This is a genomic window from Streptomyces sp. NPDC056144 (genome assembly GCF_042264145.1).
In the GTDB taxonomy this organism is placed as follows: domain Bacteria; phylum Actinomycetota; class Actinomycetes; order Streptomycetales; family Streptomycetaceae; genus Streptomyces.
On sequence record NZ_JBHJVF010000003.1, the window covers coordinates 538,522 to 595,395 of the forward strand.

The window sequence follows — 56,874 nt, forward strand, 5'->3', positions numbered from 1 at the left end:
CGCCGGTCCGCAGTGGCCACTGAGTCGCGGCACAACCCCCGCGGCAGTGGACACCGTGCCCCAGACCCGCGCGCAGACCTCTCGCACCCGCGAGGGGTTTTTTCGTTTTCCGGCCCCACCCGTGCCGGAGGCGGACCGCGCGTGAGAATGGGGGCAAGTGGATCCAGACCTTCCGGAGCCACATCCGACAGGAGCCATCACAGCCATGACCACGGAGAGCGGCGAAAGCCCGCGTCTCGACGACAGCTTCCACGTCTTCGACACCACCCTGCGCGACGGGGCGCAGCGTGAGGGGATCAACCTCACCGTCGCCGACAAGCTGACCATCGCGCGCCACCTCGACGAGTTCGGCGTCGGCTTCATCGAGGGCGGCTGGCCCGGCGCCAACCCGCGTGACACCGAGTTCTTCGCGCGCGCCCGCGAGGAGATCACGTTCACGAACGCCAAGCTCGTCGCCTTCGGCGCGACCCGCAGGGCCGGCGGCAAGGCCTCCGAGGACCCGCAGGTCAAGGCGCTGCTCGACGCCGGCACCGAGGTGATCTGCCTCGTCGCCAAGTCCCACGACCGGCACGTCGAGCTCGCGCTGCGCACGACGCTCGACGAGAACCTGGAGATGGTCCGCGACACCGTCGCCCACCTGACCGCCCAGGGCCGCCGCGTCTTCGTCGACTGCGAGCACTTCTTCGACGGCTACAAGGGCAACCCGGCCTACGCCAAGGCCGTGGTCAGCGCCGCCCACGAGGCCGGCGCCGAGGTCGTCGTCCTCTGCGACACCAACGGCGGCATGCTCCCCGCCCAGATCCAGGCCGTCGTCTCCACCGTCATCGCCGACACCGGCGCCCGGCTCGGCATCCACGCCCAGGACGACACGGGCTGCGCCGTCGCCAACACCCTCGCCGCCGTCGACGCGGGCGCCACCCACGTCCAGGGCACCGCCAACGGCTACGGCGAGCGGGTCGGCAACGCCAACATCTTCCCCGTCGTGGCGGCCCTGGAGCTCAAGTACGGCAAGAAGGTCCTCCCCGAGGGCGCCCTCGCCGAGATGACCCGGATCTCCCACGCCATCGCCGAGGTCGTCAACCTGACCCCGTCGACCCACCAGCCGTACGTCGGCGTCTCGGCCTTCGCGCACAAGGCCGGGCTCCACGCCTCCGCCATCAAGGTCGACCCCGACCTCTACCAGCACATCGACCCCGAGCTCGTCGGCAACACCATGCGGATGCTCGTCTCCGACATGGCCGGCCGCGCCTCCATCGAGCTCAAGGGCAAGGAGCTCGGCGTCGACCTGGGCGACGACCGCGCGCTCGTCGGCCGCGTCGTCGAGCGGGTCAAGGAGCGCGAGCTCAAGGGCTACACGTACGAGGCCGCCGACGCCTCCTTCGAGCTGCTGCTCCGCGAGGAGGTCGAGGGCCGGCCCCGCCGGTACTTCCGTACGGAGTCCTGGCGCGCGATCGTCGAGGACCGCCCCGACGGCACCCACGCCAACGAGGCCACCGTGAAGCTCTGGGCCAAGGGCGAGCGGATCGTCGCCACCGCCGAGGGCAACGGCCCGGTCAACGCCCTCGACCTCGCGATGCGGGTGGCGCTGGAGCGGATCTACCCGCAGCTCGCCAAGTTCGAGCTGGTCGACTACAAGGTCCGCATCCTGGAGGGCCGCCACGGCACCGAGTCCACGACCCGGGTTCTGATCACGACCGGCGACGGGCGCGGCGAGTGGTCGACGGTCGGCGTCGCCGAGAACGTCATCGCCGCCTCCTGGCAGGCCCTGGAGGACGCCTTCACGTACGGACTGCTGCGGGCGGGCGTCGACCCGGCCGAGTAGCGGCCCCGCCGGGTAGCCGAGCCTGGTCCCGTATGTTCTTATACGCCCCTTTTCGGGTAGCGTCAGCATATGAGGACCAGGGCGCTCTCCGTATGGTCGGCCCTCGCCGGGCTGGTACTGATGCTGCTCCTGGCCCTGACCCCCTCCGCGGGGGCCAGGGCCACCGGCGTCCCGGACGCGGCGGCCGCCCTCAGAGAGGGCCCGGTGTACGTGGACCCGGGCGCCGCCGACCAGCTCTCCGCGAGCGACGCGGCCGCCCTCGCCCAGAAGATCAAGGACGCGGACAAGCCGCTCTTCATCGCCGTCGTCCCGGCGAACGCCGACTTCCCGACCAAGGGCCTCCTCGCCAACCTGCGCACCCAGACCGGCGTCGCCGGGCTGTACGCGGCCCGCCAGGGAGACCTGTTCGGCGCTGACTCCGACCCCTCCGTGATGTCCCGGTCGGCCGTCAAGAACATCGTCACCGCCGTGGACCGGCCCGGCGCCGACGCGGCCACCGAACTCAACGCCCTCGTCGACCAGGCGCTCCCCGCCATGCGCGGCTCCGCCCCCGACTCCTGGGGCGCGGTCGGCGAGGACTCCGGGGTCCCCGTCGCCGGCCTCGTCACCGTCGGCGCGGTCGTCGTCGCGGGCGGCGCCGGACTCGTCGCCCTCTCCCGGCGCAAGCGGCTCCGCAAGGAGGCCGAGGAGCGGGCCGCCCTCGACCGGCTCCGGGTCGTCGTCGACGAGGACATCACCGCCTTCGGCGAGGAGCTCGAACGGCTCGACTTCCACCCCGCCGAACCCGGCGCCGACGACGCCATGCGCGCCGACTACGAGCGCTCCCTCGACTCCTACGACCAGGCCAAGTCCCTCATGGGCGCCGCGCGCCGCCCGCACGACGTCCGCGCGGTCACCCAGGCCCTGGAGGACGGCCGCTTCTCCCTCGCCGTCCTCGCCGCCCGCCGCTCCGGCGAACCGCTGCCCGAGCGCCGCGCCCCCTGCTTCTTCGACCCGCGGCACGGCCCCTCCGTCGACGACCGCGCCTGGACCCCCTCCGGCGGCGCCGGCACCAGCCGCCAGGTCCCGGTCTGCGCCGCCGACGCGGCCCGCCTCGACGACGGGCTCGAACCCCACTCCCGTACGGTCGACACCGACGCGGGCCGCCGCCCCTACTGGGAGGCGGGCCCCGCCTACGGCCCCTGGGCCGGCGGCTACTTCGGCGGCGGGATCCTCCCCGGCCTCCTCATGGGCACCGTCCTCGGCGGCATGCTCTCCACCCCCGCGTACGCCTCCGAGTACGGCGGCGGGGACTTCGGCGGAGGCGACTCCGGCGGCTTCGGCGGCGGGGACTTCGGCGGGGACTTCGGCTCCGGCGGCGACTTCGGCGGGGGCGGGGACTTCGGCGGAGGCGGCGGTTTCGACGGCGGCGGAGGCTTCTGACCGCACGAATCGGGAGCGGGCGCCACGTGAGCGCTGAACGCGTCGAGTGGACGTGCCCGTACCAGCGGTGATCGGCCACAGTGCTCGCGGCGGCGCGGCCGGAGCCGCCCGCGGCACCTGGCACGCTTCCGCTCCCCGGTCAGCCGGGGGGCCGGGGGAGCCGACCGGCAAGCGGGCCACCGCCCTGTCCCGGACCCGGCGCCCGCCGGAGGAGTAGCCATGCGCTAGGCCCGCAACTCCCTTTAGTTCAAAGGCTTCACGGACATCAGCAGGTGCCGGTGGGTCGGCTCCGGCGCATCGGTGAGCAGCGCGCGCTGACCGGGCCCGAGAAGATGGAAGCGGACCTCGGGGGCGCCGGCCAGGGAGCCGAGCGCGTCGAGGAGATAGGCCGGGTTGAAGGCGACCGTCGTCGACTCCGCCCCGGTGAGCGTGGCCGGGAGGCGCTGCGAGGCGACGTCGTCCTCGTACCCCGCCTGGAGGTGCACCCCCGTGGCGGAGAAGGTCAGCTGGACGGGGCTGTCGCCCTCCGTCACCACCGCCACCCGCTTCACGGCCTCGGCCAGCGCCGCCCGCTCGGTGATCGCGAGGGCGTGGTCGCCGAGGGCGAAGAGCTTGTCATGGCGGGGGAGCCGCCCGTCGATCAGCCGTGTCGTGGTCCGCAGGCCGTCCCGCTCGAAGCCGACCGTCCCGGTGTCCAGCGCGATCCGGGCCGCCCCGGCGCCCGCGAGGGAGCGAGCGATCTCGGTGAGCCGACGGGCCGGCACGACCACGTCGGCGGCCCCGGCCGGTGCCGCGCCCTTCCCGAAGTCCGGGTACCACTCCAGCGTCCGGACCGCGTAGCGGTAGCGGTCGGTCGCCGCGAGCGTCATCGTCGCCCCGTCCAGCGCCAGCCGTATCCCGGTCAGCACCGGCAGCGCGTCGTCCCGCCCCGCCGCCACGGCCACCTGCGCCACCGCCGCCGCGAAGGCGTCCCCGTCCACCCGGCCCCGCACCTCCGGCAGCGCGGGCGGCGCCGGATAGTCGTCGAGCGGCAGCAGGGAGAGCCCGAAACGCGCGTCCCCCGAGACCACCGCGAGACGGCTGCCCTCCACGGCCAGCTCCACCTCCGCGCGCGGCAGCACCTTGCAGATGTCGAGCAGCCGCCGGCCGAGCACCAGGACCCGCCCCGGCGCCGAGACGTCGGCCGCCACCTCGACCTGCGCGGAGGCCTCGTGGTCGAGCCCGGAGACCCGCAGCCCGCCCCCGGTCGTCTCCAGGAGCAGACCACCGAGCACGGGCATGGGGGAGCGGGCCGGGAGCACACGCGCGGCCCAGGCCACGGCGTCGGTCAACACGTCGCTGTCGATACGGAATTCCATGCCGCCGACGCTAGCGACCGCCACTGACAACGCCCTCGGCCAACGCCGAGCGCCCGCCTTCCGCTGATGCGGAGGGCGGGCGCGCTCGTGGTGCCGTGGTGCCGGGGGGCAGGGCTTGCCGGAAGGGTCAGGCGGCGTTCTTGATCGCGGAGATGTCGAAGTTCAGCTTGACCTTGTCGCTGACCATGACGCCACCGGTCTCCAGGGCCGCGTTCCAGGTCAGGCCCCACGCCGAGCGCAGGATCTCGGCCGAGCCCTCGAAGCCGACGCGCTCGTTGCCGTAGACGTCCGTGGCGGAGCCGTTGAACTCCAGGTCGATGGAGAGCGGCTTCGTGACGTCCTTGATGGTCAGGTCGCCGGAGATCCGGTACTTGTCGCCGCCCAGCTGCTCGGCGCCGGTGGAGCGGAAGCTCATCAGCGGGAACTGCTCGGCGTCGAAGAAGTCGCCGCTGCGGAGGTGGTTGTCGCGGTCGCCGATGCCGGTGTCGACGGAGGCGATCGTGACGTCGATCGAGGCGGTGGAGGCGCCCGGGTTCGAGCCGTCCAGCTTCAGCGTGCCCTCGTGCTCGCCGAAGGTGCCGCGCACGTTGGTGACCATGGCGTGACGGACGGTGAAGCCGATGCTGCTGTGCGAGGGGTCGATGGTGTAGTCGCCGGTCAGGGCGGCCAGCGCGGGGTCGACCGGGAGGGTGGCGACGGCGGTGGCGGAAGCGGTGTTGCTCTTGCGGTTGAAGAGACCCATGACGAACAGCTCCTCGATCAGGACGCGGGGGGAGGGGAGTGAAGGTTTGGTTGAACCTTCAACGAGAACGAATGTAGCGCGATTCGGTTCAACTTTCAACCTTTCCTTCGAGGGGGGCCTCAGGGGGGGCTCGGGCGGGGGCTCAGGGGGGTGGCTCAGGCGGGCGGTGAGGGGGAATCGGTACGCCCTCTTCCGGACGCGCGTAGACCTGGTGCACCATCTCCCTGCGCGACGAGCACCACCTGCACCACAGCCGTCCCATCCACACGGTCACCAGCAGGAGGAATCCCCCGTGAAGCTCCGCTCCGTCCTCACCGCACTCGCCCTCGTCCTGGGCGCCCTCTTCGCCCCCGGCTTCGGCGCCCTCACCGCCGCCACCGACGCCCACGCCGTCACCAAGATCAGCCACGCCACCGCGACCTCGATGTTCCGTTCCTCCGGGATCACCTGGTCGTCCTCCGGCGGCTGCTCCGACCGGAACAACCCGACGTGCACGTCCTTTGAGCAGCTCAACCTCGCCACCGCCCAGGGCGCCCAGACCCTCAAGAGCGCCAGCGGCTGCGCCCTCAACATCACCGGCGGCACCGAGACCGGGCACGCGAGCGGCACGTACTCGCACTGGAACGGCTACAAGCTCGACTTCGCCAAGGGCACCTGCGTCACCAACTACGTCAAGAACACCTTCACCTACATCGGCCTGCGCGGCGACGGAGCCCCGCAGTGGAAGTCCGGCGCGGGCAACGTCTACGCCGACGAGGGCAACCACTGGGACGTGACCTTCTACAACTGCGGTGGCTGCTAGGGCCTGTTCGCTCCGCTTGGACTAATCGGAGGGGGTTCTTGGACTGGCGGGCCCCCCGGGGCGCGATCTCGTTGACGCCCCGGGCGGGGCGCGGCTGACTGTTCCGCATGTCCTTCCCCCTCCGCTCACGCCGCCCATCCCGGCTCCGTACGGCCTGCGCGCTCGCGGTCGTCCCGGTCACCGCCCTCGCGCTCGCGGGACCCGTCCACGCGGCGGGCCCGCGGGCCGGCGGCGCGACCGTCGCGGCCGCGGGCGCGGCCATCGCCTCCGCCGAGCTCACCGTCGCCGTCGCCGAGGACTTCCCCCGCGTCCTCTCGTACACGGACCGCGCGAGCGGCGCCCGCCTCCTCGGCAGTACGGCCCCGGTCACGCAGGTCGTGCTCAACGGCACCGCCCACACCGTCGCGGCCAAGGCCGCCCCCGTCCTGACGGCGACCTCCGCCGCGTACACCCTGACGTTCCCCGCCCTGCCGGGCGTCGAGATCGACGCGCGCCTCTCCGTCGAGGGCAGGACCACCACCTTCCGGGTCACCGCCGTCCGCGACACCGAGGCCTTCCGTGTCGGCACCCTCGACATACCCGGCCACGACCTCGTCTCCGTCGGCTCCTCCGACGCCGGCGCCGCCACCGCCTTCACCCGCCTCGACCCCGACTCCACCCGCACCGCCGACGTCTTCGCCCAGGTCACGGCCGCCACCCCGGCCGAGGCGGCCCCGGTCGGCGCGAGCTACGCGATCGTCAGCACCGGGCGGCTCGCCGCCGCCGTCGAGTCGAACTCCAGCTACGACAAGCCCGCCGGAGCCTCGGCCCGCGACGGCGCCCGCTTCTGGCACCAGGCGAGGGCGGCCGCCACCGCCACCGGCACCGAGACCCGCGTCGGCGTCTGGTCCGGCCAGTGGACCTACCGCGGCGCCGGCGCCCCCGCCCCCGAGAGCGGCGAGAACCTCCCCTGGGCCAAGGTCGTGGTCACCCCCGACGCCAACGCCGACGGCGCCACCGACTGGCAGGACGGCGCCATCGCCTTCCGGGCGATCGGGATCAAGGCCCCCGGCAGCGACGGGACCCCCGACCGGGTCGTCGCCCACATCCCCTTCAACTTCGCCTCGAACGCCACCCACCCCTTCCTGCGCACCCTCGACGACGTCAAGCGGGTCTCGCTCTCCACCGACGGACTCGGTCAGTTCGCGCTGCTCAAGGGGTACGGCTCCGAGGGCCACGACTCCGCCCACCCCGACTACGGCGGCAACTACAACAAGCGCGCCGGCGGCCTCGCCGACCTCAACACCCTCCTGCGGGAGGGGAAGAAGTGGGGCGCGGACTTCGGCGTCCACGTCAACGCCACGGAGTCGTACCCTGAGGCGAAGAACTTCAGCGAGACCCTCGTCGACAGAACCAAGCCGGGCTGGGACTGGCTGAACCAGAGCTACTCCATCGACCAGCGCCGGGACGTGAACAGCGGCGACCTCGCCCGCCGCATCCAGCAGCTCCGCGACGAGACCGACCCGGCCCTCTCCACGCTCTACATCGACGTCTACTACACGCACGGCTGGATCGCCGACAAGACGATGCGGGCCGTCCAGGCGCAGGGCTGGAACGTCGCCACCGAGTGGTCCGAGAAGTTCGAGCACGCCTCCCTCTGGTCCCACTGGGCCAACGACCTCGACTACGGCGGCGCCACCAACAAGGGCCTCAACTCGAAGATCATCCGCTTCGTCCGCAACGGCGAGAAGGACATCTGGAACAACCACCCGGTCCTCGGCCAGACCGCCCTCGTCGACTTCGAGGGCTGGACCGGCGAGAACGACTGGAACGCCTTCTCCGCCAACATCTGGCAGCGCAACCTGCCCGCCAAGTACCTCCAGCACCAGAGGATCACCCGCTGGAACGGTGACGACATCACCTTCACCGGCGGCGTCCGCGGCACCGTCGAGAACGGCCGCCGCACCTTCTACGAGAACGGCCGCAAGGTCCTCGACGGCGACGCCTACCTGCTCCCGTGGGACGGCGGCACGAAGCTCTACCACTACAACAAGACCGGCGGGAAGACGAGTTGGGCCGTCCCCGCGGGGAGCGGCACGTACACCGTGTACAGGCTCACCGACAACGGCCGCGTCCGCGTCGGCACCGCCAAGCCCGTCAACGGCCGCGTCACCCTCGACGCCGCCGCCGGACAGCCGTACGTCCTCCACGCCACCGCGCCCGCCGCCGCCGACCCCCGGTGGGGCCAGGGCACTCCGGTCAAGGACCCCGGCTTCAACGACGCCAGGCTCACCGCCTGGACCAGGACCGGCGCCGTCGCCCGCGACACCGACGACCGCGGCCGCAACAGCGCCCGGCTCACCGGCTCCGCCACCGCCTCCGTACGCCAGCAGGTCACCGGCCTGACCCCCGGCGCCCGCTACACCGCCTCCGCGCTCGTCGAGGTCGAACCCGGCAGGACCCGCCCGACCACGCTCTCCGCCGGCGGGCGGTCCGTCACCGTCAATCGCTCGGTCCTGGAGGACCGGGTCGCCGCCTCCGACTGGAGCGGCACCCACTTCCAGCGCGCCAAGGTCACCTTCACCGCCCCCGCCACCGGCACCACCACGCTGAGGATCGAGGCCGCGAGCGGCTCCACCGCCGCCGTCCGGCTCGACGACGTCCGGATCGTCGCGAACGACCCCGCGACCAGGCCCGGGACGGTCGTGTACGAGGACTTCGAGGCCGTCGACCAGGGCTGGGGCCCCTTCCTCAAGGGCGACGCGGGCGGCACCACCGACCCGCGCACCCACATCGCCCAGCTCCACGCGCCCTACACCCAGGCCGGCTGGAACGGGAAGGCGATCGACGACGTCATCGGCGGCGCCGAGACCCTCAAGTCCCACGACGAGAACAGCGGCCTCGTCTACCGCACCGCGCCCTGGACCGTCCCGATGGCCGAGGGCCGCAGCTACCGCGTCGCGTACGACTACCAGTCCAGCGAGGCCGGCGCCTACGAGTGGGTCACCGGGTACGACCGGTCCACCGGCCAGGGCAACGCCCTGGAGACCCGCCGCACCCCGATCGGCGAGCAGCGCACCACCGGCCACTTCGCCGAGACCGTCACCGCCGGCTGCGGCGACACCTGGGTCGGCCTGCGCAAGCGCGAGGACGCCCCCGCCGGGGCCGACTTCGTCCTCGACGGCTTCACCGTCACCGACCTCGGCCCGGCCACCGAGCGCGCCGCCTGCGGCACGCTCGCCGTCACCGCCCCCGAGACCCTGGAGCCCGGCCGCCCCCACGAGGTGACCGCCGCCTTCGGCAACGACGAGGCCGTCACCGTCTCCGGCGCCCGCGCCGAGCTCACCCTCCCCGAGGGATGGACCGCCGAGCCCGCCGGCCCCGTCACCCTCGACGCCGTCGCCCCCGGTGCCACCGCCACCGCCACCTGGCGGGTCACCCCTCCGGTGGACGCGGCCTACCGTCCGTACACGCTCGGCGCGGGCGTCTCGTACGCCGTCGACGGCGCCGATCGGAAGGTGACCGCCGCCCGGACCGTCCGCACCCTGCCCCCGCCGCCGAGTGCCGACAGCTGGGCGAGCGACCTCGACTGGACCTCCGCAGCCAACGGCTGGGGCCCCGTCGAGCGCGACCTCTCCAACGGGGAGACCGGCACGGGCGACGGGACCCCGCTGCGCGTCGGGGGAGTGACGTACGCCAAGGGCCTCGGCACCCACGCCCCGGCCGCCGTCCGCTACTACCTGGGCGGGAAGTGCACCTCCTTCACCGCCGAGGTCGGGGTGGACGACGTCCAGGCCACGCGCGGTAGCGTGCAGTTCTCCGTCCGCGCGGACGGGGTGACCAAGGTGTCCTCCCCGGTCCTCGGGGCCCCGGACGCCGCCTGGCCGCTCACCGCCGACGTCACCGGAGCCGCCTACGTCGACCTCGTGGTCGGCGACGGCGGGGACGGAAACGGCAACGATCACGCCGACTGGGGGAGTGCCCGCTTCCACTGCGGTGGCTGAGCCCGCCCCATGAGGCCCGATCCGTGAGGCCCGACCCCTGCGGCGCAGGTCTATGTCAGAACCCTACAATCACCTGGGGTCTCAGGCTGTCGACTTGCGCCGTAGGGGTACCCCTTATGTCAAGCCCCACCAGTTATCGACGCGGGAGACTGTACGGAGTCGACGGCGGAATTTTCTTGCTCGACTTCGTAGGGTCAGTACATGACCGTTGTGGACCAGATCCCGAGCGAGCCCGCTGACGCCCGTGGCCGAGTGGCCGAGCTGCACGTCCTGCGCGAGCAGGCCCTCCGTGGCCCGAGCGAGCGCGCCACCGAGGCGCAGCACGCGAAGGGCAAGCTCACCGCTCGCGAGCGCATCGAGCTCCTGCTCGACGCCGGTTCCTTCAACGAGGTCGAGCAGCTCCGCCGCCACCGCGCCCAGGGCTTCGGCCTGGAGGCGAAGAAGCCCTACACGGACGGTGTGATCACCGGCTGGGGCACCGTCGAGGGCCGCACGGTCTTCGTCTACGCGCACGACTTCCGGATCTTCGGCGGCGCCCTGGGCGAGGCCCACGCCACCAAGATCCACAAGATCATGGACATGGCCATCGCGGCCGGTGCCCCGCTGGTCTCCCTGAACGACGGCGCCGGCGCCCGTATCCAGGAGGGCGTCTCCGCCCTCGCCGGCTACGGCGGCATCTTCCAGCGCAACACCAAGGCCTCGGGTGTCATCCCGCAGATCTCCGTGATGCTCGGCCCCTGTGCCGGCGGCGCGGCCTACAGCCCGGCCCTCACGGACTTCGTCTTCATGGTCCGCGAGACCTCGCAGATGTTCATCACCGGCCCGGACGTCGTCAAGGCGGTCACCGGCGAGGAGATCACCCAGAACGGCCTCGGCGGCGCCGACGTGCACGCCGAGACCTCCGGCGTCGCGCACTTCGCGTACGACGACGAGGAGACCTGCATCGCGGAGGTCCGCTACCTCCTGTCGATGCTCCCGCAGAACAACCGCGAGAACCCGCCGACCGTCGCCTCCGAGGACCCGGCGGACCGCCGCTCCGAGGTCCTCTTCGACCTGGTCCCGGCCGACGGCAACCGCCCGTACGACATGCACAAGGTCATCGAGGAGCTCGTCGACGACGGCGACTACCTGGAGATCCACGAGCGCTGGGCCCGCAACATCATCTGCGCCCTGGCCCGTCTCGACGGCCAGGTCGTCGGCATCGTCGCCAACCAGCCGCAGTCGCTCGCCGGTGTCCTCGACATCGAGGCCTCCGAGAAGGCCGCCCGCTTCGTACAGATGTGCGACGCCTTCAACATCCCGATCATCACCCTTCTGGACGTACCCGGCTTCCTGCCCGGCGTCGACCAGGAGCACGGTGGAATCATCCGCCACGGCGCGAAGCTGCTGTACGCCTACTGCAACGCGACCGTGCCCCGGATCAGCCTGATCCTGCGCAAGGCCTACGGCGGCGCCTACATCGTCATGGACTCCCAGTCCATCGGCGCCGACCTGACGTACGCCTGGCCCACCAACGAAATCGCGGTCATGGGCGCCGAGGGCGCCGCCAACGTGATCTTCCGCAAGCAGATCGCCGAGGCCGAGGACCCCGAGGCCATGCGCACCCGCATGGTCAAGGAGTACAAGGCCGAGCTGATGCACCCGTACTACGCGGCGGAGCGCGGCCTGGTCGACGACGTCATCGACCCCGCCGACACCCGCCGGGTGCTCATCCGGTCCCTCGCGATGCTCCGTACCAAGCACGCCGACCTGCCGTCCCGCAAGCACGGCAACCCGCCTCAGTAAGAGGAGCCACACACGTGACCACCCCTGCCAACCTCCTTCGCGTCGAGAAGGGGTCCGCCGACCCCGAGGAGCTCGCCGCCATCACGGCGGTCCTGCTCGCCCGCGCCGCCTCCCAGCCCTCCGAGGAGACCGCCCACAGCCGCTCCACGGCCGGCTGGCGCCGCCTCGAGCGCCAGTCGGGCTTCCGCCCCTCCCACTCCTGGCAGGGCTGAGCCCGCCGCTCGCCGCCCGGCCAGTACGCCGAAGGCCCCCGCTCCTTTCGAGGAGCGGGGGCCTTCGCGTGTGTCCGTCGATCGTGCCGACGTCCGTCGGGACTACCGCAGGCGGGCCATGAGGGCGTGCTCGACGAGGGTGATGAGCGCGCTCTTGGCGTCCGCGCGGTGGCGGGCGTCGGTGGTGATGATGGGGGTGTCGGGGCCGATCTGGAGGGCCTCGCGGACTTCTTCGGGCTGGTAGGGCTGGTTTCCGTCGAAGCCGTTGAGGGCGATGACGAAGGGGAGGCCGGAGTTCTCGAAGTAGTCGACGGCGGGGAAGCAGTCGGCGAGGCGGCGGGTGTCGACGAGGACGACGGCGCCGATGGCGCCGCGGACCAGGTCGTCCCACATGAACCAGAAGCGGTCCTGACCGGGGGTACCGAAGAGGTACAGGATCAGGTCCTGGTCCAGCGTGATGCGGCCGAAGTCCATGGCGACGGTCGTCGTCGTCTTGTCTCCGGTGTGCGTGAGGTCGTCGATGCCCGCGGAAGCGGACGTCATGACGGCCTCGGTACGCAGCGGGTTGATCTCCGAGACGGCGCCGACGAACGTGGTCTTGCCCACGCCGAAGCCACCCGCCACCACGATCTTCGCGCTGGTGGTTGAACGGGCCGCGCCGCCGCTAGAGCTTGCGAAGTCCACTGAGCACCCTTTCGAGCAAGGTCACGTCTGGCTGACCACCGGCGGACTCGTCGCCGCCCGGCTGGTGGATGGCGACAAGTCCCGCCTCGGCCAGGTCGGCGACGAGGATTCGGGCGACGCCGAGGGGAATGGAGAGAAGGGCCGAGATCTCCGCGACCGACTTGATCTCGAAGCACAGCCGGCAGATCCGCTGGTGCTCGGGCAACTGCCCCTGCAGCCGGGCGGGATCGGCCGTCGTGCTGACCAGCGCCTCGATGGCGAGCTGGTAGCGCGGCCGGGTACGGCCGCCGGTCATCGCGTACGGACGGACGAGCGGGTTGTGCCCGCCCGAACCGCCCGACGGGGACGGGACGCGCGGAGTGCTCGGCGAGCCCGCGGGCATGGTCTGCGGGGCATACGGACCCTGAGGAGCCTGCGGCTGCTGGTAGGGCTGCTGCGTCATGCCCTGTCTGCTGGGAGCGGAGGGAAAGTTGAACCGGTTCTGCGCGGTGCCGTCCAGCGGCGCCTGATGCGCGTCATATCCGTTGTACTGGCTCGCGCCAGGGGGTGTTCCCACGTTTCCTCCTCCGACTGCCTCGCGGTCCATGTCCCTTGGAACCGCCACCGCACCTTACGGTGCGGTGACGAGAAACGCACGGTCTGTCTGTTAGTTGAGCAGACTTCCCTGAAGTTCCGCCCGGAGATCGGGAGTCAGGACGGTGCCCGCGCGGTCCACGAGCAGCGCCATCTCGTACCCCACGAGACCGATGTCGGCCTCCGGGTGGGCGAGGACGGCCAGCGAGGAACCGTCCGAGATCGACATGATGAAGAGGAAGCCGCGCTCCATCTCCACGACGGTCTGGTTGACCGCGCCGCCCTCGAAGATCCGGGACGCGCCCGCGGTCAGCGAGGTCAGTCCGGAGGCGACGGCCGCCAGCTGGTCGGCGCGGTCGCGGGGGAACCCCTCGGACATCGCCAGCAGGAGTCCGTCGGCGGAGACCACCACCGTGTGGGACACCCCGGGGGTGTTGTCCACGAAGTTGGTGATCAACCAGTTCAGATTCTGCGCCGCCTGGCTCATGCTCACACTAACGCTCCTGGTTGTAGGTACTGCCCGGGCCGAAGCCCGATCCGTTCGTGTCCGTACCCGCGCTGCGTCCCTGCTGGACACCGCGGCGCAGGTTGCTCAACCTGCCCCGGACGTCCTCGGGTGCGCGGGAGACCTGGGGGCCGCCCTGCGGGGTCTGCTCCGCCGTGCCCTCGACCAGATTGGCCTTGGGGACTCGCCGGGGGAGACCCGAGGAGGTGACCCCGCCGGCCTTCGGGTCCTTGAGCTTCCCGGCCCGCTGCCAACGCTCGTCGTTCGTCGAGCGCCAGGCCTCGGAGCCGTCGGCTTCGTCTCGCTGCTGCTCCGCCGGCCCCGCCGGCTGCGGGACCTGCGCCGGCTGCTGCGCCTGCGCGGGCTGCTGGGCCTGTGCGGGCGGTGCCTGGCGCGGCACCTGCTGCGTCTGCTGGCCGACGCTGCCGCGGCGCGGCAGACCTGCGTCGGTCAGCGCGTGACCGGCGTCCGGGGCGGGGCTCGGAGCGGTGCCCGGACGGTCGAAGCCTACGCGGTCAGGGGCCTGTTCGGGAGCGGTAGGAGCAGATTCCGCTTCCGCTCCGTACGCCTGCTCGTAGCCGCCCTGGTAGGCGTTCTGGTCCTGCCACTCACCCTGCTGGGCCTGGGAGTCGAACGCGTTGCCGTACTGCTGGTGTTCGACGACCGGAGTCTCGTACGGGGCTTCCGCATAGCCGGCCTGCGGGTAGGCCTCGTAGCCCTGCTGCTCGTACTCGCCGGTGTACTCCTGGGAGTAGGCCTGCTCCTGCGCCGGGGCGTACTCGCCCTGGTACTCGGCGGCGTACTCCTGGCCGTACCCCTGCTGCTGCGCGTACTCCTGCGGGGCGTACTCCTGCTGCGGGTACTCCTGGCCCTGCGCGAACTCCTGGCCGGGGGCGTACTCCTGCGCGTACTCCTGCGGGGCGGCGGCCTGGCCGAACTCCTCCGCGGCCGGCTCCTGCTCCTGGAGCCGTTCGCCGAGGGTCGCGCGCCGGTCCTCACGGGACAGCGAGCGGTTCACCGGGTCGAGGTCGAGCTCGGACGCCTCGTCGGACCGCTGCTCGTAGCGCGAGTCGTCGAAGCCGAGATCGGCGGCGGTCAGCATCGTCTGCGGGGCCGGGGCCTCGAAGACGTTCGGCTGCTGCTGCTGCGGAATGATCTGCGAGACGGTGAAGTCGTCCTGGACCGGCTGCTCGCCGCCGCCGCCGTGCGTGATCGCGTCCGGCAGCATGACCAGCGAGGTCGTCCCGGCCTGCTCGCCCGAGGGGCGCAGCTGGACCCGGATGCCGTGTCGGTCGGCGAGGCGGCCGACCACGAAGAGGCCCATGCGCTGGGAGACGGCGGCGTCCACGGTCGGCGGGTTCGCCAGCTTGTGGTTGATGTCCGCGAAGTCCTCGGCGGTGAGGCCGATGCCCTTGTCGTGGATCTCGACCATCACGCGGCCGTCGGGGAGACGGGTCGCGGTGACGCGGACCTTGGTCTGCGGGGAGGAGAACGTGGTGGCGTTCTCCAGGAGCTCGGCGAGCAGGTGGACGAGGTCGGTCACGGCCTGGCCGTGGATCTCGGCCTCCGGGACGCCGGCCAGCTCGATGCGCTCGTACTGCTCCACCTCGGAGGAGGCGGCGCGCATGACGTCGACCAGCGGGACGGGCTGGTCCCAGCGGCGGCCCGGCTCCTCGCCGGCGAGGACGAGGAGGTTCTCGCCGTTGCGGCGCATACGGGTGGCCAGGTGGTCCAGCTTGAAGAGGTTCTCCAGCTGGTCCGGGTCGGCCTCGTTGTTCTCCAGGTCGGTGATGAGGGTCAGCTGGCCCTCGATCAGCGACTGGTTGCGGCGCGAGAGGTTGGTGAAGATCGCGTTGACGTTGCCCCGGAGCATGGCCTGCTCGGCGGCGAGCCGGACGGCCTCGCGGTGGACCTGGTCGAAGGCGCGGGCGACCTCGCCGATCTCGTCCTGCGAGTCGATCGGGATGGGCTGTACGCGGGTGTCGACCCGGCCGGGCTCGGTACGGGACAGCTGGTCGACGAGCATCGGCAGGCGCTGCTCGGCGATGCCGAAGGCGGCGTTGCGCAGCTCGCGCATCGAGCGGCTCATCTGGCGGGCCATCATCCCGGCGAGGACGAAGGCGGCGAGCAGGGAGACGACGACGATGCCGCCGTTGACCCAGGCATCGGTCTTGGCCTCGTCGGAGACGCGGATGGCCTCGTTCACGGCCTTGTCCACGAGGGACTTCTCGACCTCGCTGTAGCCCTCGAACTTGGCGGTGGCGATGCCCATCCAGGTCTCGGGCGTGATGGCCTGGGCCTTGAGGGCCGCCAGGGCCGTGGGGGTCTTCGCGCTGCCGATGGCGGCGGCGGTGCCGGAGTAGACGGAGCCGTCCTTGCCCTTGGGGGGCTGGACCGGAAGGCTCTGCATCTCCTTGGCGCCGTCGGCGGCCTTGCGGGCCATGACCTTCTTGAGGAGTTCGACGTCCTCGGGCATGCCGCCGGAGACGAACTCGCCGAGGGCGATCTGCTCCAGGTAGTTGTACGAGTTGAAGGCCACCGACTGCTGGGCGAAGACGCCCGCCTGCTGGCTGGGCCGGACGAGCAGCTGGGTGCCGATGGAGCGCTGGAGCGACTCGGCGCCCTTGGCGAGCTGGATCGCGTAGACGCTGCGGCCGTAGGCGGTGACGTTGCCGGTGCCGAGGCCGAGCTCGTTGGAGAACTCGGTGAGGTAGTGCTGGACGCCGGTGTACTGGAGCTGGGTGTTCACCGGGTCGAGCCCGGCGCTGTACGCGGACTTGCGCAGCGCGGCGAGCTTCGGCTCCTCGGCCCGGAAGAGCTTGAGGCGGCGCTCCAGGCCCTGGCCCGAGGGGAGGTTCCTGGCGGCCTCGTCGAACTTCAGCCGGGCGGCGTCGGTGGCGGCGTACGCCTTCTCGACGGTCTCGCCCTTGCGGTCCTCGGGGGTCTTCGCGGCGAGCAGCGGAGCGGCCGTGAGGTCCCGCTCGTTGAGCAGGGCGGTGCTGTACTCCGACGCGGCCTTCACGATGAGGGCCGTCTTCTCGGCGTCCTGCGCCTCCTGCCAGGTGTCGATGGACCCCTTGACCTGGAAGCCGCCCATGACGAGGCCGACGAGCGAGGGTATGAGGAGGATCGCGTTCAGGCGGGTGGGCACGCGCCAGTTGCGCGGCGACAGCTTGCTCGAGTTGCCGGGGGCGGCCGGGGCCGGCGGCGGGGTCACGGGCACGTCCGCGGGCGACATCGCCGTGCGCGACGGCGGGGTGAAGTTGCCCCGTGTCTCCTGCTCCTCGGAGCTTTCCTTGCTGCGCCTCACTCGACCAACAACCTCTCGGCGTCGGCACCTACGTTGTGCCGTGTTTCGTTCAGGGCCGTACTACTCGGGAGTTCATGAATTCCAGCACGTGAAGGGGTTCCGTTCCAAACACCGGAAATCGACCCCGTCCCACCTTGTGGACCTTGCGTAAAACGGGCATAAAGAGCGAGCCCCGCCAAAAGGCGGGGCTCAGGTGAGCGCAGTGACACCGACCGGATGCGTCGGGTGTCCGAGGCGCCCGAATTCTCTGTCGGATTGTTATGAACACGGGGACGGTCGTGGCGAAGGCCACAGACCGTCCCCAGGTGTTGGCATATGCCCGACTGATGCGTGAGGTGTTACTTGAGGCGGGCCATGAGGGCGTGCTCGACGAGGGTGATGAGCGCGCTCTTGGCGTCCGCGCGGTGGCGGGCGTCGGTGGTGATGATGGGGGTGTCGGGGCCGATCTGGAGGGCCTCGCGGACTTCTTCGGGCTGGTAGGGCTGGTTTCCGTCGAAGCCGTTGAGGGCGATGACGAAGGGGAGGCCGGAGTTCTCGAAGTAGTCGACGGCGGGGAAGCAGTCGGCGAGGCGGCGGGTGTCGACGAGGACGACGGCGCCGATGGCGCCGCGGACCAGGTCGTCCCACATGAACCAGAAGCGGTCCTGACCGGGGGTACCGAAGAGGTACAGGATCAGGTCCTGGTCCAGCGTGATGCGGCCGAAGTCCATCGCCACCGTGGTGGTGGTCTTGCCGCCGGTGTGGGTCAGGTCGTCGATCCCCGCGGACGCGGAGGTCATCACGGCCTCGGTACGCAGCGGGTTGATCTCCGAGACGGCGCCCACGAACGTGGTCTTGCCCACGCCGAAGCCGCCCGCCACGACGATCTTCGCGCTGGTGGTCGACCGGCTGGGAGCGCCGGCGCCGCCGTCAGAGCTTGCGAAGTCCACTGAGCACCCTTTCGAGCAGTGTCACGTCCGGCGTGCCGCCGGTCTCTCCGTTGCCCGGCTGGTGGATGGCCACCATGCCGGCCTCTGCCAGGTCGGCGACGAGGATCCGGGCGACGCCGAGCGGCATCGACAGGAGGGCCGAGACCTCGGCCACCGACTTGACCTCGCGGCACAGGTGGCAGATCCGCTGGTGCTCGGGCAGCAGCGTGGCGAGGTGCGCGGGGTCGGCCGTGGTGCTGACCAGCGCCTCGATGGCGAGCTGGTAGCGCGGCCGGGTCCGGCCGCCGGTCATCGCGTAGGGACGTACCAGCGGCTGGTCGCCCTCATGTCCGTACTCGTCGACTGAGGCGCCGTACGGATCGTGAGAGGCGGGGGGCGGGGTCATGAATCCTCCGGGCGTGACAGCGAACTTCCGCCGTCGGATGGGGCCGGTGGGGGGCCGGTTGGGGCGGCCGGACGATGAACGGGCCAGGGCGGTACGGAGGGGCGTACCGCCCTGTCGGGCAGGTGCGGTGAGCCGGTCGCCGGGTCACGGGACGGCTCGGGCCTGGCCTAGTGGAGCAGGCTGCCCTGGAGCTCCGCGCGGAGGTCCGGGGTGAGGACGCTGCCGGCCCGGTCGACCAGCAGCGCCATCTCGTAGCCCACGAGGCCGATGTCGCACTCGGGGTGGGCGAGTACGGCCAGCGAGGACCCGTCGGAGACCGACATGAGGAAGAGGAAGCCGCGCTCCATCTCCACCACGGTCTGGGCGACGGGACCGCCCTCGAAGATCCGGGACGCCCCCGCGGTCAGCGAGGTCAGTCCGGAGGCGACCGCGGCGAGCTGGTCCGCGCGGTCGCGGGGGAATCCTTCGGACATGGCCAGCAGGAGTCCGTCGGCGGAGACCACCACCGTGTGCGACACCCCGGGGGTGTTGTCCACGAAGTTGGTGATCAACCAGTTCAGATTCTGCGCCGCCTGGCTCATCGCGTTCAACTAGCGCTCCTGCTGGTGGTTCGGACCGAGGTGGTGGTTACCCGTGGTCGAGTTACCGGCCTGTCGGCCCTGCTGGATGCCGCGGCGCAGGTTGGTGAGCCGGCCGCGTACGTCGTCGGGTGCACGCGAGACCTGGGGGCCGGCGCTGTGCGCCTGCTCCGTGGCGGTCCCGGGTACGAGGTTGGCCTTCGGCACGCGCCGGGGGAGGCCGGAGGTGGTGACGCCGCCGGCCGCGGGCTTGCGCACCCGCTCGGCCTGGCGCACCAGCTCGTCGTTGGGCGAGGTCCGCCAGGTGGCCGCGCCGCCCTGGGGCGCCTGGGCCTGGGGAGCCTGCTGCGCCTGCGGGGCCTGCGGGGCCTGCGGAGCCATGGGGGCCTGGTGCTGCGCCTGCGGCGCCTGCGGCGCCTGCGGACGGCCCTGCTCCTGGCCCTGCGGGAACCAGTTGGTCTCCAGGGTGTCGTACAGCGGCGTACGGCCGTCACCCGGACCACCGGCCGGCGGCAGCGCCTCCGGACGGCGGGACTGCTGGAGCTGCGGCTGACGCGGCTGCTGGGCCTGGCCCGCCTGCTCGTTCGCCGGACGCGGGGCGCCGAAGTCCTCGCCGCCGGTCCGCTGACGCGGGGGCTGCGGGGCCTGCTGCTGCGCCTGCTGGGCCTGCGGCACGTACGGCTGACGGCCGAACTGCTGCTGCTGACCACCCTGGTAGCCCTGCGGCTGCTGGGCCTGCTGCGGCTGCGGGGCCTGCTGCTGCGCACCGAAGTCGGGACGCGGGAACTGACCCGTGGAGCCGGGACCCTGCGGGGCGCCGAAGTCCGGGCGCGGGAACTGGCCCGTGGAGCCGGGACCCTGCGGGGCACCGAAGTCCGGGCGGGGGAACTGACCGGTGGAGCCGGGACCCTGCGGGGCGCCGAAGTCGGGACGCGGGAACTGCGACGTCGCCGCCGGATCCTGCGCACCGCCCCCGTACGCCTGCGGCTGCGGGGCCGGGGCGGCCTGCGGAGCCGCCTGCGGGGCACCGAAGTCCGGGCGCGGGAACTGGCCCGTGGAACCGGGGCCCTGAGGGGCTGCCGGAGCCGCGTGCCGGCCCGCCGTCTCCGGGTCCTCGTGGCCGCGCGGGGCGTCCAGCGGGGACATCTCCTGCTGCGGGCGGCGCACCGGCTGCTGCGCCGGCTCGCTGCCCCAGCTCACGGGCTGCGGGCGCTGCGGCTGCGGGGTACCGCCCGGCAGCTCGGCGCGCGGGAACTCCGCACCGGGCTGCTGGCCTGCCTGCGCCGCCGGGGCGGGCTGACGCGCGCCGGGCACGGCCGGACGGCCGCCCTGCCCGTTCGGCTGGCCCTGGTTGCCCCACACGTCCGTACGGGACGGGATGGCGCTCGCCGCGCCGCCGATGAGACCACCGGCACCGGGGCCCGGACGCAGCGGGTCCTGCTGCGGAGCCGGGGCGGCGGGGGCCTGCGGGATCTGCGGCAGCTGACCGGTCTGGTCGTGCTGCGCGTGCTGCGGCTGGGGCTGCTGCGGACGGTTCGGCTGCGGGCCGCCGGCGAGCGGGGCGCCGTCGCGGGCGGGCAGCGCGGCACGCGGGCCGCCCGTACCGACCTGGCCACGCGCCGCACCGGCACCGGCGCCGAGGCGGCCGGCCGCCGAGGACGGGGCACCGCCCGGACGCTGACCGCCCGGACCGCCGGGGCCACCGGCGCCCGGACCGGCCGGAAGCCGGCCACCGGAGGCGGAGGCACCCGGGGGCATCGCGCCCTGGCCGCCCGCGCCCGGCTTGGGCATGGGCTTCTTGTTCCCCTGGGCCACGTCGACCGGGAGCATGACGAGCGCGGTGGTGCCGCCCGAGTCCGAGGGGCGCAGCTGGATGCGGATGCCGTGTCGCAGGGACAGGCGGCCGACCACGAACAGACCCATGCGGCGCGAGACCGAGACGTCCACGGTGGGCGGCGAGGCGAGCCGCTCGTTGATCGCGGCGAGGTCCTCGGGGGAGAGGCCGATGCCGGTGTCGTGGATCTCGACGAGCACGCGGCCGTCGGGCAGCGCGTGACCGGTGACCCGGACCTTCGTCTGCGGGGAGGAGAACGAGGTGGCGTTCTCCAGCAGCTCGGCGAGGAGGTGCACGAGGTCGTTGACGACCCGGCCGGCGACCTCGGTCGCCGGGACCGCGGCCAGCTCGATGCGCTCGTACTGCTCCACCTCGGAGGCGGCGGCGCGGAGGACGTCGACCAGCGGGACCGGGCGGGTCCAGCGACGGCCCGGCTCCTCGCCGGCGAGGACGAGGAGGTTTTCGCCGTTCCGGCGCATACGGGTCGCGAGGTGGTCGAGCTTGAACAGCGAGGAGAGCTGGTCGGGGTCGGCCTCGCGGGACTCCAGCTCGGAGATGAGCGAGAGCTGACGCTGGATGAGGCCCTGGGAACGGCGCGAGAGGTTGGTGAACATCGCGTTGACGTTGCCCCGGAGGAGGGCCTGTTCGGCGGCGAGACGCACGGCCTCGCGGTGCACGTCGTCGAAGGCCGCGGCCACCTGGCCGATCTCGTCGCGGGAGTGCACGCCGACGGACTCGACGGTGGTGTCGACGTCCTGCGGGTCCGACTCGGAGAGCTGCTTGACGAGCTCGGGCAGCCGGTCCTGGGCGACCTTGGTCGCGGTGTCCTGGAGGCGGCGCAGCGACCGGATCATGGACCGGGCCACGACGAAGGCGCCGATGAGCGAGACGCCGAGGACGAGGAGGATCAGCGCACCGTTGATGATGGCGTCGCGCTGCGCCTCCTGGCGCAGCTCACGGGCCATGCCCTCCATGTCGCCGAGCAGGTCGCGCTCGATGGCGTTCATGGCGTTGATCTTGACGCCGTACTCGTCGGTGAAGTTGAGGTGACCGCGCTCGGCGCCGTCCTGCTTGATGCCCCCCTCCGAACTCAGCACGCGCTCGGCGTACTTGTCGGCGGCGGCGATCGACGGGTTGGCGCCCGCGTTCAGCGACTCGGTGCGGTTGGCGGCGTCCTCACCGGTCGACTCGTAGGTCGTCCGGAAGGCCTTGAGCTCGACGTTCTCACTGGTGAGGGCGGCCTCACCGTAGAGGCGGTCACCGAGGTCGAGGCGGCCCTTGGTCTTGTCGTTCGGGGGGAGCGCCGAGGCGATGATCGCCTGCTGGATGGAGGCGTACTCCTTGGCGGACGAGAAGGCGGCGAGCGCCCGGGTCCGCTTGATCATCTCGGGGTTGCTGGTCGCCTGCGCCATGTCCTGGGAGAGGCTGAGCAGCGACCGGATGAGACGGCTGTAGGCCTCGACCGTCACCGAGTGGGCGACGCCGTCCTCGTAGGCGGTACGGCGGATCACGCTCAGGTTGGTGACCTGGGAGGCGATCTGGTTGACGTTGTTGCGCAGGTTGCGCAGCGCCTCGTTGCCGTCGGCCGCCGGGATGGCGTTGGTGGCGTCGAGGAAGGCCTTGTACTCGCGGTCCGTGCGCTTGCGCGGGTTGGCCACCTGGTAGTCGCTGACCGGCCGGTCGTTGGCCAGGGGACCCGCGGAGAGGTCGCGCTCGGCCTGGAGGGCCTGGGCGAGGTCGGTCGCCTCACGGGTCAGCTTGGTCAGCAGCTGCATGTGGTCGAGCTGCTCGATGTCCTGCAGCGAGTCGTTGATGCGGATGCCGCCGAGGGCGGTGGCCGCGACCACGGGGAGGGTCAGCAGCGCGACGAGGCGCGTGGAGATGCGCCAGTTGCGCAGGGCTATTCGCGGTCCGACCGCGTCCTCGGGCTTCGGCGTGACCGTCACGGCCTCGACGGGTTCGGCGGACTCGGCCTTCCTGGCGCCTCCGCGCCGGCCGTCACCCGCCTCCGCGGACGGTGCCTGACGGGGGCCCTGGCCCTGGCGGGGGGCGTGCGAGGCCGAGGGACCGCGGTCGGTCCCGGCACGCGGTTCCTGCTCCGCCGGAGCATCGGCTCGGCCCTGACGGGCCTGGGGAGACCCCGAGCCATCCCTCTTGAAACGTCCCTGCACTAGCGTCGCAACCTCTGGACCAGGCGTCCTTCCGGGTGAACGGAGAGGACGGATTCGGCGTCATGGGGTCGCGTGATGCGCCCCAGGGCGGTCGTCGGTGACCGGCGCAGCTCCCCCTTCCCCGCCACTCGGCCGGCGCTGCGTTGCGCCCCCTGCGCGCCGGCTTGAAACCCGCGGCGGTGCGTGGAATTCCAGCACAGTGGGGGATCTCCAACAAGGGCCCCGCGCGCCGCCGGAAAGGGAATGACAACCCGTGCCCGGCGCGTCACCCGACGTAGAAGATGATCACGGATCATTCGGACTTTTCCTTCCCAATGGCTGCCCGTACCCGTGTGTCCCAGTCGCCATGATCAGGAGCGGAATAGATCGTTCAGTGGGGTATTGTCCGTTTCCGTGTCGGGTGACGGCGGTCCGTAATGTCCGAAAAATTGGGCACTTGGTGAGCAAACTCACACGCTGATCGATGCCTGAGCCATGCATTCGAAGGGAATTGCATGTTTAGCCTGACGCTTTACACAGATGCTCGCGCCCGTACGGGCGCCCCTCCCGGGACAGGTCCGAAGAAGCCATGAACGCCACGAAGACCGCGCAGCTCCTCAAGACGGCCAACCCGCGCCGCTCCACCCTCGTGCACCTCGCGGACGCGGCCGACCTCGGCCGCGGTGCCCAGCCCGAGTACGCGGTCGAGCTCCCCGGCAACACGGCCAACCCGCGCCGCACCATCCTCATGACGGCCCCGGCCCCGTACGAGCCGCAGCCGTACGCCTCCGCGACCCGCTAGGTCCCCCGGGCGACACCGCCCGCAGCCCGCCCCCGCGCCGCGTTAGCCTGGAGCGTCAGACTCCAGCCAGTACCAAGTGAGGGGCGACAGCACTCGTGCGCATCGCCAGATTCTCCATCGACGGCAATGTGGCCTTCGGCGCGGTCGAGGGCGAGGGATCCGTCGAGTCCGGCGGCCTCGTCCTCGACATCATCAAGGGCATCCCGTACACCGACTTCGAGCTCAGCGGCACCAAGGTCCCGCTGAGCAAGGTACGGCTCCTGCCGCCCGTGCTCCCCAACAAGGTCGTGGCCATCGGCCGCAACTACGCCGAGCACGCCGCCGAACTCGGCAACGAGGTCCCCGACGTCCCCGTCGCCTTCTTCAAGCCCACCACCTCGGTGATCGGCTCCGGCGACGCCATCGAGTACCCCTCCTTCTCCAACGAGTTGCACCACGAGGCCGAACTGGCCGTGGTCATCGGCCGTATGTGCCGCGAGGTGCCCCGCGAGCGCGTGAAGGACGTCATCTTCGGCTACACCTGCGCCAACGACGTCACCGCCCGCGACGCCCAGCAGCGCGAGAAGCAGTGGGCCCGTGCCAAGGGCTTCGACACCTCGTGCCCCCTCGGCCCCTGGGTGGAGACCGACCTCGACCCGAGCGACCTGGCCATCCAGGCGACGGTCAACGGCGAACAACGCCAGCTGGGTCGTACGAGCGACATGATCCGCTCCATCGAGGACCTGGTCGTCCACATCACCGAGGCCATGACGCTGCTCCCGGGCGACGTCATCCTCACCGGCACCCCCGCCGGGGTCGGCCCCCTCACCGTCGGCGACGAGGTCGCCGTCACCATCGAAGGCATCGGCACTCTCACCAATAAGGTGATCAAGCGTGGCTAACGCGAACATCCGCGTCCGTTTCTGTCCCTCGCCGACCGGCAACCCCCACGTGGGCCTGGTCCGCACCGCTCTCTTCAACTGGGCCTTCGCCCGGCACAACGAGGGCACGTTCGTCTTCCGCATCGAGGACACCGACGCCGCGCGCGACTCGGAGGAGTCGTACCAGCTGCTGCTCGACTCGATGCGCTGGCTCGGCTTCACCTGGGACGAGGGCCCCGAGGTCGGCGGCCCGCACGCGCCGTACCGCCAGTCGGAGCGGATGGACATCTACAAGGACGTCGCCGACAAGCTGCTCGCCGGCGGCTACGCGTACCCCTGCTACTGCACCGCCGAGGAGCTCGACGAGCGCCGTGAGGCGGCCCGCGCCGCCGGCCGCGCCTCCGGCTACGACGGCCACTGCCGCGACCTCACCGACGAGCAGAAGCAGGCGTACGAGGCCGAGGGCCGCAGCCACATCGTCCGCTTCCGGATGCCGGACGAGGCGACCACCTTCACCGACCTGGTCCGCGGCGAGATCACCGTCCAGCCGGAGAACGTCACCGACTACGGCATCGTGCGCGCCAACGGCGCCCCGCTGTACACCCTGGTGAACCCGGTCGACGACGCCCTGATGGAGATCACCCACGTCCTGCGCGGCGAGGACCTGCTCTCCTCCACCCCGCGCCAGATCGCGCTGTACAAGGCGCTGATCGAGCTGGGCGTCGCCAAGGAGATCCCGCAGTTCGGCCACCTGCCGTACGTCATGGGCGAGGGCAACAAGAAGCTCTCCAAGCGCGACCCGCAGGCCTCCCTCAACCTCTACCGGGAGCGCGGCTTCCTCCCCGAGGGCCTCCTGAACTACCTGTCGCTCCTCGGCTGGTCGTTCTCCGCCGACCAGGACGTCTTCTCGATCGAGGACATGGTCGCGAAGTTCGACATCGCCGACGTGAACGCCAACCCGGCGCGCTTCGACCTCAAGAAGGCCGAGTCGATCAACGCCGACCACATCCGGATGCTCGACGTGAAGGCCTTCGCCGAGGCCTGCGAGCCCTGGCTGAAGGCCCCGCACGCCAACTGGGCGCCCGAGGACTTCGACCGCGCCGCCTGGGAGGCCATCGCGCCGCACGCCCAGACCCGCCTGACCGTCCTCTCGGACATCACGGCCAACGTCGACTTCCTCTTCCTCTCCGAGCCGGTCTTCGACCAGGCCTCGTGGGACAAGGGCATGAAGGGCGAGCCCGCCGCGCTCCTCGCCACGGCCCGCGAGAAGCTCGTGGACGCCGACTGGAACGACCCCGAGTCGCTCAAGAACGCGGTCCTGGTCGCCGGCGAGGCCCACGGCCTCAAGCTCGGCAAGGCCCAGGCCCCGGTCCGTGTCGCCGTCACCGGCCGCACGGTCGGTCTGCCGCTCTTCGAGTCGCTGGAGATCCTGGGCAAGGAGAAGACCCTCGCCCGCATCGACGCGGCCCTCGAAAAGCTCGCCGCCTGACACCCCTCGCGCGGTACGGTCGATCCATGGCCATCCGCGCGGTGCTCTGGGACGTCGACGACACGATCTTCGACTACGCCCGCGCCGACCGCGTCGGCATGAGCGCACACCTCACGGCCGAGGGCCTGGTGGACGGATTCGCCTCCGTCGACCAGGCCCTCCGTCGTTGGCGGGAGCTCACCGACCTCCACTGGCGCCGTTTCGAGCGCGAGGGCGGGGACTTCCAGGACCAGCGCCGGGAGCGGGTCAGGGACTTCCTCGGCAGGCCGGAGCTGACCGCCGCCGAGGCCGACGACTGGTTCGACCGGTACGTCGTCCACTACCGGGCCGCCTGGGAGCTCTTCCCCGACGCGCTGCCCGTCCTCGACCTGCTGGCCCGTGACTACCGTCACGCCGTCCTGTCGAACTCCAGCATCCACGCCCAGGAACCCAAGCTCCGCGCCCTCGGCGTGCGCGACCGTTTCGAGGCCGTCGTCTGCGCCGCCGAGCTGGGCGTCGCCAAACCCGCCCCCGAGGCCTTCCAGGCCGCCTGTACGGCCCTGGGGCTGCCGCCCGAGCAGGTGGCGTACGTCGGTGACCAGCCCGACATCGACGCGCGGGGCGCGACGGAGGCCGGGCTCCTGGGCGTCTGGCTGGACCGCGCCGGCACCGGCGGACGGCCCGAGCTGCGCCGCATCACGGACCTCCACCAGCTCCCCGGAGTGCTGCGGGGGGATACCCGTTTTGGAGCACCGTCCACCTTCGGGTAATGTTCTTTCTGCGCCGAGGGGAACAAGCCGAAAGGCAAGAACCCGGAAAGCGCAAACCGAGCAAGATCCCCCCTCGTGGGGATGGCGCCCCGGTGGCCTATGGTGTAATTGGCAGCACGACTGATTCTGGTTCAGTTAGTCTTGGTTCGAGTCCAGGTAGGCCAGCTCGCAGAGCTCATCTGCAAACCTAGTGGATGGCATCCACGAAGCCCCCGTTGTGTAGCGGCCTAGCACGCCGCCCTCTCAAGGCGGTAGCGCCGGTTCGAATCCGGTCGGGGGTACAGATCCTTCCCGCGGGATCACCTGGGTCGCACCCGGTGAACTCGATGCAGGATCGCTAGGGCCCCCGTTGTGTAGCGGCCTAGCACGCCGCCCTCTCAAGGCGGTAGCGCCGGTTCGAATCCGGTCGGGGGTACGACGCTGGTCTAACCACGTATTGGTCTATGGTGTAATTGGCAGCACGACTGATTCTGGTTCAGTTAGTCTTGGTTCGAGTCCAGGTAGACCAGCTCGGATCCACGGCAACGTGAGATCCAAAGCCCCCGTTGTGTAGCGGCCTAGCACGCCGCCCTCTCAAGGCGGTAGCGCCGGTTCGAATCCGGTCGGGGGTACTCGATGAAGAAGCCCTTCCCTTCGGGGGAGGGCTTCTTCGCTGTTCGGTGCGGGTCGGCGGGACGTGGTGGACGCGGACACAACTCCGGCCCACCGCTGCGGCGTTGAAGCGGTGGGCCGGGACGAACAGGTGGGCGGGAGGGATCAGCCGTTGCGGCGGAGCGCCTCGGAGAGACGGGCGGCGGCGTCGATGACCGCCTGGGCGTGCATACGGCCCGGGTGGCGCGTCAGACGCTCGATCGGACCCGAGACCGACACGGCCGCCACGACGCGGTTCGAGGGGCCTCGTACGGGCGCGGAGACGGACGCGACGCCGGGCTCGCGCTCGCCGATCGACTGGGCCCAGCCACGGCGTCGTACGCCCGAGAGGGCCGTCGCGGTGAAGCGGGCGCCCTGGAGGCCGCGGTGCAGCCGCTCGGGCTCCTCCCAGGCCATCAGGATCTGTGCCGAGGAGCCGGCCTTCATGGTCAGCGTCGAGCCGACCGGCACCGTGTCGCGCAGACCCGAGAGCCGCTCGGCCGCCGCCACGCAGATGCGCATGTCGCCCTGCCGGCGGTAGAGCTGGGCGCTCTCGCCGGTGACGTCGCGCAGATGCGTCAGAACCGGGCCCGCGGTCGCGAGCAGGCGGTCCTCGCCGGCCGCGGCGGCGAGCTCCGAGAGGCGCGGTCCGAGGATGAACCGGCCCTGCATGTCACGCGCCACCATCCGGTGGTGTTCCAGTGCCACGGCGAGACGATGTGCCGTGGGTCGTGCGAGTCCCGTCGCCGCGACCAGTCCTGCGAGGGTGGCCGGACCGGACTCCAGGGCGCTCAGGACAAGGGCTGCCTTGTCGAGAACGCCTACGCCGCTAGAGTTGTCCATGCAACGATATTCGCGTCTCACTCTGTGAAACGCAAGTTCAATTTTCCGAGGAACCCGTCACTCTGGTGAGGCGGCCGCACAACGGCCCGCGAAACGGGTCTCTAGTTGCGCCGACGCAGACGTCGGCCGGAGGGAAAGCGATGGGTAGGACACTCGCGGAGAAGGTCTGGGACGACCATGTCGTCCGGCGCGCCGAGGGCGAGCCCGACCTCCTCTTCATCGATCTGCACCTGCTGCACGAGGTCACCAGCCCGCAGGCCTTCGACGGCCTCCGGCAGAACGGCCGGCAGGTACGGCGGCTCGATCTCACCATCGCGACCGAGGACCACAACACCCCCACCCTCGACATCGACAAGCCCATCGCGGACCCGGTCTCCCGCGCACAGCTGGAGACCCTGCGGAAGAACTGCGCCGAGTTCGGCGTCCGTCTCCACCCGCTGGGCGACGTCGAGCAGGGTGTCGTCCACGTCGTGGGACCGCAGCTGGGCCTGACCCAGCCGGGCACCACGGTCGTGTGCGGCGACTCGCACACCTCGACGCACGGCGCCTTCGGCGCGCTGGCGTTCGGCATCGGCACCAGCCAGGTCGAGCACGTGCTGGCCACCCAGACGCTGCCGCTGGCCCGCCCGAAGACCATGGCCATCACGGTCGACGGCGAACTGCCCGAGGACGTCACCGCCAAGGACCTGATCCTGGCGATCATCGCCAAGATCGGCACCGGCGGCGGCCAGGGCTACATCCTGGAGTACCGGGGCTCCGCCATCGAGAAACTCTCGATGGAGGCCCGGATGACCATCTGCAACATGTCGATCGAGGCCGGCGCCCGCGCGGGCATGATCGCCCCCGACGAGACCACCTTCGCCTACCTGAAGGGCCGCGCCCACGCGCCCGAGGGCGAGGACTGGGACGCCGCCGTCGCGTACTGGAAGACCCTGAAGTCCGACGAGGACGCCGTCTTCGACGCCGAGGTCGTCATCGACGGTCCCTCGCTGGCCCCGTTCGTCACCTGGGGCACCAACCCCGGCCAGGGCGCGCCGCTTTCGGCGAACGTCCCCGACCCGGCTTCGTACGAAGACGCTTCGGAGCGCCTCGCCGCCGAAAAGGCCCTGGAGTACATGGGGTTGACCGCCGGCCAGCCGCTGCGCGACATCAAGGTCGACACCGTCTTCGTAGGCTCCTGCACCAACGGCCGCATCGAGGACCTGCGCAACGCCGCGGACCTCCTCAAGGGCCGCCAGGTCGCCGACGGCGTCCGCATGCTGGTCGTGCCCGGCTCGGTCCGCGTCGCCCTGCAGGCCGTCGAAGAGGGTCTGGACAAGGTCTTCAAGGAGGCCGGCGCCGAATGGCGGCACGCGGGCTGCTCGATGTGCCTCGGCATGAACCCCGACCAACTGGCCCCCGGCGAGCGCTCCGCGTCCACCTCGAACCGTAACTTCGAGGGCCGGCAGGGCAAGGGCGGCCGCACCCATCTGGTCTCTCCCCAGGTCGCCGCCGCCACCGCCGTCCTGGGCCACCTGGCCTCCCCGGCCGATCTGTCCGACGTCGCCACCACCGCGGGGGTCTGAGGAACCATGGAAGCTTTCACCACGCACACCGGCCGGGCCGTCCCGCTGCGCCGCAGCAACGTCGACACCGACCAGATCATCCCGGCGCACTGGCTGAAGAAGGTCACCCGCGACGGCTTCGAGGACGGGCTCTTCGAGGCCTGGCGCAAGGACTCCGAGTTCGTCCTCAACCGCCCCGAGCGGCAGGGCGCCTCGGTCCTGGTCGCCGGCCCCGACTTCGGCACGGGCTCCTCCCGTGAGCACGCCGTCTGGGCGCTCCAGAACTACGGCTTCCAGGCCGTCATCTCCGCGCGCTTCGCCGACATCTTCCGCGGCAACTCGCTGAAGAACGGCCTCCTGACGGTCGTCCTGCCGCAGGAGACGGTGGACGCCCTCTGGGAGCTGACCGAGGCCGACCCGACCGCCGAGATCACCGTCGACCTGGAGGCCCGCAAGGTCCTCGCGGCCGGGATCGACGCGGACTTCGAGCTCGACGAGAACGCCCGTTGGCGTCTCCTGAACGGTCTCGACGACATCAGCCTCACCCTTCAGAACGAAGCGGACATCGCGGCTTACGAGGCGGCGAGGCCGTCCTTCAAGCCCCGTACAATTACGGTCTGAGCAGCGCTTTTCCAAGACTGCGCCCCCCACCTCCCGGTGGGGGGCGCAGTCGCTTGTTGGGACCCTGTCGGGCGACAACTCGCCCTAGATGGCACAATCGGTGCATGGAACGCGACAACCAACTCGAGATCTACGAGTCAGTCGCCGCCCGATTGAAAGAAGCGCACACAAGAGTGCGCTCACTGCAAGTCCCGGAGGGCGTAAGGATGGCGCTGTCCCGGAAGCTGCTGGTCGTGACGGCCGCGGCGAAGCACGATCCGAAGGGCGCGGCAACGCGTCTGGACCGGTTGATGAAGGACCTCGACGAGGGCCGATTCCCAGAGGACGACTGACACCAGGAACTCCGCAGCGGCTCTTCCGCGTTGCGGCACTAGGGTGATTAGACCGTTTCGTGTTTGATTTGCGGTATATACATGCCTAACGTGCGAAAAAGCTTGAACACTTTCGTTCTGGCAATGTCTCCGAAGGGGAAGACGTGAACAAGGCGCAGCTCGTAGAAGCGATTGCCGACAAGATGGGCGGTCGTCAGCAGGCCGCCGAAGCCGTCGACCACGTACTGGACGCCATCGTGCGTGCCGTGGTCGCGGGCGACCGGGTCTCCGTGACGGGCTTCGGCTCGTTCGAGAAGGTCGACCGCCCGGCGCGTTACGCGCGTAACCCGCAGACGGGTGAGCGCGTCCGGGTCAAGAAGACCTCGGTCCCGCGTTTCCGTGCGGGTCAGGGCTTCAAGGACCTGGTCAGCGGCTCGAAGAAGCTCCCCAAGGGTGGCGAGGTCTCCGTCAAGAAGGCCCCCAAGGGCAGCCTGACCGGTGGCGCCTCCGCGACCGTCAAGAAGGCCGCGGCCAAGAAGGCCACCACCGCCAAGAAGGCCGCCGCGAAGAAGGCGACCCCGGCGAAGAAGGTCACGGCCGCCGCCGCCAAGAAGGCGACCCCGGCCAAGAAGACCACCACCACGGCCGCGGCGAAGAAGACCACCGCCGCCGCGAAGAAGGCCACGACGGCGGCCAAGAAGACCACGACCGCCGCCGCGAAGAAGACCACGACGGCCGCGACCAAGAAGGCCGCCGTCAAGGCCACGGCCAAGAAGACCGCGCCGGCCGCGAAGAAGGCCACGGCGACCAAGGCGCCCGCCAAGAAGACGACGGCGCGCAAGACGACCGCCAAGAAGACCGCCGCGAAGAAGTAGTCGTCGCGAGCGGTACTGCCAGCCCCCGCCGGGCCGGGCTCCTCCCCGAGGAGCCCGGCCCGCGGCCGTTGTACGGGTCCGGGGGGCTCCTCGGAAGGCCAGCAGGTCAGGAGGCCCGGAGGCCGGAAGGTCAGAAGGTCTGGAGCGTCACCAGGGTGATCCGCAGGCCGGCGCCCGACGTGCCCGGCTCCGCCTCGATCCGTACCCGCTGGCCCGGGCGCAGCAGCCGGAGGCCGCCCGCGTCGAAGGCATCCGCCCCGAACTCCACCGGGGTGCCGTCGTCGAGCAGCACACTTCCGCTGCGGGTCTCGGAGTCGTACGTGAACGCGGTCGCCTGCATGGACCGCAGCCTATCCGGCCGCCGGAGGCCACCGGGCGGCCGTCCGCGGACCGAGCCCGAGCGCCCGCGCCGCCGCCAGGTCGTCCCCGGTGTCCACGTCCCTGCGTACGGAATCCACCCCGGTCAGCCGTATTTCCACCGCCCCCGACGACAAATGCCGAAGCCTCGACGGGCCCCCGAATGCCGGTTCCAATTCCACCCCCGGTCCGGCCGAGAGGAATGTCGTACCTATTTCGGCGGCATCCGTGAGAAATGCTCGCGGAAATCCCGAGGCCCGGTCCAGGACCCGGGCGAGCTCGGCCGCCCGCAGCGCCGGAAGGTCCGCGTTGAGCGCCGCCACCCGCGCCCGCGGCCGTACCCCCCGCACGGCGCCGACCCCGTGCGCGAGCGCCGCGTTGAGCCCCGCCGCCGGGGTGTCCGGCACGATCCGCGCCCCCAGGGACGCCAGCGCCCGGCCCGCCACCGGATCGTCCGTGACGACCACCACATCCCGTACGCGCGCGCAGTTCAGGACGGCCGCCACCGTGTCCTCGGCGAACGCCAGGGCGAGCCGGGGCCGCAGCCCGTCTCCCGCCGCCGCGGCCAGTCTGCTCTTCGCCAGGGCAAGGGGCTTCAGGGGCACGACCAGGGACCAGCCGTCGTCCGCATCGCTCTTCATCGCGGACCATTCTGTCCCGCCCACGCGGTCCTCCGGAGGCCCCGGGGCGTACCGTGTCCTCGACAGCCCAGGAGCATGGGGCGAGACTTGACCCCCTGCCAGCCAGTCCCGGAGAAAGGTGTCCGAGTGCCCCGCCGCAGAATCGGCTTCTGGTACCGCCTCGCGGCGGTCATCGCCAAACCCCCCCTGGTGGTTCTGTTCAAGCGGGACTGGCGCGGTATGGAGCACATTCCGGCCGACGGCGGATTCATCACCGCGGTCAACCACAACTCCTACCTGGACCCGCTGTCCTACGCGCACTACCAGTACAACACCGGCCGCGTCCCGCGCCTGCTCGCCAAGGCGGGCCTCTTCAAGAGCCCCTTCGTCGGCATGATGCTGCGCAACACCGGCCAGATCCCCGTCTATCGCGAGACCACCAACGCGCTGGACGCCTTCCGGGCCGCCGTCCAGGCCATCGAGGACGGCGAGTGCGTCGCCTTCTACCCCGAGGGCACCCTGACCCGGGACCCCGACATGTGGCCCATGGCCGGCAAGACCGGCGCCGCCCGCGTCGCGCTCCTCACCAGGGCCCCGGTCATCCCGGTGGCCCAGTGGGGCGCCAACCTCGCGATGCCGCCGTACGCCAAGGAGAAGAAGCTCAGCCTCTTCCCCCGCAAGACGCTGACCGTGCAGGCCGGCCCGCCCGTCGACCTCTCCCGCTTCGAGGGCCTCGAACCGACCCCCGAGGTGCTCCGCGAGGTCACCGAGACCATCATGGCCGCCATCACCGCGCTCCTGGAGGAGATCCGCGGCGAGAAGGCGCCCGACGAGCCGTACGACCACCGCAAGGCCCGCCTCGAACAGCGGCGCAAGGCCGTCGAGGGAGGCACCGAATGACCAAGGCAGCCGTCTTCGGCAGCGGATCCTGGGGCACCGCCTTCGCCATGGTGCTCGCCGACGCGGGCTGCGAGGTGAGCCTCTGGGGCCGCCGCGCGGAGGTCGCGAAGGAGATCAACGCGACCCGCGTCAACGCCGACTACCTCCCGGGCATCGAGCTCCCGGCGGCGATCACGGCCACCTCGGACGCGGCGGAGGCCGCCGACGGCGCCGACTTCACCGTCCTCGTCGTCCCCTCCCAGACCCTGCGCGGCAACCTCGCCGCCTGGACGCCGCTGCTCGCCCCCGACACCGTCCTCGTCTCCCTCATGAAGGGCGTCGAACTCGGCACCGCGGAGCGGATGAGCGAGGTCGTCATGGAGGTCGCGGACGTGCCCGCCGAGCGCGTGGCCGTCCTCACCGGGCCCAACCTGGCCCTGGAGATCGCCGCCCGGCAGCCCGCAGCCGCGGTCGTCGCCTGCGTCGACGAGGCGGTCGCCCAGCGGGTCCAGGCCGCCTGCATGACCCCGTACTTCCGCCCGTACACGAACACCGACGTCGTCGGCTGCGAGCTCGGCGGCGCGGTCAAGAACGTCATCGGCCTCGCCGTCGGCATCGCCAACGGCATGGGCCTCGGCGACAACTCCAAGGCCACGCTCATCACCCGCGGCCTCGCCGAGACCACCCGCCTCGGCCTCGCCATGGGCGCCGACCCGCTCACCTTCTCGGGCCTCGCCGGCCTCGGCGACCTCGTCGCCACCTGCTCCTCGCCGCTCTCCCGGAACAACACCTTCGGCACCAACCTGGGCCGCGGGATGACCCTGGAGGAGACCATCGCGGCGACGAAGCAGACCGCCGAGGGCGTCAAGTCCTGCCAGTCCGTGCTCGATCTGGCCCGCCGCCACGGCGTCGACATGCCGATCACCGAGACGGTCGTCTCCATCGTCCACGAGGGCAAGCCGCCGGCCGTCGCGCTCAGGGAACTGATGTCCCGCAGCGCCAAGTCCGAGCGCCGCTGAGCCGTACGCGCGGGGCGACAGCGCGGCGACAGCGGGGCGCTCAGGAGTTCGGGAGCCGCAAGGTACGCTCAACGCGATATGAGCGAGAACACCCAGAGCCCCCGCAAGCCGCGCGTGGCCGTCGTCTTCGGCGGTCGCAGCTCCGAGCACGCCATCTCCGTCGTCACGGCCGGCGCCGTCCTGAGCGCCATCGACCGGGACAAGTACGACGTGCTGCCCATCGGCATCACGACGGACGGGCGCTGGGCGCTCACCGCCGACGCCCCCGAGCGCATGGCCATCGCCGACCGCGCCCTGCCGAACGTCGCCGACCTGGCCGAGTCCGAGGACGGCGGCGTCGTCCTCTCCGTCGACCCCGCCAACCGCGAGGTCGTCCTCAGCGAGCCCGGCTCCGTGCCGAAGGCCCTCGGCGAGGTCGACGTGGTCTTCCCGATGCTCCACGGCCCGTACGGCGAGGACGGCACCCTCCAGGGTCTCCTGGAGCTCTCCGGCGTCCCCTACGTCGGCGCGGGCGTCCTCGCCTCCGCCGTCGGCCAGGACAAGGAGTACATGAAGCGGGTCTTCATCTCCTTCGGCCTGCCCGTCGGCCCGTACGAGGTCATCCGGCCGCGCGAGTGGGAGCAGAACCCCGCCGCCGCCCGCAAGAAGATCGTCGAGTTCGCCGCCGACCACGGCTGGCCGCTCTTCGTGAAGCCGGCCCGCGGCGGCTCCTCCATGGGCATCACCAAGGTCGACGACCTCGGCGGCCTCGACGAGGCCATCGAGGAGGCCCGTCGCCACGACCCGAAGATCCTCGTCGAGTCGCTGCTGCGCGGCCGCGAGATCGAGGTCGGCGTCCTGGAGTTCGAGGACGGCCCGCGCGCCAGCCTCCCGGCCGAGATCCCGCCGGTCACGAACCACGACTTCTACGACTTCGAGGCCAAGTACATCGACTCGGCCTCCGGCATCGTGCCCGCGCCGATCGGCGACGAGGCCACCGCCGAGGTCCAGCGTCTCGCCGTCGAGGCCTTCGAGGCCGTCTCCTGCGAGGGCCTCGTCCGCGCCGACTTCTTCCTCACGGAGGACGGCGAGTTCGTCATCAACGAGATCAACACGATGCCGGGCTTCACGCCCATCTCGATGTACCCGCGGATGTGGGAGGCGAGCGGCGTCGGCTACTCCGAGCTCGTCGACCGGCTCATCCAGGCCGCGCTGAACCGCTCCACCGGCCTGCGCTAGAAGCCTCCGGCCCCGGCGAGCCGCCCCCGCGCCTCTCAGAGGCTCGGGGGCACCGCCTTCTTCACCGGCGCGGCCAGATCCGCGAGGGGCGTGGCGTCGTGCGCGTACCGCTCGTCGAGCGTCACCTCGACGTACGTCTTCCGGTACGTCGAGGTGAAACGCGGTCCGCCGTCCGCCGTGCGCTCCAGCATCCAGTTGACGCCGTCGGCCTCCACGGCCTGCGCCTTCGGATCGCTCATCTTTTCGGGCCGGGGGACGCCGCAGCGCAGTACGATCGCACCGTCACCCCACCCGGCGGTCAGCTCGGAGCCGGGCTCCGGATCGCCGCGTTCGAGACCCGCCACGGTGTCGGGCAGCTCCTCGTCCAGTGCCTGGCAGAGGGCGGCCTCCGCCGCCGGAGGACGGGGAACCGCGACGGTCGCCCCGGCGTCCGACGAGGAGCAGCCGGTGACGGTCAGCAGCAGCACGGCCGCGGCGGCGGCGGGCAGGCCGAAGGGCCGGTGGGAAGACATCACCGGCCAAGGGTAGACGGGGGCTACAGATGAACGACCGGGCAGGTGAGGGTGCGCGTGATGCCGTCCACTTGCTGGACCTTGGCGACCACCATGCGGCCCAGCTCGTCGACGGTGTCCGCCTGAGCGCGCACGATCACGTCGTACGGTCCGGTCACGTCCTCGGCCTGGAGCACCCCCGGGATCTTGGAGATGGTGTCGGCGACGATCGACGCCTTGCCCACCTCGGTCTGGATGAGGATGTACGCCTGTACCACGGAACCTCCAGGGCGACCACGAGGATCTTGTGGGAGAAAGAGACGCCACGGTACCGCGTCGCCGCGGGCCGCGGGGAGACCTGCGTGTCCCGGGGCACTCGCGTGGTGGCGTACGCACGACAGAAGTTGACGGTCTACTTGACGGTACCCAGCACGGTGACGGCCCGCGACTCGCGGCGCGCGCAGACGCGCCCCCGCACGCCGGCCGGCACGAAGACACGAGGTGAGACGCGGTGAAGGGCACAGTCGGAGAGCTCGGCGAGTTCGGGCTCATCAGGGAGCTCACGTCCCGGCTCACCTCCACCCCGGCGGTACGGATCGGGCCCGGCGACGACGCCGCGGTCGTCTCCGCACCCGACCGGCGCGTGGTGGCCAGTACGGACGTCCTCCTCGAAGGACGTCACTTCCGCCGCGACTGGTCGACGGCGTACGACGTCGGCCGCAAGGCCGCCGCGCAGAACCTCGCCGACATCGCCGCGATGGGCGCGGTCCCCACCGCGCTCCTCCTCGGCCTCGTCGTCCCCGCCGAGCTCCCCGTCACCTGGCCCACCGAGCTCATGGACGGCCTGCGCGACGAATGCCAGGTCGCGGGCGCGGCGGTGGTCGGCGGCGACGTGGTCCGCGGCGACACCATCACCATCGCCATCACCGCCCTCGGCGACCTCCGCAACCACGACCCGGTCACCCGGGGCGGTGCCCAGCCCGGCGACGTCGTCGCCTACACCGGCTGGCTCGGCTGGTCCGCCGCCGGATACGCGGTCCTCTCCCGGGGCTTCCGCTCGCCGCGCGCCTTCGTCGAGGCCCACCGCAGGCCCGAGCCGCCGTACCACGCGGGCCCCGCGGCCGCCGGACTCGGCGCGACCGCCATGTGCGACGTCAGCGACGGCCTCATCGCCGACCTCGGCCACATCGCCGAGGCCAGCAAGGTCCGCATCGACCTGCGCTCCGGCCTCATCGACATCCCCACGCAGATGAACGACATCGGCCAGGCCGTCGGCGTCGACCCCATGCAGTGGGTGCTCACCGGGGGAGAGGACCACGCCATCGTGGCCACCTTCCCGCCGGACGTGAAGCTCCCCGCCCGCTGGAAGGTCATCGGCGAGGTCCTCAACCCCTCGGCGTTGCCGCAGGTCACCGTCGACGGGGCGCCCTGGCACAGCGCCGGCGGCTGGGACCACTTCGGGGAGACCGAGTGAGGCCTCCTCTCGTGCTGACCGTCGCCGGATCCGACTCCGGCGGCGGCGCGGGCATCCAGGCCGACCTGAAGACGATGCTCGCCCTCGGCGTCCACGGCATGAGCGTGGTCACCGCCGTCACCGCGCAGAACTCCCGGGGCGTCCAGGGCGCCTGGGAGCTGCCCGAGGAGGCCGTACGGGCCCAGTACCGGGCGGTCGTCGACGACATCGGCGTCCAGGCCGTGAAGACCGGCATGCTCTCCTCGGCGACGCTCGTCGAGACCGTCGCCGAGCTCCTCGCCGGCACGGACGCGCCGGTCGTCGTCGATCCCGTCGGCGTCTCCAAGCACGGCGACCCGCTGCTCGCGGAATCCGCGCTCGACTCCGTCCGCACGAAGCTGCTGCCGACCGCCACCGTCGCCACGCCCAACCTCGACGAGGTGGCGCAGCTCACGCAGGTCCACGTCGTGTACGAGTCCGACATGCGGGTCGCGGCCGAGGCGATCCTGTCGTACGGACCGGAATGGGCCCTCATCAAGGGCGGGCACCTGCCCACGGGGCCGGACGAGGCCGTCGACCTGCTCACCGACGGCACCGAGGAGCACTGGCTCCGCGCCCCCCGGCACGACAACCGTCACACCCACGGCACCGGCTGCACGCTCGCCTCGGCGATCGCGTCCGGGCTCGCCCGGGGGCTGGCCGTGCCGGAGGCCGTACGGCAGGCGAAGGCGTACGTGACCGGGGCCATCGCCGCGGGCTTCTCGCTCGGCACGGGCATCGGCCCCGTGGACCACGGCTGGCGCTTCAGAGCCTGAACGCGCGAGTGCCCGTACGCGTCATCGCGTACGGGCACCGAGTGACCGCTTCCCCCGGAAGTGACCGCCCCGGGAAAGGCAAAAGGTCGGTTCACCTAGGTGAACCGACCTTTCAAGGCAACCGCAGGGGCTGCGCTACGACAGAACTCGCGCCGCAATTAGCGCGAGACCTTGCCGGCCTTGATGCACGAGGTGCAGACGTTGAGCCGCTTCGGCGTCCGACCGACCACGGCACGCACGCGCTGGATGTTCGGGTTCCAGCGACGGGACGTACGGCGGTGCGAGTGCGAAATGTTGTTGCCGAAGCCCGGCCCCTTGCCGCAGACGTCGCAGTTGGCAGCCACGGGTCACTCCAAAGACTTCAGAATTACAGTGAAATCCGGCGCACCGGAATCAGGAGTCTGAAGTGGCTTGCCGGGGGATGGCCCGGTGGGAACCGGGCAACCGAAGCAGCATACAACGCCTGCTTCGGTGGAACGAAACTACCACGGTCTCCGACAAGATCGCCCCGGACCCAGGTCACGAGCGGGACACTCCCGGTCTACTCTGCGAGGAGCTCACCGCCGAAGGAGGCCCCCTGTTGTCGCGAGCCCTTCAGCCTGACGAGGAGCTCGTCGAGCTCGACGCGGAGGCGCTGCGGACCTGGTCCGCGCGGGCGGTCGACGCCCTCGGCCGGGAGCGCGAGGAGATCGACGCGATCAACGTCTACCCGGTCGCGGACGGGGACACCGGCACCAACCTGTACCTGACGGCGGAGGCCGCGAAGCAGGCCGTCGACGCCGTCTTCGCCGCCTCCGACCCCGACGCCGCCGAGACCGTACGGGCCATGGCGCACGGCGCCCTGCTCGGCGCCCGGGGCAACTCCGGGACGATCCTCGCCCAGCTGCTGCGGGGCATGGCCGCCGTCCTCGCCGAAGGACGTGACGGCTCTCACCTCGCCCGCGCCCTCGCCGAGGCCGCCGAATCCGCGCACCGGGCCGTCGCCCACCCCGTCGAGGGCACCATCCTCACCGTCGCGGCCGCCGCCGCCCGGGCCTGCGCCGGGGGAGGGCGGCTCGTGGAGGTGGCGAGAAACGCCTACGAGGGGGCCGGGAACGCCCTGGCGACCACCCGCGACCAACTGGACGTCCTCGCCCGCGCCGGGGTCGTGGACGCCGGCGGACGGGGTCTGGTGGCCGTCCTCGGCGCGCTCCTGGAGACCGTGACCGGCGAGGCGCCCGCCCGGCCGGAGCCCGCCCCGCGCGGCACGGTCGTCACCCCGGCGGTCCCCGAGGAGTGCGCGGGCGAGGACGGACCCGCGTACGAGGTGATCTACCTCCTGGAGGCCGAGGACGCCGCCGTCGAACTGCTGCGGGCCCGGCTCGACGCGCTGGGGGAGTCCCTCGTCGTCGTCGGCGGCGACGGGCTGTGGAACGTCCACGTCCACACCGACGACGCGGGCGGCGCCGTCGAGGCCGGGGTCGAGGCCGGACGCCCGCACCGGATCCGCATCACCCACTTCGCGAGCACCACCCCCGCCCCGGCCGCCGCCACGCCTGACGAGCACGCCGACGAGCGCGGGGAGCGGGCTCAGCGCGCCGTCGTCGCCGTCGTCCCCGGTGAGGGCCTCGCCGGACTCTGCGCCGAGGCCGGCGCCACCACCGTCCAGAACCGCCCCGGCGAACCGCCCGCCGGGGACGAGCTCCTCGACGCGATCCGCCGGGCGTACGCGCACGAGGTCGTCCTCCTGCCCAACGACACCGACCTGCGCCAGACCGCCGCCGCCGCGGCCGAACAGGCCAGGGCGGAGGGCATCCGCGTCGCCCTCATCCCCACCCGCGCCGCCGTCCAGGGCATCGCCGCCCTCGCCGTCCACGAACCCGACCGCCGCTTCGACGAGGACGTCGTCGCCATGACGGCCGCCGCCGGAGCCACCCGCTACGCCGAACTCGCCGTCGCCGAACGGCAGTCCTTCACCTCCGCAGGCGTCTGCCAGGCCGGCGACGTCCTCGGCCTCATCGAGGGCGACGTCGCCGTCATCGGCCAGGACCTCACCGACACCGCCCGTACCGTCCTCGACCGGATGCTCTCGGCCGGCGGCGAACTCGTCACGCTCATCGTGGCCGACGACACCCCGCCCGGCCTCGCCACCGCCCTCGAAAGCCACGTCCGGCGCGGCTATCTGGCCGTCGACACCACCACGTACCACGCCGGAGAAGGGGCGCCACCGCTGCTCATCGGTGTGGAGTGAGGCGCGACTGTCAGTCGCGTGGTGTGCAATGGAACGCGTGCCCGCGCTCGACGAACCACTCAAGAAGTCCCTCGGCCCAGCCACCGCCAAGGTCATGGCCGAGGCGCTCGACCTGCACACGGTCGGCGACCTGCTCCACCACTACCCCCGCCGGTACGCCGAGCGCGGGGAACTGACCACGCTCGTCGACCTGCCGCTCGACGAGCACGTCACCGTGGTCGCCCAGGTCGCCGACGCCCGCGTGCTCACCTTCAACGGCTCCAAGGGGCGCGGCCAGCGCCTCGAGGTGACCATCACGGACGGCAGCGGCAGAGTCCAACTGGTCTTCTTCGGCAAGGGCGTGCACAAACCCCACAAGGACCTGCTGCCGGGCACCCGCGCGATGTTCGCCGGCAAGGTCTCGCTCTTCAACCGCCGCCTCCAGCTCGCCCACCCCTCGTACGAACTCCTCCGCGGCGACGGCGAGGAGTCGGCCGACAGCGTGGCCGGCTGGGCCGGCGCCCTCCTCCCGATCTACCCGGCCACCACCAAGCTGGAGTCCTGGAAGATCGCCAAGGCCGTCGACGCCGTCCTGCCGAGCGCCGGCGACGCCGTCGACCCGCTCCCGCCCGCCCTCCGCGAGGGCCGCGGCCTCGCCGAGCTTCCCGACGCCCTGCGGATGATCCACCGCCCCCGCACCAAGGCCGACATCGCCGCCGCCCGCGACCGCCTCAAGTGGGACGAGGCCTTCGTCCTCCAGGTCGCCCTCGCCCGCCGCCGCCACGCCGACACCCAACTCCCCGCCGTGGCCCGCCGCCCCGCCCCCGGCGGCATCCTCGACGCCTTCGACGCCAAGCTCCCGTTCACCCTCACCGAGGGCCAGACCAAGGTCTCCCGCGAGATCTTCGACGACCTCGCCACCGAACACCCCATGCACCGCCTCCTCCAGGGAGAGGTGGGTTCGGGAAAGACGATGGTGGCGCTGCGGGCCATGCTCGCCGTCGTCGACTCCGGCGGACAGGCCGCGATGCTCGCGCCCACCGAGGTCCTCGCCCAGCAGCACCACCGGTCGATCACCGAGATGATGGGCGAGCTCGCCGAGGGAGGGATGCTCGGCGGCGCCGAGCGGGCCACCAAGGTCGTCCTCCTCACCGGCTCCATGGGCACCGCCGGGCGCCGTCAGGCGCTCCTCGACCTGGTCACCGGCGAGGCCGGGCTCGTCATCGGCACGCACGCGCTGATCGAGGACAAGGTCCAGTTCCACGACCTCGGACTCGTCGTCGTCGACGAACAGCACCGCTTCGGCGTCGAGCAGCGCGACGCGTTGCGCGGCAAGGGCAAGCAGCCCCCGCACCTCCTCGTGATGACCGCCACCCCGATCCCGCGCACGGTCGCCATGACCGTCTTCGGCGACCTGGAGACCTCCGTCCTCGACCAGCTGCCCGCCGGGCGCTCGCCGATCGCCACCCACGTCGTCCCCGCCGCCGACAAGCCGCACTTCCTCGCGCGGGCCTGGGAGCGGGTCCGCGAGGAGGTGGAGAACGGGCACCAGGCGTACGTGGTCTGCCCGCGCATCGGCGACGAGGAGGACCAGAAGAAGAAGGCGAAGGCCTCCGCCGAGGACGAGGCCGAGAAGCGGCCGCCGCTCGCCGTCCTGGAGACCGCCGACAAGCTCCGCACGGGCCCGCTCGCCGGGCTGCGGATCGCCGTCCTGCACGGCCGCATGCACCCCGACGACAAGGACGACGTCATGCGCCGCTTCGCCGCCGGCGACCTCGACGTCCTCGTCGCCACCACCGTCATCGAGGTCGGCGTCAACGTTCCCAACGCCACCGCGATGGTCATCATGGACGCCGACCGCTTCGGCGTCTCCCAGCTCCACCAGCTGCGCGGACGCGTGGGCCGAGGCTCCGCCGCCGGCCTCTGCCTCCTCGTCTCCGAGATGCCCGAGGCCAGCCCGGCCCGCCAGCGGCTGAACGCCGTCGCGTCCACCCTCGACGGCTTCGAGCTCTCCCGCATCGACCTCGAACAGCGCCGCGAGGGCGACGTCCTCGGCCAGGCCCAGTCCGGCGTCCGCTCCTCCCTGCGGGTCCTCACCGTCATCGACGACGAGGAGGTCATCGCCGCCGCCCGCGAGGAGGCCACCGCCCTCGTCCTCGACGACCCCGACCTCACCGCCCACCCGGGACTGCGCACCGCGCTGGACGCCCTGCTCAGCGAGGAGCGGGAGGAGTACCTGGAGAAGGGCTGAGACGGGCTGACCGGTACGGCGGCCCCATATCCTGGGACGTACGCATTGGACGACGGACGAGGACACCGATGACCCGCGTGATCGCCGGTACCGCCGGCGGACGGCGCCTGGCCGTGCCCCCCGGCAACGGCACCCGCCCCACATCCGACCGGGCACGGGAAGGCCTCTTCTCCACCTGGGAGGCGTTCCACGGTCTCGACGGGGCCCGGGTCGCCGACCTGTACGCGGGCTCCGGCGCCGTCGGCCTCGAAGCGCTCTCGCGCGGCGCGGCCCATGCCCTGCTCGTCGAGGCCGAGCCCCGCGCCGCCAAGACGATCCGCGACAACATGACGAGCCTCGGTCTCCCCGGCGCCGAGCTCAGGTCCGGCAAAGCGGAGCAGATCGTGACGGGACCGGCCCCCGCCGATCCGTACGACCTGGTCTTCCTCGACCCGCCCTACGCCGTCTCGGACGACGATCTCCGCGAGATCCTCCTCACACTGCGCACCGGGGGCTGGTTGAGCGAGGATGCCCTCGTCACCGTGGAGCGCAGCACCCGAGGCGGAGAATTCGGCTGGCCGGAGGGATTCGCACCACTGCGGTCCCGTCGCTACGGCGAGGGAACGTTTTGGTACGGTCGCGCCGCCTCTACGTGCGAAGACGCACGATGACCGGACCGGAGAGCGAGGGACCAAAGTTGCGCCGCGCCGTCTGTCCGGGGTCGTTCGACCCCATCACCAACGGACATCTCGACATCATCGCCCGAGCCTCCAAGCTGTACGACGTCGTACACGTCGCGGTGATGATCAACCAGTCCAAGCAGGGACTGTTCACGGTCGACGAGCGGATCGAGCTGATCCGCGAGGTCACCGCCGACTTCGGCAACGTCGAGGTGGAGTCCTTCCACGGACTGCTCGTCGACTTCTGCAAGCAGCGGGACATCCCGGCGATCGTCAAGGGCCTGCGCGCGGTCAGCGACTTCGACTACGAGTTGCAGATGGCGCAGATGAACAACGGCCTCTCGGGCGTGGAGACCCTGTTCGTCCCCACCAACCCGACGTACAGCTTCCTCTCCTCCTCCCTGGTCAAGGAGGTGGCGGCCTGGGGCGGCGACGTCTCGCACCTCGTCCCGCCGTCCGTCCTGCCGCGGCTCACCGAGCGCCTCGGGGAGAAGTGACACGCGGCCACCGCCGCTGACGCTCCGTCACCTGGTGTCGGACGGGCTCCGACTGCCCTTACAGTCGTCCCGTCCGTCTCCATCCAGCTGTAGAGAGTGGCGAGCACCCGGTGGACGTGCAGAAGAAGCTCGACGAGATCGTCGCGACCGTGCAGAACGCCCGTTCCATGCCGATGTCGGCGTCCTGTGTGGTCAACCGGGCCGAGCTGCTCGCCCTGCTCGACGAGGTGCGGGAGGCCCTGCCCGGCTCCCTCGCCCAGGCCCAGGAGCTGATCGGCGGCCGGGAGCAGCTGGTCGAGCAGGCCCGCCAGGAGGCCGAGCGGATCATCGAGGCCGCCCACGCCGAGCGCGGCTCGATCGTCTCCGACACCCAGGTCGCCCGGGAGTCCCAGGGCGAGGCCGACCGGATCCTCGCCGAGGCCCGCCGCGAGGCCGAGGAGGTCCGGGCCGAGGCCGACGACTACGTCGACTCCAAGCTCGCCAACTTCGAGGTCGTCCTCAACAAGACCATCGGGTCCGTCGACCGGGGCCGCGAGAAGCTCCTCGGCCGGGGCCCCGGCCTCGACGCCGACGGTTACGCGGACGAGGACGCCCCCGAGTACAGCGCGGACCCCCAGACGCTGATCCGGCGGGCCGACGAGTACGTGGACGCCAAGCTGGGCGCCTTCGAGGCCGTCCTCAGCAAGACCCTGGAGGCCGTCGGCCGCGGCCGGCAGAAGCTGCACGGCCGGATCGCCACCGACGCCCTCGGCGAGCACATGGCCGCGCAGGACGGCCTCGCCGGCGCGGTCCACACCAGCGACGCCGACTACCTGGCCGGCCTCGCGGAGCTCGCCGACCCGCAGCCGGTCCAGATCCCCGCGCAGATGCCCGCGCAGGCCCCGGAGCCGGTCGCGGCCCAGCAGGACCCCTACGGGTACCCGCAGCAGCCGCAGCAGGACCCGGGCTACGGCTACCAGCAGCCCGACCCGTACGCGTACCAGCAGCAGCCGGACCCCTACTCCGTTGCGAGCAACGGCTCCACCGGAGCGGCTTACGCCGCGCCCTATGACGGTCAGTACGGCTACGAGCAGCAGCAGCCGCCCCAGTACGCTCCCCAGGTTCCGCAGCACCCGGCCGCCTCGCTCGACGAGACCAGTTTCTTCGACACGGGCATGATCGATCTCGAGCAGTTGCGCCGGTACGAGCAGGGGCAGTAATGGGGCCGAGGTCCCGGATTGGGCCCTGAGCGAAGCGTCCAGTATCCTGGCTCTTCGGTCGCGCGTATTCCGCGATCTCTGCTGCCCAACGTCTGGCAGCCCCCCCTCACGATTCGTTCGATCCGAAAGCAGGAAGAGCCCTGAGCACGCGCCTCGACCACCGCAACCCCCTCGTGTTCGACACACACGAGCTGGGGCGGCGTCCTGGTGCCCTCCAGCGGATCTCGCGTTCGGTCGAGGCGCCCGGCGGTTCCGCCGCCTTCGGCGTCGAAGGGGTCATCGGAGTGCCCGAGGGCTCTTCGGTGGACATCGATCTCCGTCTTGAGTCGGTCATGGAAGGGGTGCTTGTCACAGGCACCGCCCGTGCATCGGCCGAGGGGGAGTGCGTAAGGTGTCTGGAGCCCGTCGAGCTCGAGCTCGACGTGGACTTCCAGGAGATGTTCTCGTACCCCGACTCCGACGACCGGGGCCGCTCCAAGGCGGCCGCGGAAGACGAAGACGAGGAACGCGAGGACATGACCCCCCTCGAGGACGGCATGTTCGACCTCGAACCTCTGCTGCGTGATGCGGTGGTGCTCGCACTGCCGATGCAGCCGGTGTGCCGGGAAGACTGTGCGGGTCTGTGCTCCGAATGTGGAGCCGACCTGAACGAGGACCCGGACCACCACCATGATGCCGTCGACGCCCGTTGGGCGGCATTGCAAGGACTCGCCGGTTCGCTGGGAACCGATGAGAAGGACAACATGAGCGGCAAAGCCTCTGACGGGGACGTCCGAAGCGCCGCCGAGAAGCAGGAGAAGTAGCCGTGGCTGTTCCGAAGCGGAAGATGTCGCGCAGCAACACGCGCCACCGCCGGTCGCAGTGGAAGGCTGCGGTCCCCACCCTGGTTTCGTGTGAGCGTTGCCAGGAGCCGAAGCTGCAGCACATCGCGTGCCCGAGCTGCGGCACCTACAACAAGCGCCAGGTCCTCTCGGTCTGAGTGGCTGGTGAGAGGCACGATGTCTGAGAACATCAGCGCAGCCTCGTCCCACACGCTTCTGGAAGGGCGGCTCGGGTATCAGCTCGAGTCCGCCCTTCTGGTGCGTGCGCTGACCCACCGTTCGTACGCGTACGAGAACGGCGGTCTGCCCACCAACGAGCGTCTGGAGTTCCTCGGGGACTCCGTGCTCGGCCTGGTGGTCACGGACACGCTGTACCGCACCCACCCCGACCTGCCCGAAGGCCAGCTGGCCAAGCTGCGGGCCGCGGTGGTCAACTCGCGTGCGCTGGCGGAGGTCGGCCGCGGCCTCGAACTCGGCTCCTTCATCCGGCTCGGCCGGGGCGAAGAGGGCACGGGTGGCCGGGACAAGGCCTCCATCCTCGCCGACACCCTTGAAGCGGTGATCGGCGCGGTCTATCTCGACCAGGGCCTCGAAGCGGCCGGCGAGCTGGTGCACCGGCTCTTCGACCCGCTGATCGAGAAGTCCTCGAACCTCGGTGCCGGACTGGACTGGAAGACCAGCCTCCAGGAGCTCACCGCGGCCGAGGGCCTGGGTGTGCCGGAGTACCTCGTCTCCGAAGAGGGCCCGGACCACGAGAAGGTCTTCACTGCTGCCGCCCGCGTCGGTGGTGTCTCGTACGGCACCGGCACCGGCCGCAGCAAGAAGGAAGCGGAACAGCAGGCCGCCGAGTCGGCGTGGCGCGCGATCCGCGCGGCCGCCGACGAGCGCGCGGCCGCGGCGAAGGCCGCGGCCGAGGCCGGCACGACGGGCCAGGGCGCCGAGCCCGACGCCCCGTCGGCGGAGGACCGGGCGTCGGCCTGACGGCCGTCCCCGCCCCGAAGCCTCGCTTCCCGAGAACCCCGTCCCCGGACGGGGTTCTCGTCTTTTCCCCGAGCGGGCGCCGGTAGGGTTGGCTGGACCACTGTCCAGGCAAGACCGTCGGAGGAGTCCCGTGCCCGAGCTGCCCGAGGTCGAGGTCGTCCGGCGCGGACTGGAACGCTGGGTCGCCGGGCGGACCGTGGCCGAGGTCGAGGTGCTGCACCCCCGGGCCGTACGCCGTCATCCGGCGGGCGGCGCGGACTTCGCGGCCCGGCTGAGGGGGCGGCGGTTCGAGGCGCCGATGCGGCGCGGCAAGTACCTCTGGGTGCCGCTCGCGGAGACCGGAACGGCCGTGCTCGGGCACCTCGGAATGAGCGGACAGCTGCTCGTGCAGCCGGAGGACGCCCCCGACGAGAAGCACCTGAGGATCCGCGTCCGCTTCGAGGACGCCACCGGTACGGAGCTCCGCTTCGTCGACCAGCGCACCTTCGGCGGGCTCTCGCTCCACGACCAGACCCCGGACGGTCTCCCGGACGTCATCGCGCACATCGCGCGCGACCCGCTGGACCCCGAGTTCGACGAGGACGCCTTCCACAGCGCGCTGCGGCAGCGGCGTACGACGGTCAAGCGGGCGCTCCTCGACCAGTCGCTGATCAGCGGCGTCGGGAACATCTACGCGGACGAGGCCCTCTGGCGTTCCAAGCTGCACTACGAGCGGCCCACGGCCACCCTCACCCGGCCGCGCTCCGCGGAGCTCCTCGGGCACGCGAGGGACGTGATGACCGAGGCGCTCGCCGTCGGCGGCACGACCTTCGACAGCCTGTACGTGAACGTGAACGGCGAGTCGGGCTACTTCGACCGCTCCCTCGATGCCTACGGGCGCGAGGACGAGCCGTGCCACCGGTGCGGTACGCCGATGCGCCGGCGTCCCTGGATGAACCGGTCCAGCTACTTCTGCCCCCGCTGCCAGCGACCGCCGCGCCCCTAGGGCGTGAGCGCCGCGCGCTTCGCGTCGTACTGCTCGCGGGCCGCCTCGACCTCGTCCATGCGGCCCTCGACGAGCCCGATCAGGCCGACGAGGCGCTCCGCGACCTCGCGGCCGAGCGGGGTGAGCCGGTAGTCGACCCGCGGCGGGTTGGTGGGCTGCGCCTCGCGGTGGACCAGGCCGTCGCGCTCCAGGGCCTGGAGGGTCTGCGACAGCATCTTCTCGCTGACGCCGTCGACCCGGCGCCGCAGCTCGTTGAAGCGGAACGTCCCGTCGTACAGGGCGCCGAGGGTCAGACTGCCCCAGCGGCCCGTCACGTGCCCCAGCGTGTCGCGCGAGGGACAGGCGCGCGCGAACACGTCGTAGGCGGAGTCGTCAGTCATGTCTTCCAGCGTACGCACGCACAGCGCTTACGAAAAGTTAGCGCGCGCCCGGGAGGCTCAGCGGCCGAAGTCCTGGGTCCACCACGGGCCGCCGTCGCCGAACTCCACGCCGACGCCGAGGGTGGTGAACTCGCAGTTCAGGATGTTGGCGCGGTGGCCGTCGCTGTTCATCCAGGAGGTCATCACGGCCGCCGCGTCCACCTGGCCGCGCGCGATGTTCTCGCCGGCCAGGTTGGCTATGCCCGCCTGCTCGGCGCGGTTCCACGGCGTGGCGCCGTCGGGGTCCGTGTGGTCGAAGAAGTTCCGCGCCTCCATGTCCGCGCTGAACGCCCGGGCCAGGCCCGCGAGCCGCGCGTCCGCGCTGACCGGGGAGCAGCCCACCTTGGCGCGCTCGACGTTCACCAGGCGGAGCACCTCCGCCTCGGCGGCGTCGGCGCGGTCGGCCGTGGACCCGGCGGCGGTCGTCCCGGCCGTGGTCTCGGCGGTCGGCTCGGCCGTGGGGGCGGGCGGCTGCGTCGAGGGCGCGACCGAGACCTTCGGGGTCACGGGCGCGGCGGCCGCCGTCTTGGACGGGGTCGGCCGGGGGGCGGCCTCGGCGCTCCGCTCCGCCGACGGCTCGGCGCTCGGCGTCGCACTGGCCTCGGCGCTCGGGGTCGCGCTGGCCTTCGCGCTCGGCTTCGTGGAAGGGGAGGCGGTCTTCGTTCCGCCCGCGCCCGTTCCGCCCGTGCCCGTCCCGCTCACGCCGCCGGACTCGCCGGCCGGGGTGCGGGTGGCCCCGCCCTGCGTGGTCAGCTCGGGGGCCTGCCGGGACGGTTCCGGGCGCTCGGCCGTGGCGGTGGAGCCGACGGTGAAGGTGTCCCCGCCGGGCAGCAGACCCGAGGCGACGGCCGCGGCTCCCACGGCGACGGCGGCGGTGGCGCCGAGGAGACCGGTGCGCACGGGGGTCACCCGCCGCTTGCGGCGGTCACCCCGGTGCCGACGGCCCGTGCCGGCCGCGTAGTCTTCTGCGGCGGGCTCGGCGCCGGAGCGACGGTGGCGTCCCATCTGCCTGCCTTCCTCTGCGGATCTCCGCCGGTCATCGGCGACCTTTGCGGGGGTGTTTGCTGATATTTGCTACCTGCACACATCGGCGCGGCAGTCGAATGGCGCGCGCCCGAACGGGTGAGGCGCATTCCGTCGGGACTGTACGCGATGAGCGGCCGGGGTGACGTGCTCCTCGGGCAAGTCACCGGCTAGCGTGCGGGCATGAGTGACGACGTACGGATGACCGCCTGGGTACGCGGGCGAGTGCAGGGAGTGGGCTTCCGCTGGTTCACCAGGGCAAACGCACTGGAGATCGGCGGCCTGGTCGGCTTCGCCCTGAACCTCGACGACGGCCGGGTGCAGGTGGTGGCCGAGGGGCCGAGTGAGAATTGCCACCGTCTTCTCGACTGGCTCAGGACCGGCGACACGCCCGGACGCGTGGACGGCGTGACGGAGATATGGGGCACACCGCGCGGCGGATACGAGGGCTTCGCCATCCGCTGACGACTCCGCCGGCGACGCCCCTCCGGTCACCCGGAGAGGCGTCGGGCGCACCCGCGGTGACGGGGGCTCCGCAGGAGAAACCCGCTGGTGGTTGCCAAGTTCCACGCGTCGTGGAAGGCTGCCCGGTAAGGATGATCGCCACGCCCTGAGGGGCCGGGTCGAGAGACGCCGCAGCGTGCCGCGCGGCCACCGTCTCCCCGGACGCCCCTGCGAACGGGGCGTGATCGTGTTGACCGTCAAACTTTTTGGTGAGACTCTGGAAGCCCCGCGCACCTTAGCTGTTTGGCAGTAGAGAACCGGCACGATGTACTGCCGAGCACCGCGGGTGCGAATCCCTCACGACCCACACCGCAATCGGTCGGTCACTCAGTGTGGAGGACCATCCATCATGGCAAAGGCGCTTCTCGGTTACGTCGGCGGCTCCGACCCGCGACTCCTCGCCGAGATGCGACGGCTTCAGCAGCGCGTCCAGGACCTGGAATCCGAGCTGGTACGGATCCAGTCCGAGAACGACACGCTCGCGGCTGCCGCCGCTCAGCACCAGGGAGAGTCGCTGCTCGACAGCATCGACCTCGACGTACCCCAGGCGGAGCCCGCGCTCACCTGACACCAACCCAGCCCCCCGGGGCCAGGTGAGCTGGACAGCCGGACCGCTGTACAGCTGGATATGCAAGGGGCGCCTCGGCGTCCCTTCTGTCTTTCCACCCCCTCCTCACCCGAGGATCTTCCCTACACCTTCGCGAGTGAAACGCGTGTGCCCCGGTAAAGTCCCCGGGGTGCACCTCAAGGCCCTGACCCTCCGTGGTTTCAAATCGTTCGCTTCGGCCACCACCCTGCGGTTCGAACCCGGAATCACCTGCGTCGTGGGTCCCAACGGATCCGGCAAGTCCAACGTCGTGGACGCGCTGTCCTGGGTCATGGGCGAGCAGGGCGCCAAGTCGCTGCGCGGCGGCAAGATGGAGGACGTCATCTTCGCCGGCACGACCGGGCGCCCGCCGCTCGGCCGCGCCGAGGTCTCGCTGACCATCGACAACTCCGACGGCGCGCTGCCGATCGACTACGCCGAGGTCACCATCACCCGGATCATGTTCCGGGGCGGCAGCAGCGAGTACCAGATCAACGGCGACACCTGCCGGCTCCTCGACATCCAGGACCTGCTGTCCGACTCCGGCATCGGCCGCGAGATGCACGTCATCGTCGGACAGGGCCAGCTCGACTCCGTCCTGCACGCCGACCCGATGGGCCGCCGCGCCTTCATCGAGGAGGCGTCCGGCGTCCTCAAGCACCGCAAGCGCAAGGAGAAGGCGCTGCGGAAGCTCGACGCGATGCAGGCCAACCTCGCGCGCGTGCAGGACCTCGCCGACGAACTCCGCCGCCAGCTCAAGCCCCTCGGCCGGCAGGCCGCCGTCGCCCGCCGCGCCGTCGTCATCCAGGCCGACCTGCGCGACGCCCGGCTCCGGATCCTCGCCGACGACCTCGTACAGCTGCGGACCGCGCTGAACGCCGAGGTCGCCGACGAGGCCGCGCTGCTCGCGCGCAAGGAGGCCACCGAGGCCGAGCTGACGGCCGCGCTCGCCCGCGAGGCGGAGCTCGAGGCGGAGACCCTGGCCCTCGCGCCCCGGCTCGAGCACGCCCGGCAGAGCTGGCACGACCTCTCGCAGCTCGCCGAACGGGTCCGCGGCACGATCTCGCTCGCCGACGCGCGCGTGAAGAGCGCCGCCGACGCCCCCGCCGAGGAGCGGCGCGGCCGCGACCCCGAGGACCTGGAGCGCGAGGCCGCCCGGATCCGCGAGGAGGAGGCCGAGCTCGAAGCCGCCCTGGAGGCCGCCGAACGGGCCCTGGAGGAGGCCGTCGCCCGCCGCGCCGAGCTCGAACGCGCCCTCGCCTCCGAGGAGCGCCGCCTCAAGGACGCCGCCCGCGCCATCGCCGACCGCCGCGAGGGCCTCGCCCGGCTCCAGGGCCAGGTCGGCGCCGCCCGCTCGCGCGCCGCCGCCGCCCAGGCCGAGATCGACCGTCTCACCGCCGCCCGCGACGAGGCGGGGGAGCGGGCGGTCACCGCCCAGGAGGAGTACGAGCAGCTCGCCGCCGAGGTCGAGGAGCTGGGCGCCGCCGAGGGTGAGCAGGGCACGCGGTACGAGGAGGCCCGCCGCGAACTCGCCGAGGCCGAGGCCGCGTTGGGCGCCGCCCGCGAGGAGCTCGGCGCCGCCGAACGCGCCCGGGCCGCGACCCGCGCCCGCCACGAGACCCTCGCCCTCGGCCTGCGCCGCAAGGACGGCACGGGCGCGCTGCTCGCCGCCGGACTCACCGGTCTCCTCGGCCCCGCCGCCGAACTCCTCTCCGTCACGCCCGGACACGAGATCCCCGTCGCCGCCGCCCTCGGCGCGGCCGCCGACGCCGTCGCCGCCACCGGACCCACCGCCGCCGCCGACGCCCTGCGCCTCCTGCGCAAGCAGGACGCGGGCCGCGCCACCCTGCTCCTGACCGGCCCGGAGGAGGGGTACGCGGGGTACACGGGGTACGCGCCGTCGGCGCCCGTCGCCGTCCCGGAATCCGCGACGCCCGTCGCCCGGCTCGTCACCGGGCCCGAAGAACTCGTCGGAGCCGTACGCCGGCTGCTCGACGGGATCGTCCTCGTCGAGGACCTCGCCGCCGCCGAGGACCTGGTCCGCTCGCACCCCGGCCTGACCGCCGTCACGGCCGAAGGCGACCTGCTCGGCGCCCACTTCGCGCAGGGAGGCTCCGCCGGAGCGCCCAGCCTCCTCGAAGTCCAGGCCTCCGTGGCCGAGGCCGCCGCCGAGCTCGACGAGCTGGCCGGGCGCTGCGAGAAGGCCGAGGCCGCGCAGCGGGAGGCCGAGGAGCGGCGCCGTACCGCCACCGCGCTCGTCGAGGAGCTCGACGCCCTGCGCCGTACCGCCGAGCGCGAGAAGTCCGCCGTCGCCAAGGAGCTCGGCCGGCTCGGCGGGCAGGCCAGGGCCGCGGCGGGGGAGGCCGAGCGGACCGCCGCCGCCGTCGCCCGCGCCCAGGACTCCCTGGAGAAGGCGATCGGCGACGCCGAGGAGCTGGCCGAACGGCTGCTCGTCGCCGAGGAGGCGGGTGACGGGGACGACGAGCCCGACACCTCCGTCCGCGACACCCTCGCCGCCGACGGCACCCTCGCGCGCCAGACCGAGATGGAGTCCCGGCTCCAGGCCCGTACCCACGAGGAGCGGGTCAAGGGGCTCGCCGGACGCGCCGACTCGCTCGACCGGGCCGCCCGCGCCGAACGCGAGGCACGCGCGCGTGCCGAACAGCGCCGGGTCCGCCTGAAGCACGAGCGCCGGGTCGCGACCGCCGTCGCCGCCGGCGCCCGCGGGCTCCTCGCCCACGTCGAGGTCTCCCTCGGCCGCGCCGACCGCGAGCGGGCCGCCGCCCAGGCGGCCCGGGCCGACCGCGAGCAGGGCCTCACCGCCGCCCGCTCCCGCGCCCGCGACCTCAAGGGCGACCTCGACAAGCTCACCGACTCCGTCCACCGGGGCGAGGTCCTCGGCGCGGAGAAGCGGCTGCGGATCGAGCAGCTGGAGGGCAAGGCCCTGGAGGAGTTCGGCGTCGAGGCGCCCGACCTCGTCGCCGAGTACGGCCCCGACCAGCCCGTACCGCCGTCGCCGACCCCCGAGGGCGAGGCACCGGTGGACGAGGAGGGCAACCCGCTCCCGTCCCGGCCGTTCATCCGTTCGGAGCAGGAGAAGCGGCTCAAGTCGGCCGAGCGCGCCTACCACCAGCTCGGGAAGGTCAACCCGCTGGCCCTGGAGGAGTTCGCCGCCCTGGAGGAGCGCCACCAGTTCCTCTCCGAGCAGCTCGCGGACCTGCGCAAGACCCGCGCCGACCTCCTCCAGGTCGTGAAGGAGGTCGACGCCCGCGTCGAGCAGGTCTTCACCGAGGCCTACCGGGACACCGCCCGCGAGTTCGAGGGCGTCTTCTCGCGGCTCTTCCCCGGCGGCGAGGGCCGGCTCGTCCTCACCGACCCGGACAACATGCTCACCACCGGCGTCGACGTCGAGGCCCGCCCGCCGGGCAAGAAGGTCAAGCGGCTCTCGCTGCTCTCCGGCGGCGAGCGCTCGCTGACCGCCGTGGCGCTGCTCGTCGCGATCTTCAAGGCCCGCCCCAGCCCCTTCTACGTGATGGACGAGGTCGAGGCCGCGCTCGACGACACCAACCTCCAGCGGCTGATCGGGATCATGCGGGAGCTCCAGGAGTCCTCCCAGCTGATCGTGATCACCCACCAGAAGCGGACCATGGAGGTCGCGGACGCGCTGTACGGCGTGTCGATGCAGGGTGACGGCGTCTCGAAGGTCATCAGCCAGCGGCTGCGCTGAGACCGTCGGTCCGGGTGGTGGGCGGCGGGAAATCGTGCGCCACTGGGAGGGCTCGTACCCTCCCAGGGAGTCCAAGTGACCAACACCGCGCAGGCGCCCACGCCGCCGCCGTCCGAAGGCCGGGCGGCCCATCCCGACCACCTCGGCCACGTCATCTTCATCACGGCGTCCGCCGCGATGGGCGGCTTCCTCTTCGGCTACGACAGCTCCGTCATCAACGGAGCCGTCGAGGCCATCCGGGACCGCTACGACATCGGCTCCGCCACCCTCGCGCAGGTCATCGCCATCGCCCTGATCGGCTGTGCGATCGGCGCCGCGACCGCCGGCCGGATCGCCGACCGTATCGGCCGCATCCGCTGCATGCAGATCTCCGCCGTGCTCTTCGCCATCAGCGCCGTCGGCTCCGCCCTGCCCTTCGCCCTCTGGGACCTGGCGATGTGGCGGGTCATCGGCGGCTTCGCCATCGGCATGGCCTCGGTCATCGGCCCCGCCTACATCGCCGAGGTCGCCCCCGCCGCGTACCGCGGCCGCCTCGGCTCCTTCCAGCAGGCGGCGATCGTCATCGGCATCGCCATCTCCCAGCTGGTCAACTACGGCATCCTCCAGCTCGCCGACGGCGACCAGCGCGGCGAGATCGGCGGCCTGGAGGCCTGGCAGTGGATGCTCGGCGTGATGGTCGTCCCCGCGCTGCTCTACGGGATGCTCTCCTTCGCGATCCCCGAGTCCCCCCGCTTCCTCATCTCCGTCGGGAGGACCGAACGGGCCAAGGAGGTCCTCGCCGAGGTCGAGGGCCAGGGCGTCGACCTCGACCAGCGCGTGGCCGAGATCGACCGGGCCATGCGCAGCGAGCACAAGTCCACCTTCAAGGACCTGCTCGTCAGCGGCAGCAAGTACAAGCTCCTGCCGATCGTCTGGGTCGGCATCGGGCTCTCCGTCTTCCAGCAGCTCGTCGGCATCAACGTCGCCTTCTACTACTCGGCGACGCTCTGGCAGTCCGTCGGCATCGACCCGTCGAGCTCGTTCTTCTACTCGTTCACCACGTCCATCGTGAACATCGTCGGCACCGTGATCGCGATGGTCCTGGTCGACCGCGTCGGCCGCAAGCCGCTCGCCCTCGTCGGCTCCTGCGGCATGGCGATCGCCCTCGCCTTCGAAGCCTGGGCCTTCTCCGCCGACCTCGTCGACGGCAAGCTGCCCGAGACCCAGGGCGCCGTCGCCCTCGTCGCCGCCCACGTCTTCGTGCTCTTCTTCGCCCTCTCCTGGGGCGTCGTGGTCTGGGTCTTCCTCGGCGAGATGTTCCCCAACCGGATCCGCGCCGCCGCCCTCGGCGTCGCCGCCTCCGCGCAGTGGATCGCGAACTGGGCGATCACGGCCAGCTTCCCGTCCCTGTCGGACTGGAACCTCTCCGGCACGTACGTCATCTACACGGTCTTCGCCGTGCTCTCGATCCCCTTCGTGCTCAGGTACGTGAAGGAGACCAAGGGCAAGGCGCTGGAGGAGATGGGCTGACCCGGCCCTGGCGGTCGGGTCAGGGGGGGGCTCAGCCGGCGAGGCGGGGGAGCACGGCGTCGCAGAACAGCCGCAGGCTCCGCCACCCCTCCTCGACCGGCATCCCGCCGCACAGCGGGTGCAGCACCAGGCTCTCCAGGCCGAGCGCCACGCACTCGTCCGGCGTCACCACCCGGTACACGCCCTCCGCGCGCAGCTCCTCCACCGTCGTCGCCCCCGACCGGACCGCCGAGCGGATGTCCTTGGACTGCCAGGAGGCGTAGGTCCTGGCCTCGTGCAGGAAGTGCTCCCCGTACGCGTCCCAGGTCCGGTCCGGGTCCTCGGACACGTGCAGGAGGGGGGTCACCTCGGCCGGCATCATCGTCCAGCCCTCCGTCCCGTACTGCGCGCACCGCTCCCGGTAGTACGTCTCCAGCTCCGGCAGGTGCGCGGACGGGAAGAACGGCAGCCCGAGCCGGGCGGCCCGCCGCGCCGCCGCCTTCGAGGAGCCGCCGACGAGCAGCATCGGGTGCGGCTGGGAGAGCGGCCGCGGGGTGACCCGTACCGTACGGCCCTGATAGGTGAACGGCTCGCCCTTCCAGGCCGTCAGGAGGGTCTCCAGGAGCAGGTCCTGGAGCTTGCCGCGACGGCCCCAGTCGACCCCGCGCTCCTCGTACTCCTCCGGCCGGTAGCCGATGCCCGCGACCGTCACGAGCCGGCCGCCGCTCAGCAGGTCGAGGACGGCGATGTCCTCGGCGAGGCGGAGCGGGTCGTGCAGCGGGCCGATGATCGCCGAGACGGTGACGGCGATCCGCTCGGTCGCGCCGAAGACCGCGCCGGCGAAGGCGAAGGGGGAGGGCAGCCAGTTGTTCTCG

The 56,874-nt window shown here is 71.6% G+C and carries 51 protein-coding genes and 5 tRNA genes (1 of these 56 only partly in view); 37 read left to right on the forward strand and 19 right to left on the reverse strand.

What is annotated here, in order from left to right:
• Positions 1–205 precede the first annotated feature (205 nt).
• Both cimA and ACFC0Z_RS13285 read left to right on the forward strand, forming a co-directional pair.
• On the forward strand, positions 206–1,822 hold the full coding sequence (gene cimA, locus ACFC0Z_RS13280; protein WP_376436245.1) for a citramalate synthase: 1,617 nt from the start codon (positions 206–208) through the stop codon (positions 1,820–1,822).
• A 69-nt stretch (positions 1,823–1,891) separates the two neighbouring features.
• Entirely contained in the window at positions 1,892–3,244 is a 1,353-nt protein-coding gene (locus ACFC0Z_RS13285) for a hypothetical protein (protein WP_376436248.1), read from the forward strand.
• 242 nt (positions 3,245–3,486) lie between these two features.
• Here the strand turns inward: ACFC0Z_RS13285 and dnaN are convergent, their stop codons facing one another.
• Complete coding sequence (gene dnaN, locus ACFC0Z_RS13290; RefSeq protein WP_376436251.1) at positions 3,487–4,602, reverse strand: DNA polymerase III subunit beta; 1,116 nt, start codon at positions 4,600–4,602, stop codon at positions 3,487–3,489.
• A 127-nt stretch (positions 4,603–4,729) separates the two neighbouring features.
• Positions 4,730–5,344, reverse strand: a complete 615-nt coding sequence (locus tag ACFC0Z_RS13295) for a YceI family protein (protein WP_376436253.1) — start codon at positions 5,342–5,344, stop codon at positions 4,730–4,732.
• A gap of 292 nt (positions 5,345–5,636) precedes the next feature.
• Here ACFC0Z_RS13295 and ACFC0Z_RS13300 point away from each other — a divergent pair, with 292 nt between their 5' ends.
• From ACFC0Z_RS13300 to ACFC0Z_RS13315, 4 genes are all read left to right on the forward strand, one after another.
• The gene (locus tag ACFC0Z_RS13300; RefSeq protein ID WP_376436256.1) at positions 5,637–6,146 is read left to right on the forward strand and encodes a hypothetical protein; all 510 of its coding nucleotides are present in this window, start codon (positions 5,637–5,639) and stop codon (positions 6,144–6,146) included.
• A 107-nt stretch (positions 6,147–6,253) separates the two neighbouring features.
• Positions 6,254–10,129: an endo-alpha-N-acetylgalactosaminidase family protein gene (locus ACFC0Z_RS13305; RefSeq protein ID WP_376436259.1), complete on the forward strand. Its 3,876-nt coding sequence runs from the start codon at positions 6,254–6,256 to the stop codon at positions 10,127–10,129.
• 201 nt (positions 10,130–10,330) lie between these two features.
• On the forward strand, positions 10,331–11,914 hold the full coding sequence (locus ACFC0Z_RS13310; RefSeq protein WP_376436262.1) for an acyl-CoA carboxylase subunit beta: 1,584 nt from the start codon (positions 10,331–10,333) through the stop codon (positions 11,912–11,914).
• Between the two features lie 14 nt (positions 11,915–11,928).
• On the forward strand, positions 11,929–12,126 hold the full coding sequence (locus ACFC0Z_RS13315) for an acyl-CoA carboxylase subunit epsilon (protein WP_376436265.1): 198 nt from the start codon (positions 11,929–11,931) through the stop codon (positions 12,124–12,126).
• Between the two features lie 102 nt (positions 12,127–12,228).
• On the opposite strand, the gene ACFC0Z_RS13320 is transcribed toward ACFC0Z_RS13315, so the two are convergent.
• The 8 genes from ACFC0Z_RS13320 to ACFC0Z_RS13355 all read right to left on the reverse strand — a co-directional run bounded on the left by ACFC0Z_RS13320 (position 12,229) and on the right by ACFC0Z_RS13355 (position 23,095).
• A complete protein-coding gene (locus ACFC0Z_RS13320) occupies positions 12,229–12,810 on the reverse strand; it encodes an ATP/GTP-binding protein (RefSeq protein ID WP_015036414.1) in 582 nt (193 codons plus the stop codon).
• On the reverse strand, positions 12,791–13,366 hold the full coding sequence (locus ACFC0Z_RS13325) for a DUF742 domain-containing protein (RefSeq protein WP_376436268.1): 576 nt from the start codon (positions 13,364–13,366) through the stop codon (positions 12,791–12,793). Before ACFC0Z_RS13325 ends, ACFC0Z_RS13320 begins: the two co-directional genes overlap by 20 nt.
• A 90-nt stretch (positions 13,367–13,456) precedes the next feature.
• A complete protein-coding gene (locus tag ACFC0Z_RS13330) occupies positions 13,457–13,870 on the reverse strand; it encodes a roadblock/LC7 domain-containing protein (protein WP_026057603.1) in 414 nt (137 codons plus the stop codon).
• A 7-nt stretch (positions 13,871–13,877) separates the two neighbouring features.
• Entirely contained in the window at positions 13,878–17,198 is a 3,321-nt protein-coding gene (locus ACFC0Z_RS13335; RefSeq protein WP_376436271.1) for a nitrate- and nitrite sensing domain-containing protein, read from the reverse strand.
• A 338-nt stretch (positions 17,199–17,536) separates the two neighbouring features.
• Positions 17,537–18,127, reverse strand: coding sequence for an ATP/GTP-binding protein (locus tag ACFC0Z_RS13340; RefSeq protein ID WP_376436273.1), 591 nt, complete (start codon positions 18,125–18,127; stop codon positions 17,537–17,539).
• Complete coding sequence (locus ACFC0Z_RS13345) at positions 18,108–18,512, reverse strand: DUF742 domain-containing protein (protein ID WP_017235980.1); 405 nt, start codon at positions 18,510–18,512, stop codon at positions 18,108–18,110. The genes ACFC0Z_RS13340 and ACFC0Z_RS13345 overlap by 20 nt, the downstream gene beginning before the upstream one ends.
• Positions 18,513–18,679: 167 nt before the next feature.
• On the reverse strand, positions 18,680–19,093 hold the full coding sequence (locus ACFC0Z_RS13350) for a roadblock/LC7 domain-containing protein (protein ID WP_030496942.1): 414 nt from the start codon (positions 19,091–19,093) through the stop codon (positions 18,680–18,682).
• A gap of 9 nt (positions 19,094–19,102) precedes the next feature.
• A complete protein-coding gene (locus ACFC0Z_RS13355; protein WP_376436276.1) occupies positions 19,103–23,095 on the reverse strand; it encodes a nitrate- and nitrite sensing domain-containing protein in 3,993 nt (1,330 codons plus the stop codon).
• Positions 23,096–23,663: 568 nt separating this feature from the next.
• Here ACFC0Z_RS13355 and ACFC0Z_RS13360 point away from each other — a divergent pair.
• From ACFC0Z_RS13360 to ACFC0Z_RS13400, 9 genes are all read left to right on the forward strand, one after another.
• Positions 23,664–23,876, forward strand: a complete 213-nt coding sequence (locus ACFC0Z_RS13360; RefSeq protein ID WP_376436279.1) for a hypothetical protein — start codon at positions 23,664–23,666, stop codon at positions 23,874–23,876.
• Positions 23,877–23,971: 95 nt separating this feature from the next.
• Positions 23,972–24,757: a fumarylacetoacetate hydrolase family protein gene (locus tag ACFC0Z_RS13365; RefSeq protein WP_360808050.1), complete on the forward strand. Its 786-nt coding sequence runs from the start codon at positions 23,972–23,974 to the stop codon at positions 24,755–24,757.
• Entirely contained in the window at positions 24,750–26,225 is a 1,476-nt protein-coding gene (gltX, locus tag ACFC0Z_RS13370; protein ID WP_376436282.1) for a glutamate--tRNA ligase, read from the forward strand. Before ACFC0Z_RS13365 ends, gltX begins: the two co-directional genes overlap by 8 nt.
• A 26-nt stretch (positions 26,226–26,251) precedes the next feature.
• A complete protein-coding gene (locus ACFC0Z_RS13375; RefSeq protein ID WP_376436285.1) occupies positions 26,252–26,974 on the forward strand; it encodes an HAD family hydrolase in 723 nt (240 codons plus the stop codon).
• Positions 26,975–27,067: 93 nt separating this feature from the next.
• A tRNA-Gln gene (locus tag ACFC0Z_RS13380) sits at positions 27,068–27,139 on the forward strand.
• Positions 27,140–27,182: 43 nt separating this feature from the next.
• Positions 27,183–27,255, forward strand: a tRNA-Glu gene (locus ACFC0Z_RS13385).
• 61 nt (positions 27,256–27,316) lie between these two features.
• Positions 27,317–27,389: transfer RNA gene (locus ACFC0Z_RS13390), tRNA-Glu, on the forward strand.
• Between the two features lie 22 nt (positions 27,390–27,411).
• Positions 27,412–27,483: transfer RNA gene (locus tag ACFC0Z_RS13395), tRNA-Gln, on the forward strand.
• 29 nt (positions 27,484–27,512) lie between these two features.
• Positions 27,513–27,585: transfer RNA gene (locus ACFC0Z_RS13400), tRNA-Glu, on the forward strand.
• A 145-nt stretch (positions 27,586–27,730) separates the two neighbouring features.
• Here ACFC0Z_RS13400 and ndgR read toward each other — a convergent pair.
• Positions 27,731–28,447, reverse strand: a complete 717-nt coding sequence (ndgR, locus tag ACFC0Z_RS13405; protein WP_017235973.1) for an IclR family transcriptional regulator NdgR — start codon at positions 28,445–28,447, stop codon at positions 27,731–27,733.
• Between the two features lie 140 nt (positions 28,448–28,587).
• Between ndgR and leuC the strand changes: the two genes are divergently transcribed.
• The 4 genes from leuC (at position 28,588) to ACFC0Z_RS13425 (ending at position 31,798) form a co-directional block, all read left to right on the forward strand.
• Positions 28,588–30,012: a 3-isopropylmalate dehydratase large subunit gene (leuC, locus tag ACFC0Z_RS13410; RefSeq protein WP_376436289.1), complete on the forward strand. Its 1,425-nt coding sequence runs from the start codon at positions 28,588–28,590 to the stop codon at positions 30,010–30,012.
• A gap of 6 nt (positions 30,013–30,018) precedes the next feature.
• Positions 30,019–30,612, forward strand: a complete 594-nt coding sequence (gene leuD, locus ACFC0Z_RS13415; RefSeq protein WP_376436292.1) for a 3-isopropylmalate dehydratase small subunit — start codon at positions 30,019–30,021, stop codon at positions 30,610–30,612.
• Between the two features lie 104 nt (positions 30,613–30,716).
• Positions 30,717–30,944 (forward strand): hypothetical protein, encoded by a 228-nt coding sequence (locus ACFC0Z_RS13420; protein WP_376436295.1) that lies wholly within the window; start codon positions 30,717–30,719, stop codon positions 30,942–30,944.
• Between the two features lie 143 nt (positions 30,945–31,087).
• On the forward strand, positions 31,088–31,798 hold the full coding sequence (locus ACFC0Z_RS13425; protein WP_376436298.1) for an HU family DNA-binding protein: 711 nt from the start codon (positions 31,088–31,090) through the stop codon (positions 31,796–31,798).
• 130 nt (positions 31,799–31,928) lie between these two features.
• Here the strand turns inward: ACFC0Z_RS13425 and ACFC0Z_RS13430 are convergent, their stop codons facing one another.
• Both ACFC0Z_RS13430 and cofC read right to left on the reverse strand, forming a co-directional pair.
• A complete protein-coding gene (locus tag ACFC0Z_RS13430) occupies positions 31,929–32,138 on the reverse strand; it encodes a hypothetical protein (protein ID WP_360808038.1) in 210 nt (69 codons plus the stop codon).
• A 10-nt stretch (positions 32,139–32,148) separates the two neighbouring features.
• Positions 32,149–32,796, reverse strand: a complete 648-nt coding sequence (gene cofC, locus ACFC0Z_RS13435; protein WP_376436301.1) for a 2-phospho-L-lactate guanylyltransferase — start codon at positions 32,794–32,796, stop codon at positions 32,149–32,151.
• Positions 32,797–32,922: 126 nt separating this feature from the next.
• On the opposite strand from cofC, the gene ACFC0Z_RS13440 reads away from it, so the two are divergent.
• From ACFC0Z_RS13440 to ACFC0Z_RS13450, 3 genes are all read left to right on the forward strand, one after another.
• On the forward strand, positions 32,923–33,675 hold the full coding sequence (locus ACFC0Z_RS13440; protein ID WP_376436304.1) for a lysophospholipid acyltransferase family protein: 753 nt from the start codon (positions 32,923–32,925) through the stop codon (positions 33,673–33,675).
• Entirely contained in the window at positions 33,672–34,673 is a 1,002-nt protein-coding gene (locus ACFC0Z_RS13445) for an NAD(P)H-dependent glycerol-3-phosphate dehydrogenase (RefSeq protein ID WP_376436307.1), read from the forward strand. The genes ACFC0Z_RS13440 and ACFC0Z_RS13445 overlap by 4 nt, the downstream gene beginning before the upstream one ends.
• A gap of 78 nt (positions 34,674–34,751) precedes the next feature.
• Entirely contained in the window at positions 34,752–35,891 is a 1,140-nt protein-coding gene (locus ACFC0Z_RS13450; RefSeq protein WP_376436310.1) for a D-alanine--D-alanine ligase family protein, read from the forward strand.
• A gap of 35 nt (positions 35,892–35,926) precedes the next feature.
• Here ACFC0Z_RS13450 and ACFC0Z_RS13455 read toward each other — a convergent pair whose 3' ends face one another.
• Together ACFC0Z_RS13455 and ACFC0Z_RS13460 are read right to left on the reverse strand one after the other, a co-directional pair.
• Positions 35,927–36,403, reverse strand: coding sequence for a DUF3515 domain-containing protein (locus ACFC0Z_RS13455; RefSeq protein WP_376436692.1), 477 nt, complete (start codon positions 36,401–36,403; stop codon positions 35,927–35,929).
• Between the two features lie 23 nt (positions 36,404–36,426).
• The gene (locus tag ACFC0Z_RS13460) at positions 36,427–36,660 is read right to left on the reverse strand and encodes an Lrp/AsnC family transcriptional regulator (RefSeq protein WP_073819077.1); all 234 of its coding nucleotides are present in this window, start codon (positions 36,658–36,660) and stop codon (positions 36,427–36,429) included.
• A 233-nt stretch (positions 36,661–36,893) separates the two neighbouring features.
• Between ACFC0Z_RS13460 and ACFC0Z_RS13465 the strand changes: the two genes are divergently transcribed.
• Positions 36,894–37,856, forward strand: coding sequence for a thiamine-phosphate kinase (locus tag ACFC0Z_RS13465; RefSeq protein WP_376436313.1), 963 nt, complete (start codon positions 36,894–36,896; stop codon positions 37,854–37,856).
• On the forward strand, positions 37,853–38,650 hold the full coding sequence (gene thiD / locus ACFC0Z_RS13470; protein WP_376436316.1) for a bifunctional hydroxymethylpyrimidine kinase/phosphomethylpyrimidine kinase: 798 nt from the start codon (positions 37,853–37,855) through the stop codon (positions 38,648–38,650). Before ACFC0Z_RS13465 ends, thiD begins: the two co-directional genes overlap by 4 nt.
• Before the next feature lie 158 nt (positions 38,651–38,808).
• On the opposite strand, the gene rpmB is transcribed toward thiD, so the two are convergent.
• Positions 38,809–38,994, reverse strand: a complete 186-nt coding sequence (gene rpmB, locus ACFC0Z_RS13475; protein ID WP_003957616.1) for a 50S ribosomal protein L28 — start codon at positions 38,992–38,994, stop codon at positions 38,809–38,811.
• 236 nt (positions 38,995–39,230) lie between these two features.
• On the opposite strand from rpmB, the gene ACFC0Z_RS13480 reads away from it, so the two are divergent.
• The 9 genes from ACFC0Z_RS13480 (at position 39,231) to mutM (ending at position 48,252) form a co-directional block, all read left to right on the forward strand.
• Entirely contained in the window at positions 39,231–40,880 is a 1,650-nt protein-coding gene (locus ACFC0Z_RS13480; protein WP_376436319.1) for a DAK2 domain-containing protein, read from the forward strand.
• Positions 40,881–40,908: 28 nt separating this feature from the next.
• The gene (gene recG, locus ACFC0Z_RS13485; RefSeq protein ID WP_376436322.1) at positions 40,909–43,110 is read left to right on the forward strand and encodes an ATP-dependent DNA helicase RecG; all 2,202 of its coding nucleotides are present in this window, start codon (positions 40,909–40,911) and stop codon (positions 43,108–43,110) included.
• A 68-nt stretch (positions 43,111–43,178) separates the two neighbouring features.
• Positions 43,179–43,760, forward strand: a complete 582-nt coding sequence (gene rsmD, locus ACFC0Z_RS13490) for a 16S rRNA (guanine(966)-N(2))-methyltransferase RsmD (RefSeq protein WP_376436324.1) — start codon at positions 43,179–43,181, stop codon at positions 43,758–43,760.
• Between the two features lie 26 nt (positions 43,761–43,786).
• Positions 43,787–44,266 (forward strand): pantetheine-phosphate adenylyltransferase, encoded by a 480-nt coding sequence (gene coaD / locus ACFC0Z_RS13495; RefSeq protein ID WP_376436695.1) that lies wholly within the window; start codon positions 43,787–43,789, stop codon positions 44,264–44,266.
• A 110-nt stretch (positions 44,267–44,376) separates the two neighbouring features.
• Positions 44,377–45,465 carry a cell division initiation protein gene (locus ACFC0Z_RS13500; protein ID WP_376436327.1) on the forward strand — a complete coding sequence of 363 codons (1,089 nt, stop codon included), beginning with the start codon at positions 44,377–44,379 and terminating at the stop codon, positions 45,463–45,465.
• Positions 45,466–45,605: 140 nt separating this feature from the next.
• Positions 45,606–46,268, forward strand: coding sequence for a DUF177 domain-containing protein (locus ACFC0Z_RS13505; protein ID WP_376436698.1), 663 nt, complete (start codon positions 45,606–45,608; stop codon positions 46,266–46,268).
• Between the two features lie 2 nt (positions 46,269–46,270).
• On the forward strand, positions 46,271–46,444 hold the full coding sequence (gene rpmF, locus ACFC0Z_RS13510) for a 50S ribosomal protein L32 (protein WP_015036448.1): 174 nt from the start codon (positions 46,271–46,273) through the stop codon (positions 46,442–46,444).
• A gap of 19 nt (positions 46,445–46,463) precedes the next feature.
• Positions 46,464–47,267, forward strand: a complete 804-nt coding sequence (gene rnc / locus ACFC0Z_RS13515) for a ribonuclease III (RefSeq protein WP_376436330.1) — start codon at positions 46,464–46,466, stop codon at positions 47,265–47,267.
• Between the two features lie 130 nt (positions 47,268–47,397).
• Positions 47,398–48,252: a bifunctional DNA-formamidopyrimidine glycosylase/DNA-(apurinic or apyrimidinic site) lyase gene (gene mutM, locus ACFC0Z_RS13520; protein ID WP_376436333.1), complete on the forward strand. Its 855-nt coding sequence runs from the start codon at positions 47,398–47,400 to the stop codon at positions 48,250–48,252.
• Here the strand turns inward: mutM and ACFC0Z_RS13525 are convergent.
• Positions 48,249–48,632, reverse strand: a complete 384-nt coding sequence (locus tag ACFC0Z_RS13525) for a winged helix-turn-helix transcriptional regulator (RefSeq protein ID WP_376436336.1) — start codon at positions 48,630–48,632, stop codon at positions 48,249–48,251. The genes mutM and ACFC0Z_RS13525 overlap by 4 nt on opposite strands.
• 57 nt (positions 48,633–48,689) lie before the next feature.
• A complete protein-coding gene (locus ACFC0Z_RS13530) occupies positions 48,690–49,676 on the reverse strand; it encodes a CAP domain-containing protein (RefSeq protein WP_376436339.1) in 987 nt (328 codons plus the stop codon).
• Between the two features lie 201 nt (positions 49,677–49,877).
• Here ACFC0Z_RS13530 and ACFC0Z_RS13535 point away from each other — a divergent pair, with 201 nt between their 5' ends.
• The 4 genes from ACFC0Z_RS13535 (at position 49,878) to ACFC0Z_RS13550 (ending at position 56,020) form a co-directional block, all read left to right on the forward strand.
• A complete protein-coding gene (locus tag ACFC0Z_RS13535) occupies positions 49,878–50,159 on the forward strand; it encodes an acylphosphatase (RefSeq protein ID WP_376436341.1) in 282 nt (93 codons plus the stop codon).
• Positions 50,160–50,547: 388 nt separating this feature from the next.
• Positions 50,548–50,766: a hypothetical protein gene (locus ACFC0Z_RS13540; RefSeq protein ID WP_055641131.1), complete on the forward strand. Its 219-nt coding sequence runs from the start codon at positions 50,548–50,550 to the stop codon at positions 50,764–50,766.
• A 169-nt stretch (positions 50,767–50,935) separates the two neighbouring features.
• The gene (gene smc / locus ACFC0Z_RS13545; protein WP_376436345.1) at positions 50,936–54,511 is read left to right on the forward strand and encodes a chromosome segregation protein SMC; all 3,576 of its coding nucleotides are present in this window, start codon (positions 50,936–50,938) and stop codon (positions 54,509–54,511) included.
• Between the two features lie 75 nt (positions 54,512–54,586).
• A complete protein-coding gene (locus ACFC0Z_RS13550; protein WP_376436348.1) occupies positions 54,587–56,020 on the forward strand; it encodes a sugar porter family MFS transporter in 1,434 nt (477 codons plus the stop codon).
• A 31-nt stretch (positions 56,021–56,051) separates the two neighbouring features.
• Here the strand turns inward: ACFC0Z_RS13550 and ACFC0Z_RS13555 are convergent, their stop codons facing one another.
• Positions 56,052–56,874 carry the 3' portion of an LLM class flavin-dependent oxidoreductase gene (locus ACFC0Z_RS13555; RefSeq protein WP_376436351.1) on the reverse strand. 149 nt of this gene lie beyond the right edge of the window, so 823 of the gene's 972 nt are visible here — the last part of the coding sequence; its start codon lies beyond the right edge, outside the window; it ends in the stop codon at positions 56,052–56,054.

Bases quoted from the DNA above. Each gene is read 5' to 3' on its own strand.
- leuC (WP_376436289.1), top strand. From the start codon at position 28,588: ATGGGTAGGACACTCGCGGAGAAGGTCTGGGACGACCATGTCGTCCGG.
- ACFC0Z_RS13345 (WP_017235980.1), bottom strand. From the start codon at position 18,512: ATGACCCCGCCCCCCGCCTCTCACGATCCGTACGGCGCCTCAGTCGAC.
- recG (WP_376436322.1), top strand. From the start codon at position 40,909: ATGGAACGCGTGCCCGCGCTCGACGAACCACTCAAGAAGTCCCTCGGC.
- ACFC0Z_RS13360 (WP_376436279.1), top strand. From the start codon at position 23,664: ATGAACGCCACGAAGACCGCGCAGCTCCTCAAGACGGCCAACCCGCGC.
- ACFC0Z_RS13445 (WP_376436307.1), top strand. From the start codon at position 33,672: ATGACCAAGGCAGCCGTCTTCGGCAGCGGATCCTGGGGCACCGCCTTC.
- ACFC0Z_RS13525 (WP_376436336.1), bottom strand. From the start codon at position 48,632: ATGACTGACGACTCCGCCTACGACGTGTTCGCGCGCGCCTGTCCCTCG.
- ACFC0Z_RS13530 (WP_376436339.1), bottom strand. From the start codon at position 49,676: ATGGGACGCCACCGTCGCTCCGGCGCCGAGCCCGCCGCAGAAGACTAC.
- rsmD (WP_376436324.1), top strand. From the start codon at position 43,179: ATGACCCGCGTGATCGCCGGTACCGCCGGCGGACGGCGCCTGGCCGTG.
- ACFC0Z_RS13375 (WP_376436285.1), top strand. From the start codon at position 26,252: ATGGCCATCCGCGCGGTGCTCTGGGACGTCGACGACACGATCTTCGAC.
- dnaN (WP_376436251.1), bottom strand. From the start codon at position 4,602: ATGGAATTCCGTATCGACAGCGACGTGTTGACCGACGCCGTGGCCTGG.
- ACFC0Z_RS13455 (WP_376436692.1), bottom strand. From the start codon at position 36,403: ATGTCTTCCCACCGGCCCTTCGGCCTGCCCGCCGCCGCCGCGGCCGTG.
- ACFC0Z_RS13310 (WP_376436262.1), top strand. From the start codon at position 10,331: ATGACCGTTGTGGACCAGATCCCGAGCGAGCCCGCTGACGCCCGTGGC.
- cimA (WP_376436245.1), top strand. From the start codon at position 206: ATGACCACGGAGAGCGGCGAAAGCCCGCGTCTCGACGACAGCTTCCAC.
- leuD (WP_376436292.1), top strand. From the start codon at position 30,019: ATGGAAGCTTTCACCACGCACACCGGCCGGGCCGTCCCGCTGCGCCGC.
- ACFC0Z_RS13295 (WP_376436253.1), bottom strand. From the start codon at position 5,344: ATGGGTCTCTTCAACCGCAAGAGCAACACCGCTTCCGCCACCGCCGTC.
- ACFC0Z_RS13430 (WP_360808038.1), bottom strand. From the start codon at position 32,138: ATGCAGGCGACCGCGTTCACGTACGACTCCGAGACCCGCAGCGGAAGT.
- rnc (WP_376436330.1), top strand. From the start codon at position 46,464: ATGTCTGAGAACATCAGCGCAGCCTCGTCCCACACGCTTCTGGAAGGG.
- ACFC0Z_RS13420 (WP_376436295.1), top strand. From the start codon at position 30,717: ATGGAACGCGACAACCAACTCGAGATCTACGAGTCAGTCGCCGCCCGA.
- ACFC0Z_RS13450 (WP_376436310.1), top strand. From the start codon at position 34,752: ATGAGCGAGAACACCCAGAGCCCCCGCAAGCCGCGCGTGGCCGTCGTC.
- ACFC0Z_RS13350 (WP_030496942.1), bottom strand. From the start codon at position 19,093: ATGAGCCAGGCGGCGCAGAATCTGAACTGGTTGATCACCAACTTCGTG.
- cofC (WP_376436301.1), bottom strand. From the start codon at position 32,796: ATGAAGAGCGATGCGGACGACGGCTGGTCCCTGGTCGTGCCCCTGAAG.
- ACFC0Z_RS13540 (WP_055641131.1), top strand. From the start codon at position 50,548: ATGGCAAAGGCGCTTCTCGGTTACGTCGGCGGCTCCGACCCGCGACTC.
- ACFC0Z_RS13330 (WP_026057603.1), bottom strand. From the start codon at position 13,870: ATGAGCCAGGCGGCGCAGAATCTGAACTGGTTGATCACCAACTTCGTG.
- ACFC0Z_RS13305 (WP_376436259.1), top strand. From the start codon at position 6,254: ATGTCCTTCCCCCTCCGCTCACGCCGCCCATCCCGGCTCCGTACGGCC.
- ndgR (WP_017235973.1), bottom strand. From the start codon at position 28,447: ATGGACAACTCTAGCGGCGTAGGCGTTCTCGACAAGGCAGCCCTTGTC.
- ACFC0Z_RS13535 (WP_376436341.1), top strand. From the start codon at position 49,878: ATGAGTGACGACGTACGGATGACCGCCTGGGTACGCGGGCGAGTGCAG.
- ACFC0Z_RS13285 (WP_376436248.1), top strand. From the start codon at position 1,892: ATGAGGACCAGGGCGCTCTCCGTATGGTCGGCCCTCGCCGGGCTGGTA.